Source organism: Mycobacterium sp. PTI7, assembly GCF_056679845.1.
The window spans coordinates 5,738,143-5,792,827 of record NZ_CM155252.1 but is presented as its reverse complement, the minus strand read 5'-3'; the positions used below and the strand labels follow the sequence as shown (position 1 = coordinate 5,792,827).

At 70.3% G+C, this 54,685-nt stretch carries 61 protein-coding genes (1 of these 61 cut by a window edge); 31 read left to right on the top strand and 30 right to left on the bottom strand.

The features are described 5' to 3' along the window. Positions 1-360, bottom strand: the beginning of a protein-coding gene (htpX, locus tag AC1MEY_RS27920) for a zinc metalloprotease HtpX (protein WP_480228565.1). It extends 519 nt beyond the left edge of the window; only the first 360 of its 879 coding nucleotides appear in the window; the start codon lies at positions 358-360; the stop codon falls past the left edge of the window. 74 nt (positions 361-434) lie between these two features. Beyond that, positions 435-1,442, bottom strand: coding sequence for a nonaprenyl/(2E,6E)-farnesyl/geranylgeranyl diphosphat synthase (gene grcC1 / locus AC1MEY_RS27915; RefSeq protein ID WP_480228564.1), 1,008 nt, complete (start codon positions 1,440-1,442; stop codon positions 435-437). A 20-nt stretch (positions 1,443-1,462) separates the two neighbouring features. Here grcC1 and menJ point away from each other — a divergent pair, with 20 nt between their 5' ends. The 3 genes from menJ (at position 1,463) to AC1MEY_RS27900 (ending at position 6,741) form a co-directional block, all read left to right on the top strand. Further along, positions 1,463-2,680, top strand: a complete 1,218-nt coding sequence (gene menJ, locus AC1MEY_RS27910) for a menaquinone reductase (RefSeq protein ID WP_480228563.1) — start codon at positions 1,463-1,465, stop codon at positions 2,678-2,680. 148 nt (positions 2,681-2,828) lie between these two features. Then, positions 2,829-5,588, top strand: coding sequence for a helix-turn-helix transcriptional regulator (locus tag AC1MEY_RS27905; protein WP_480228562.1), 2,760 nt, complete (start codon positions 2,829-2,831; stop codon positions 5,586-5,588). A 193-nt stretch (positions 5,589-5,781) separates the two neighbouring features. Further along, positions 5,782-6,741, top strand: a complete 960-nt coding sequence (locus AC1MEY_RS27900) for an alpha/beta hydrolase (protein ID WP_480228561.1) — start codon at positions 5,782-5,784, stop codon at positions 6,739-6,741. 120 nt (positions 6,742-6,861) lie between these two features. On the opposite strand, the gene AC1MEY_RS27895 is transcribed toward AC1MEY_RS27900, so the two are convergent. After that, a complete protein-coding gene (locus tag AC1MEY_RS27895) occupies positions 6,862-7,551 on the bottom strand; it encodes a demethylmenaquinone methyltransferase (protein WP_480228560.1) in 690 nt (229 codons plus the stop codon). 104 nt (positions 7,552-7,655) lie between these two features. Here AC1MEY_RS27895 and AC1MEY_RS27890 point away from each other — a divergent pair, with 104 nt between their 5' ends. After that, a complete protein-coding gene (locus AC1MEY_RS27890; RefSeq protein WP_480228559.1) occupies positions 7,656-8,480 on the top strand; it encodes an SDR family oxidoreductase in 825 nt (274 codons plus the stop codon). Between the two features lie 240 nt (positions 8,481-8,720). Here AC1MEY_RS27890 and AC1MEY_RS27885 read toward each other — a convergent pair whose 3' ends face one another. Beyond that, positions 8,721-9,848: a glycosyltransferase family 4 protein gene (locus AC1MEY_RS27885; protein ID WP_480228558.1), complete on the bottom strand. Its 1,128-nt coding sequence runs from the start codon at positions 9,846-9,848 to the stop codon at positions 8,721-8,723. 102 nt (positions 9,849-9,950) lie between these two features. Here AC1MEY_RS27885 and AC1MEY_RS27880 point away from each other — a divergent pair, with 102 nt between their 5' ends. Then, entirely contained in the window at positions 9,951-10,637 is a 687-nt protein-coding gene (locus AC1MEY_RS27880) for a DsbA family protein (protein ID WP_480228557.1), read from the top strand. Here the strand turns inward: AC1MEY_RS27880 and AC1MEY_RS27875 are convergent. The 7 genes from AC1MEY_RS27875 to AC1MEY_RS27845 all read right to left on the bottom strand — a co-directional run bounded on the left by AC1MEY_RS27875 (position 10,598) and on the right by AC1MEY_RS27845 (position 17,200). Beyond that, complete coding sequence (locus AC1MEY_RS27875) at positions 10,598-11,161, bottom strand: DUF3592 domain-containing protein (protein WP_480228556.1); 564 nt, start codon at positions 11,159-11,161, stop codon at positions 10,598-10,600. The two genes, AC1MEY_RS27880 and AC1MEY_RS27875, sit on opposite strands and share 40 nt — an antisense overlap. Continuing rightward, positions 11,158-12,825 (bottom strand): 2-succinyl-5-enolpyruvyl-6-hydroxy-3-cyclohexene-1-carboxylic-acid synthase, encoded by a 1,668-nt coding sequence (gene menD, locus AC1MEY_RS27870; RefSeq protein WP_480228555.1) that lies wholly within the window; start codon positions 12,823-12,825, stop codon positions 11,158-11,160. Before menD ends, AC1MEY_RS27875 begins: the two co-directional genes overlap by 4 nt. 64 nt (positions 12,826-12,889) lie before the next feature. Beyond that, positions 12,890-13,672 (bottom strand): alpha/beta fold hydrolase, encoded by a 783-nt coding sequence (locus AC1MEY_RS27865; RefSeq protein WP_480228554.1) that lies wholly within the window; start codon positions 13,670-13,672, stop codon positions 12,890-12,892. A gap of 68 nt (positions 13,673-13,740) precedes the next feature. Further along, the gene (locus AC1MEY_RS27860) at positions 13,741-14,454 is read right to left on the bottom strand and encodes a DJ-1/PfpI family protein (protein ID WP_480228553.1); all 714 of its coding nucleotides are present in this window, start codon (positions 14,452-14,454) and stop codon (positions 13,741-13,743) included. 18 nt (positions 14,455-14,472) lie between these two features. Next, entirely contained in the window at positions 14,473-15,438 is a 966-nt protein-coding gene (locus AC1MEY_RS27855) for a GlxA family transcriptional regulator (RefSeq protein WP_480228552.1), read from the bottom strand. Positions 15,439-15,525: 87 nt separating this feature from the next. Further along, positions 15,526-16,209, bottom strand: a complete 684-nt coding sequence (locus tag AC1MEY_RS27850; RefSeq protein WP_480228551.1) for a DUF1942 domain-containing protein — start codon at positions 16,207-16,209, stop codon at positions 15,526-15,528. 88 nt (positions 16,210-16,297) lie between these two features. After that, a complete protein-coding gene (locus AC1MEY_RS27845) occupies positions 16,298-17,200 on the bottom strand; it encodes an o-succinylbenzoate synthase (RefSeq protein ID WP_480231708.1) in 903 nt (300 codons plus the stop codon). A gap of 190 nt (positions 17,201-17,390) precedes the next feature. Here AC1MEY_RS27845 and qcrB point away from each other — a divergent pair, with 190 nt between their 5' ends. Then, complete coding sequence (gene qcrB / locus AC1MEY_RS27840) at positions 17,391-19,109, top strand: cytochrome bc1 complex cytochrome b subunit (protein ID WP_480228550.1); 1,719 nt, start codon at positions 17,391-17,393, stop codon at positions 19,107-19,109. 80 nt (positions 19,110-19,189) lie between these two features. Here the strand turns inward: qcrB and AC1MEY_RS27835 are convergent, their stop codons facing one another. From AC1MEY_RS27835 to AC1MEY_RS27825, 3 genes are read right to left on the bottom strand one after another with little or no spacing between them, the layout of a single operon-like run. Next, positions 19,190-20,755 carry a long-chain-fatty-acid--CoA ligase gene (locus tag AC1MEY_RS27835; protein WP_480228549.1) on the bottom strand — a complete coding sequence of 522 codons (1,566 nt, stop codon included), beginning with the start codon at positions 20,753-20,755 and terminating at the stop codon, positions 19,190-19,192. A 46-nt stretch (positions 20,756-20,801) separates the two neighbouring features. Beyond that, complete coding sequence (locus AC1MEY_RS27830) at positions 20,802-22,091, bottom strand: YhgE/Pip domain-containing protein (RefSeq protein ID WP_480228548.1); 1,290 nt, start codon at positions 22,089-22,091, stop codon at positions 20,802-20,804. Then, positions 22,088-23,689 carry an amidohydrolase gene (locus AC1MEY_RS27825; RefSeq protein WP_480228547.1) on the bottom strand — a complete coding sequence of 534 codons (1,602 nt, stop codon included), beginning with the start codon at positions 23,687-23,689 and terminating at the stop codon, positions 22,088-22,090. Before AC1MEY_RS27825 ends, AC1MEY_RS27830 begins: the two co-directional genes overlap by 4 nt. Positions 23,690-23,805: 116 nt before the next feature. Between AC1MEY_RS27825 and AC1MEY_RS27820 the strand changes: the two genes are divergently transcribed. Beyond that, on the top strand, positions 23,806-24,276 hold the full coding sequence (locus AC1MEY_RS27820; RefSeq protein WP_480228546.1) for a YciI family protein: 471 nt from the start codon (positions 23,806-23,808) through the stop codon (positions 24,274-24,276). Positions 24,277-24,374: 98 nt separating this feature from the next. Here AC1MEY_RS27820 and AC1MEY_RS27815 read toward each other — a convergent pair whose 3' ends face one another. Continuing rightward, a complete protein-coding gene (locus AC1MEY_RS27815; RefSeq protein ID WP_480228545.1) occupies positions 24,375-24,617 on the bottom strand; it encodes a DUF3253 domain-containing protein in 243 nt (80 codons plus the stop codon). Positions 24,618-24,698: 81 nt separating this feature from the next. On the opposite strand from AC1MEY_RS27815, the gene fadD8 reads away from it, so the two are divergent. Further along, positions 24,699-26,300: a fatty-acid--CoA ligase FadD8 gene (gene fadD8, locus AC1MEY_RS27810; protein ID WP_480228544.1), complete on the top strand. Its 1,602-nt coding sequence runs from the start codon at positions 24,699-24,701 to the stop codon at positions 26,298-26,300. A gap of 113 nt (positions 26,301-26,413) precedes the next feature. Here fadD8 and AC1MEY_RS27805 read toward each other — a convergent pair whose 3' ends face one another. Next, positions 26,414-27,079, bottom strand: coding sequence for a FadR/GntR family transcriptional regulator (locus tag AC1MEY_RS27805; protein WP_480228543.1), 666 nt, complete (start codon positions 27,077-27,079; stop codon positions 26,414-26,416). Between the two features lie 47 nt (positions 27,080-27,126). Between AC1MEY_RS27805 and AC1MEY_RS27800 the strand changes: the two genes are divergently transcribed. From AC1MEY_RS27800 to AC1MEY_RS27785, 4 genes are all read left to right on the top strand, one after another. After that, positions 27,127-28,350, top strand: a complete 1,224-nt coding sequence (locus AC1MEY_RS27800; protein WP_480228542.1) for a CynX/NimT family MFS transporter — start codon at positions 27,127-27,129, stop codon at positions 28,348-28,350. Between the two features lie 66 nt (positions 28,351-28,416). Next, positions 28,417-29,631: an RNA polymerase sigma factor gene (locus tag AC1MEY_RS27795; RefSeq protein WP_480231707.1), complete on the top strand. Its 1,215-nt coding sequence runs from the start codon at positions 28,417-28,419 to the stop codon at positions 29,629-29,631. After that, the gene (locus tag AC1MEY_RS27790) at positions 29,628-30,311 is read left to right on the top strand and encodes an HAD family hydrolase (RefSeq protein WP_480228541.1); all 684 of its coding nucleotides are present in this window, start codon (positions 29,628-29,630) and stop codon (positions 30,309-30,311) included. Before AC1MEY_RS27795 ends, AC1MEY_RS27790 begins: the two co-directional genes overlap by 4 nt. Before the next feature lie 10 nt (positions 30,312-30,321). Then, positions 30,322-30,771 carry a nitroreductase/quinone reductase family protein gene (locus AC1MEY_RS27785; protein ID WP_480228540.1) on the top strand — a complete coding sequence of 150 codons (450 nt, stop codon included), beginning with the start codon at positions 30,322-30,324 and terminating at the stop codon, positions 30,769-30,771. On the opposite strand, the gene AC1MEY_RS27780 is transcribed toward AC1MEY_RS27785, so the two are convergent. Continuing rightward, positions 30,768-31,046 (bottom strand): hypothetical protein, encoded by a 279-nt coding sequence (locus AC1MEY_RS27780; protein ID WP_480228539.1) that lies wholly within the window; start codon positions 31,044-31,046, stop codon positions 30,768-30,770. The genes AC1MEY_RS27785 and AC1MEY_RS27780 overlap by 4 nt on opposite strands. Positions 31,047-31,152: 106 nt before the next feature. On the opposite strand from AC1MEY_RS27780, the gene AC1MEY_RS27775 reads away from it, so the two are divergent. The 8 genes from AC1MEY_RS27775 to AC1MEY_RS27740 all read left to right on the top strand — a co-directional run bounded on the left by AC1MEY_RS27775 (position 31,153) and on the right by AC1MEY_RS27740 (position 37,111). After that, positions 31,153-32,067, top strand: coding sequence for a 1,4-dihydroxy-2-naphthoyl-CoA synthase (locus tag AC1MEY_RS27775; protein WP_480228538.1), 915 nt, complete (start codon positions 31,153-31,155; stop codon positions 32,065-32,067). Positions 32,068-32,201: 134 nt separating this feature from the next. Next, positions 32,202-32,603: a hypothetical protein gene (locus AC1MEY_RS27770; protein WP_480228537.1), complete on the top strand. Its 402-nt coding sequence runs from the start codon at positions 32,202-32,204 to the stop codon at positions 32,601-32,603. 26 nt (positions 32,604-32,629) lie between these two features. Further along, positions 32,630-33,202, top strand: coding sequence for a GNAT family N-acetyltransferase (locus AC1MEY_RS27765; protein WP_480228536.1), 573 nt, complete (start codon positions 32,630-32,632; stop codon positions 33,200-33,202). 11 nt (positions 33,203-33,213) lie between these two features. Next, positions 33,214-34,089 (top strand): SDR family oxidoreductase, encoded by an 876-nt coding sequence (locus AC1MEY_RS27760; RefSeq protein ID WP_480228535.1) that lies wholly within the window; start codon positions 33,214-33,216, stop codon positions 34,087-34,089. A gap of 32 nt (positions 34,090-34,121) precedes the next feature. Continuing rightward, positions 34,122-35,066, top strand: a complete 945-nt coding sequence (locus tag AC1MEY_RS27755; RefSeq protein WP_480228534.1) for an ATP-binding cassette domain-containing protein — start codon at positions 34,122-34,124, stop codon at positions 35,064-35,066. Then, on the top strand, positions 35,063-35,806 hold the full coding sequence (locus tag AC1MEY_RS27750; RefSeq protein ID WP_480228533.1) for an ABC transporter permease: 744 nt from the start codon (positions 35,063-35,065) through the stop codon (positions 35,804-35,806). Before AC1MEY_RS27755 ends, AC1MEY_RS27750 begins: the two co-directional genes overlap by 4 nt. Then, positions 35,803-36,570, top strand: coding sequence for an ABC transporter permease (locus AC1MEY_RS27745; protein WP_480228532.1), 768 nt, complete (start codon positions 35,803-35,805; stop codon positions 36,568-36,570). Before AC1MEY_RS27750 ends, AC1MEY_RS27745 begins: the two co-directional genes overlap by 4 nt. 151 nt (positions 36,571-36,721) lie before the next feature. Further along, complete coding sequence (locus AC1MEY_RS27740) at positions 36,722-37,111, top strand: VOC family protein (RefSeq protein ID WP_480228531.1); 390 nt, start codon at positions 36,722-36,724, stop codon at positions 37,109-37,111. A 55-nt stretch (positions 37,112-37,166) separates the two neighbouring features. Here AC1MEY_RS27740 and AC1MEY_RS27735 read toward each other — a convergent pair whose 3' ends face one another. Genes AC1MEY_RS27735 through AC1MEY_RS27725 form a run of 3 tightly spaced genes read right to left on the bottom strand, consistent with a single transcriptional unit; the run spans position 37,167 to position 39,054 of the window. Further along, positions 37,167-37,478 (bottom strand): DUF3349 domain-containing protein, encoded by a 312-nt coding sequence (locus tag AC1MEY_RS27735; RefSeq protein ID WP_480228530.1) that lies wholly within the window; start codon positions 37,476-37,478, stop codon positions 37,167-37,169. A gap of 10 nt (positions 37,479-37,488) precedes the next feature. After that, a complete protein-coding gene (locus tag AC1MEY_RS27730; RefSeq protein WP_480228529.1) occupies positions 37,489-37,773 on the bottom strand; it encodes a hypothetical protein in 285 nt (94 codons plus the stop codon). A 30-nt stretch (positions 37,774-37,803) separates the two neighbouring features. After that, a complete protein-coding gene (locus AC1MEY_RS27725) occupies positions 37,804-39,054 on the bottom strand; it encodes an inorganic phosphate transporter (RefSeq protein WP_480228528.1) in 1,251 nt (416 codons plus the stop codon). Between the two features lie 240 nt (positions 39,055-39,294). Between AC1MEY_RS27725 and AC1MEY_RS27720 the strand changes: the two genes are divergently transcribed. The 9 genes from AC1MEY_RS27720 to AC1MEY_RS27680 all read left to right on the top strand — a co-directional run bounded on the left by AC1MEY_RS27720 (position 39,295) and on the right by AC1MEY_RS27680 (position 46,844). Beyond that, entirely contained in the window at positions 39,295-39,603 is a 309-nt protein-coding gene (locus AC1MEY_RS27720; RefSeq protein WP_480228527.1) for a DUF3349 domain-containing protein, read from the top strand. Further along, positions 39,600-40,748 (top strand): o-succinylbenzoate--CoA ligase, encoded by a 1,149-nt coding sequence (gene menE / locus AC1MEY_RS27715; protein ID WP_480231706.1) that lies wholly within the window; start codon positions 39,600-39,602, stop codon positions 40,746-40,748. The genes AC1MEY_RS27720 and menE overlap by 4 nt, the downstream gene beginning before the upstream one ends. Before the next feature lie 8 nt (positions 40,749-40,756). Beyond that, entirely contained in the window at positions 40,757-41,380 is a 624-nt protein-coding gene (locus AC1MEY_RS27710; RefSeq protein WP_480228526.1) for an MSMEG_1061 family FMN-dependent PPOX-type flavoprotein, read from the top strand. A 111-nt stretch (positions 41,381-41,491) separates the two neighbouring features. Then, the gene (locus AC1MEY_RS27705; RefSeq protein WP_163794990.1) at positions 41,492-41,632 is read left to right on the top strand and encodes a DUF6131 family protein; all 141 of its coding nucleotides are present in this window, start codon (positions 41,492-41,494) and stop codon (positions 41,630-41,632) included. A gap of 36 nt (positions 41,633-41,668) precedes the next feature. Then, a complete protein-coding gene (locus tag AC1MEY_RS27700) occupies positions 41,669-42,820 on the top strand; it encodes an AI-2E family transporter (RefSeq protein ID WP_480228525.1) in 1,152 nt (383 codons plus the stop codon). 185 nt (positions 42,821-43,005) lie between these two features. Continuing rightward, positions 43,006-43,371, top strand: coding sequence for an STAS domain-containing protein (locus AC1MEY_RS27695; RefSeq protein ID WP_480228524.1), 366 nt, complete (start codon positions 43,006-43,008; stop codon positions 43,369-43,371). 35 nt (positions 43,372-43,406) lie between these two features. Then, a complete protein-coding gene (locus tag AC1MEY_RS27690; protein WP_480228523.1) occupies positions 43,407-44,129 on the top strand; it encodes a UdgX family uracil-DNA binding protein in 723 nt (240 codons plus the stop codon). Further along, positions 44,062-44,880 (top strand): MBL fold metallo-hydrolase, encoded by an 819-nt coding sequence (locus AC1MEY_RS27685; RefSeq protein ID WP_480228522.1) that lies wholly within the window; start codon positions 44,062-44,064, stop codon positions 44,878-44,880. Before AC1MEY_RS27690 ends, AC1MEY_RS27685 begins: the two co-directional genes overlap by 68 nt. 122 nt (positions 44,881-45,002) lie before the next feature. Further along, complete coding sequence (locus tag AC1MEY_RS27680) at positions 45,003-46,844, top strand: CheR family methyltransferase (protein ID WP_480228521.1); 1,842 nt, start codon at positions 45,003-45,005, stop codon at positions 46,842-46,844. On the opposite strand, the gene AC1MEY_RS27675 is transcribed toward AC1MEY_RS27680, so the two are convergent. From AC1MEY_RS27675 to AC1MEY_RS27635, 9 genes are all read right to left on the bottom strand, one after another. Continuing rightward, positions 46,807-47,250: a hypothetical protein gene (locus AC1MEY_RS27675; protein ID WP_480228520.1), complete on the bottom strand. Its 444-nt coding sequence runs from the start codon at positions 47,248-47,250 to the stop codon at positions 46,807-46,809. The two genes, AC1MEY_RS27680 and AC1MEY_RS27675, sit on opposite strands and share 38 nt — an antisense overlap. 257 nt (positions 47,251-47,507) lie before the next feature. Beyond that, positions 47,508-48,182, bottom strand: coding sequence for a Crp/Fnr family transcriptional regulator (locus tag AC1MEY_RS27670; RefSeq protein WP_480228519.1), 675 nt, complete (start codon positions 48,180-48,182; stop codon positions 47,508-47,510). A 103-nt stretch (positions 48,183-48,285) separates the two neighbouring features. Continuing rightward, entirely contained in the window at positions 48,286-48,579 is a 294-nt protein-coding gene (locus AC1MEY_RS27665) for a DUF3618 domain-containing protein (RefSeq protein WP_480228518.1), read from the bottom strand. After that, positions 48,569-48,976, bottom strand: a complete 408-nt coding sequence (locus AC1MEY_RS27660) for a phage holin family protein (RefSeq protein ID WP_480228517.1) — start codon at positions 48,974-48,976, stop codon at positions 48,569-48,571. Before AC1MEY_RS27660 ends, AC1MEY_RS27665 begins: the two co-directional genes overlap by 11 nt. A 62-nt stretch (positions 48,977-49,038) precedes the next feature. Next, positions 49,039-49,800: an STAS domain-containing protein gene (locus tag AC1MEY_RS27655; protein WP_480228516.1), complete on the bottom strand. Its 762-nt coding sequence runs from the start codon at positions 49,798-49,800 to the stop codon at positions 49,039-49,041. Continuing rightward, positions 49,787-50,803: a chemotaxis protein CheB gene (locus AC1MEY_RS27650; RefSeq protein ID WP_480228515.1), complete on the bottom strand. Its 1,017-nt coding sequence runs from the start codon at positions 50,801-50,803 to the stop codon at positions 49,787-49,789. The genes AC1MEY_RS27655 and AC1MEY_RS27650 overlap by 14 nt, the downstream gene beginning before the upstream one ends. 42 nt (positions 50,804-50,845) lie before the next feature. Then, positions 50,846-51,598, bottom strand: a complete 753-nt coding sequence (locus AC1MEY_RS27645; RefSeq protein ID WP_480231705.1) for a SigB/SigF/SigG family RNA polymerase sigma factor — start codon at positions 51,596-51,598, stop codon at positions 50,846-50,848. A 347-nt stretch (positions 51,599-51,945) separates the two neighbouring features. After that, complete coding sequence (locus AC1MEY_RS27640; protein WP_480228514.1) at positions 51,946-52,179, bottom strand: hypothetical protein; 234 nt, start codon at positions 52,177-52,179, stop codon at positions 51,946-51,948. A gap of 77 nt (positions 52,180-52,256) precedes the next feature. Next, on the bottom strand, positions 52,257-52,964 hold the full coding sequence (locus AC1MEY_RS27635; RefSeq protein ID WP_480228513.1) for a GAF and ANTAR domain-containing protein: 708 nt from the start codon (positions 52,962-52,964) through the stop codon (positions 52,257-52,259). A 118-nt stretch (positions 52,965-53,082) separates the two neighbouring features. Here AC1MEY_RS27635 and AC1MEY_RS27630 point away from each other — a divergent pair, with 118 nt between their 5' ends. After that, positions 53,083-53,181, top strand: a complete 99-nt coding sequence (locus tag AC1MEY_RS27630; RefSeq protein WP_480228512.1) for a DUF2795 domain-containing protein — start codon at positions 53,083-53,085, stop codon at positions 53,179-53,181. Positions 53,182-53,188: 7 nt separating this feature from the next. After that, positions 53,189-53,515, top strand: coding sequence for a DUF3140 domain-containing protein (locus AC1MEY_RS27625; protein ID WP_480228511.1), 327 nt, complete (start codon positions 53,189-53,191; stop codon positions 53,513-53,515). A 74-nt stretch (positions 53,516-53,589) separates the two neighbouring features. Here the strand turns inward: AC1MEY_RS27625 and AC1MEY_RS27620 are convergent, their stop codons facing one another. Continuing rightward, positions 53,590-54,600 (bottom strand): helix-turn-helix transcriptional regulator, encoded by a 1,011-nt coding sequence (locus AC1MEY_RS27620; RefSeq protein ID WP_480228510.1) that lies wholly within the window; start codon positions 54,598-54,600, stop codon positions 53,590-53,592. Positions 54,601-54,685 lie beyond the last annotated feature (85 nt).

The window sequence follows — 54,685 nt, the reverse complement described above, 5'->3', positions numbered from 1 at the left end:
GATGCCGGTGGTGCAGCAGACCGCGGCGTTGCGCGGATTGCGTCCGGTCGCGAACGCGTTCGGGGCGTCGGTGTCGCTGATGTAGAGCCGCGGCATCGGCTGGTGCGCGGCGTTGGCCAGCTCCCGCACGATCCGGTACATCGCGGGCGCCTGCAGCTCGGTGACGGGCTGGGCGTGCATCGCCTTGAGCGCCATCTTGTCGCTGTTGAAGTACACGTAGGCGTTCATGCCGACGGCGAACAGCACCGCCAGGAACATCACGTTGCGGCCGAACAGCGCGCCGATGAAGACGATCAGCGCGGAGAACCCGACCAGCAACATGAACGTCTTGAGACGGTTCGCGTGCGGATGCCAGGTCATCGGCGTTCTCCCATCAACTCGGAAAGCTCTTCGCTCCAGTCAAACGCCCGAGACGGCCTCGGAGGTTCCGGAGTTCAGCCGTCCCGGTTGATCGTGTACTCGACCAGGCCCGCGAGCGCGTCGCGACCCGGCCCCGCGGGCAGGTGCTCGAGTTCGGCACGCGCGTCGGCGGCGTACCGGGCGACCGTTTCCTTGGCCTGCACGATGCCGCGTGACGAACGCAACAGCGCCAATGCCTCGGCCACCTCGTCGTCCTTCTCGAGGGGGTTCTGCAGCAGCACCCGCAGCCGGTCGGCGTCGGGTCCGGTCTCGCGCAGCGCGAACAGCACGGGCAGCGTGTGCACGCCCTCGCGCAGATCGGTGCCGGGCACCTTGCCGGACTCGTCGGGGTCGCTGTCGATGTCGATGATGTCGTCGGAGATCTGGAACGCCGTGCCGACGATGCCGCCGAGCCGCGCCAGCCGCTCGATCTGCGCGTCGTCGGAGCCGGAGAACGTCGCACCGAACCGGCCCGACGCGGCGATCAGACAGGCGGTCTTCTCGTAGACCACCTTGAGGTAGTGCTCGACGGAGTCGACGTTGTCGGCGGCGCCGCGGGTCTCCCGCATCTGGCCCGTGACCAGCTGCGCGAAGGTGTCGGCGATGATCCGCACGGCCTCCGGACCGAGGCGCGACACCAGCCGCGACGCCGTCGCGAAGAGGTAGTCGCCGGCCAGGATCGCGATGTTGTTGCCCCACCGCGCGTTGGCGCTGTCGGCGCCGCGGCGCACCTGCGCCTCGTCCATGACGTCGTCGTGGTAGAGCGTCGCGAGGTGCACCAGCTCGATGACGGCGCCCGCGACGGTCACCTGCCACGCGTCGGGTTCGGGACCCAGCTGCGCGGACAGCACGGTGAACAGCGGGCGGAAGCGCTTGCCGCCGGCCTTGAACAGGTGCTGTACCGCCTCCGCCATCAGCTCGTCGGACTTGCCCAGCTCGGTGGCCATCAGATCCTCGACGCGGGCCACTCCGTCACGCACTTGCGCGGCAAAGTCGGCATCGCCGAAGTCCACGCCCGCGACCACGGTCGCCGGTGTCTTCATTGCTCCAACATACTGGGGGGATGACGCAGCATGACGTGGTGGTGATCGGCGCCGGCCCGGCCGGTTCGTCGGCCGCCGCGTGGGCGGTCCGCCGCGGCCGCGACGTGCTGGTGATCGACTCCGCCCAGTTCCCGCGCGACAAGGCGTGCGGCGACGGGCTCACCCCGCGAGCCATCGCCGAACTCGAACGCCTGGGCCTGGGTCCGTGGCTCGACGGCCGCATCCGGCACCGCGGACTGCGGATGGCCGGCTTCGGCGCCGACGTCGAGATCGAGTGGCCGGGCCCGTCGTTCCCACCCAGCAGCAGCGCCGTCCCGCGCACCGAACTCGACGACCGCATCCGGTCGGTCGCCGTGGCCGACGGCGCCACGATGCGGCTCGGCGCGAAGGCCGTCGACGTCCGCCACCACTCCGACGGCCGGGTGTCGACGGTGGTGCTCGACTCCGGCGAGGAGATCGGCTGCGCCGAACTGATCGTCGCCGACGGCGCGCGCTCGACGCTGGGTCGCACGCTCGGCCGCGCCTGGCACCAGGAGACCGTCTACGGCGTCGCGATCCGCGGCTACGTCGCGAGTCCGCGCGCCGACGAGCCGTGGATCACCTCCCACCTCGAGCTGCGCTCCCCCGCCGGTGACGTGCTGCCCGGCTACGGCTGGATCTTCCCGCTGGGCAACGGCGAGGTGAACATCGGCGTCGGAGCGCTCGCCACCACCAAGCGGCCGGCCGACGCGGCGCTGCGACCGCTGATGGCCTACTACGCCGACCTGCGCCGCGAGGAGTGGGGACTCACCGGTCAGCCGCGCGCCGGCCTGTCGGCGCTGCTGCCGATGGGTGGGGCCGTCTCCCACGTGGCCGGACCGAACTGGATGCTGATCGGCGACGCCGCCGCGTGTGTGAACCCGCTCAACGGCGAGGGCATCGACTACGGCCTCGAGACCGGTCGACTCGCCGCCGAGATGCTCGGCACCGGCGACCTCACCGAGGCGTGGCCGGCCGAGTTGCGCGGTCACTACGCGCACGGCTTCTCCGTCGCGCGACGGCTCGCCCTGCTGCTGACGATCCCCCGCTTCCTGCCCGCGGCCGGTCCGCTGGCCATGCGCTCGCACTTCCTCATGAACGTGGCGGTGCGGGTGATGGGAAACCTGGTCACCGAGGAGGACGCCGACTGGGTCGCACGGATCTGGCGGCGCGCCGGTGCGGGGTCCGCCCGGCTCGACGGTCGGTCGCCGTTCAGCTGACCTCACAGCCGCCAGGGGCTGGACGTGAGGTCGGGTAGCGTTCACACTTCGGGGCAAACTTCTTCGCGTGTGTTGAATACGCGGCGCGCTCGGCGGGGGCGCAGGTGAGCACGGGATCACAGGCCTGAGGGGGTTCGCGGAACCGCTCATGGGGAATCGAATGCGGGTGGGGGAACGTCGCGCTGAACTGCGCGCCGTCGACGAGTTCCTACGGACTGCGCAGTCGTCACCCTCGGTCCTGGTGATCGAGGGCGAAGCCGGCATCGGCAAGACGACCCTGTGGCAGGGGGCCGTGGAGCACGCCGTCGAGCGCGGTTTCCGCGTGCTGTCCGCCCGAGCCGAACAGGCCCAGACCGGCACCGCCTTCTGCGTGCTCGCCGACCTGCTGGCCGACGTCGACGCCGAGATCGTCGAGACGCTGCCACACGTCCAGCGCGTCGCCCTCGACCGCGTCCGGACCGACGAGTGCGACGCCGGGCCGGCCACCGACGAGCGGATCGTCGCGTCGGCCTTCCTCGTGCTGCTCGACCGGCTGGCCGCCGTCACCCCCGTGCTCGTCGCCATCGACGACCTCCAGTGGCTCGACTCCTCGAGCCGGTCCGTCCTGGCCTTCAGCGCCCGGCGGCTCAAGGGCCGGGTCGGCGTCATCGCCGCCGAGCGCACCGAGGGCCACGCGGTCGGCGGCGCCTGGCTGCAGGTCAACGCCACCCAGGGCGTCAGCCGCGTCCGCGTGGCGCCGCTGAGCATGACGGGCCTGCACACGGTCCTCACCGGTCGGCTCGGACACGGCTTCTCGCGCACCACGATGAACCGCATCGCCGAGCTGTCCGGCGGCAATCCGTTCTACGCACTCGAGCTGGCGCGCGCGCTCGAGGGCCGGCCCGCCACCGACCAGTCCGCACTGCCCGGCTCGCTCGCCGACCTCGTCGAGTCCCGCCTCGTCCGGCTGCCCACCGATGCCCTCGACGTCCTGCTCGCCGCGTCGTGCGTCGGCACGGCGACGGTCGACCTGCTCGCCAGGGTCACCGGCCGCACCGCCGTCGAGGTGGTCGAGTCGATCGAGGAGGCCGAGACCGACGGGATCGTGACGATCGAAGGCAACCGCGTCCAGTTCACCCACCCGCTGCTGGCCCGCGGCGTGCACGGCATGGCGGATCCCGCGCGCCGACGCGACACGCACCGCGCGCTGGCCGGCATCGTCGAGCTGCCCGAGATGCGCGCCCGCCACCTCGCCCTGTCGTCGACCACCGCGGACGCCGAGACGCTGCGCGCGCTCGACGAGGCCGCCGTCACCGCACGCACCCGGGGTGCGCCATCGGCCGCGGCCGAACTGGTCGAACTCGCGATGGGGCTCGGTGGCGACGACGACGAGCGCCGCATCCAGGCCGCCGAGTACCACTTCCACGCCGGCGACACCCGCCGCGCCCACGAACTGCTGGCGGCGGTGCTCGAGACGTTGCCGCCCGGATTGCAGCGCGCCCGGGCCGCGAACATCCTCGCCACGATCCGGACCTACGACGACAGCGTCGGCGACGCGGTGACGCTGTTGACGGCGGCCCTGCCCGACGCGACGGGCGATCCGCGTCTGATGGCCAGCTGTCTGCTGCAGCTGGCGTTCGCGCACTTCATGGAGAACGACTTCACCGTCGCGTTCGAGCGGGTCGAGCAGGCCGCCGCATACATCCGCGACCTCGACGACGCCGCCCTGACGAGCCAGGTCCTCACCATGTCGGCGCTCGTCACGCTGATGTTCGGCAGCGTCGTCGACGAGGACGACATGGTTCGCGCGCTCGAACTGGAGGACCGGGATGCCGAGGTCCCCATCCTGTTCCGCGCGAGCGTGGTCGACGTGATCGTCCGCAGTTGGGCAGGCCACATCGAGGAGGCCCGCGCCGGGTCGCTGGACATGCGCCGGTACTGCCTCGAGCGCGGCGCGGAAAGCGACCTGATGGTGATCGCGAGCCATCGCTCGATGATCGAGATCTGGCGCGGCGACTTCGGCGAGGCGGCGGAGAACGCGCGCGAGGCCATGGTGCATGCCGAGTTGGCAGGAACCGACCACCTGCGGGCCGCCGCCCTGGTGCTGCGCGCGACCGCCGACACCTACCTCGGCCGAACGGTCGAAGCTCGGGCCCAGGCCGCGGAGGCGCTCGAGGGGGCGCTGCGCTGCGGCTCGACCCAGCATGCGTCCTGGGCGATGATGGTCCAGGTCTTCATCGAGGTCACGCTCGGAAACCACGCCGCCGCACTCGGCATCCTGGCACGCGCGAACGAGATGTCTTCCGAGGGCCGCAGTGGCGGCATCATGACCGCGCTGTACCTCCCCGACGCCATCGAAGCGTTGATCGGGCTCGGGCAGTTCGACGAGGCCGACCCCCTGATCGCCACCCTCGAGGCCAGCGGCCGCGACCTGGACCGCGCCTTCGTCAGCGCGGCCGGGGCCAGGTGCCGCGCGATGTGGTTCGCGGCGCGAGGCGAGGTACCGCAGGCGATCGCGGCCGCGCGCGACGCCATGCGGGAACACGACCGGGTGCCGATGCCCTTCGAGCGCGCGCGGACGCTGCTGGTGCTCGGTCAGCTCCACCGCAGGCAGCGCGCCACGACCGGCGCGGCGCAGGCGCTGACCGAGGCGGCCGCCGAGTTCGATCGGATGGGCACCCCGATCTGGGCCGCCCGCGCGAGGGCCGAACTCCGCGGCGTCCGGCAGCCCGTCGCGACCACCGGCCTCACCCCGTCCGAGCGCCGCGTCGCCGAACTCGCCGTCGACGGCATGAGCAACCGCGACCTCGCCAGGGCGCTGTCGGTGAGCCTCAAGACGGTCGAGGCCAACCTCACCCAGATCTACCGCAAGCTCGGCATCCGCTCACGCGCGCAGATCGCCCAGGCACTGCGTCCGGCGGGCGACTGACGGTTTGCCAAATGTGACCTTTCCGTCAGGGTTGACCTGCTCGGTAACGGGAACCTGGCCCGAGGCGACATTCCCGGGTGAGGCGCCAAGCAAGTAGCGTCCCCGCCCGCCTGCGACGGACTGCTGGCGTCGGCAATTCATGGAACACGATTCGACCCGGCATTCCGGCCGGTCGTAAAGGATGTGCGAACTCATGACCCAACTCAAGAACTTGCTCCGCCGGGCGACGGTCGTCGCCGCGGCGGCGCTGATGCTCCCCGGCCTGATCGCCGTGGTCGGTGGCAGCGCCACCGCCTCGGCGTACTCACGCCCCGGCCTGCCCGTCGAGACCCTGATGGTGCCGTCCGCGGCGATGGGCCGCGACATCCCCGTCCGATTCCAGGGCGGCGGCCCCAAGGCCGTCTACCTGCTCGACGGCTTGCGCGCCCGCGACGACAACAGCGGCTGGGACATCGAGACCGCGGCGTTCGAGAACTACTTCGAGTCCGGCCTCTCGGTGGTCATGCCCGTCGGTGGCATGTCGAGCTTCTACACCAACTGGCAGAACCCGGCCGTCGGCAACGGAACCACCCAGACCTACCAGTGGGAGACGTTCCTGACCTCGGAGCTGCCGAACTACTTGGCGGCCAACAAGGGCATCTCGCAGAGTGGCAACGCCGTCGTCGGTCTGTCGATGTCGGGCAGCGCCGCACTGATCCTCGCGGCCTACCACCCGGGCCAGTTCAGCTATGCCGGCTCGCTCTCGGGCTTCCTGAACCTGTCGCAGGGCATCTGGCCGACGCTGGTCGGCTTCGCGATGCGTGACGCCGGCGGCTTCGACGCCGGCGCGATGTGGGGACCCGGTGGCGGTCCGGCATGGCAGCGCAACGACCCGACGCTGCAGGCGCAGCGCCTCGTCTCCAACGGCACCCGCATCTGGGTCTACACCGGCAACGGTCGACCGGGTGACCTCGGTGGCGGCGGCGACATCGCCGGCCAGCTGCTGGAGAACATCACCCAGGACAGCAACCGCGCCTTCCAGAACGCGTACACCGCTGACGGTGGGAGCAACGGGACCTTCAACTTCCCGCCGAACGGAACCCACGGCTGGGGTTACTGGGGATCGCAGCTCAACGCGATGAAGCCGGACATCCAGCGCACGCTGGGCGCTTAAGTACCACACGTCAGATGCCGGGTGCCGTTCTTCAGGGGCACCCGGCATCTGTCGTCTCTACAGGTCCTCGGAGGTTCGGACACGAAAGACCGCTGCCGAGAGCGGGATTCGGCTTTGCTGTCAGGCCGGTTTGATGGCGGAGTGCAGTGCGACGATGCCACCGGTAAGGTTGCGCCAGCGAACCGCCGACCAGCCCGCATCCGAGATCTGTTGGGCCAGTTGCGGTTGCGTGGGCCAGGCGCGGATCGACTCGGCCAGGTAGACGTAGGCGTCGGGGTTGGACGACACCATGGTGGCCATCCGCGGAAGCGCCTGCATCAGGTACTCCTTGTAGACCGTCGCGAACGGCTTGTTCGTGGGCGTGGAGAACTCGCACACCACCAGGCGGCCGCCGGGCCGGGTCACGCGCGCCATCTCCCGCAGACCCTCGGGGTAGGGGTTCACGTTGCGGATGCCGAAGCTGATCGTGACGGCGTCGAACGTGTCGTCGGCGAACGGCAGCCGCGTCGCGTCGCCGGCCACCTTCGGCACCGGACGGGCGGCGCCCGCGGCCAACATGCCGACGGAGAAGTCGGCGGCGACGCACCACGCGCCGGACTCGGCCAGTTCGACGGTCGAGACGGCGGTACCTGCGGCGAGGTCGAGGACGCGGTCCCCCGGGCCGATGCCGAGCGCCGATCGCGTCGCGCGCCGCCACGACCGGTCCTGGCCGAGGGACAGCACCGTGTTCGTGATGTCGTACCGGCGGGCGACCCCGTCGAACATCGACGCGACCTCGTGCGGGTTCTTCTCCAGCGACGCCCTGCTCACCAGATCAAAGCTACCTGCGAATCGTCCCGATTCGGGAATGGGTGGCCGATGGTGACGTTGATGACACGAAGACGACCGATCCATACGTGACACGAGGAGACGACATGGCCGAGAAGATCTGGTTCATCACCGGCGCATCGCGCGGATTCGGGCGGGAGTGGTCGATCGCGGCGCTCGAGCGCGGCGACAAGGTGGCCGCCACCGCACGCGACACCGCCACGCTCGACGACCTGGTGGCAAAGTACGGCGACGCGCTGCTCCCCATCCGTCTGGACGTGACCGACCGCGACGCGGACTTCGCGGCGGTGCAGCAGGCACACGATCACTTCGGTCGGCTCGACATCGTGGTGAACAACGCCGGCTACGGACAGTTCGGGTTCATCGAGGAGTTGACCGAGGCCGAGGCGCGCGACCAGATCGAGACGAACGTGTTCGGCGCGCTGTGGGTGACGCAGGCCGCGCTGCCGTTCCTGCGGGCGCAGCGCAGCGGGCACATCGTGCAGGTGTCGTCGATCGGCGGCATCACAGCGTTCCAGAACGTCGGGATCTACCACGCGTCCAAGTGGGCGCTCGAGGGCTTCTCGCAGTCGCTCGCGCAGGAGGTGGAGAGCTTCGGCATCCACGTCACGCTGATCGAGCCGGGTGGGTTCTCGACGGACTGGGCGGGCCCGTCGGCCAAGCGCGCCGCCGAACTGCCGGACTACGCCGAGGTGCACGAGGAGGCCAACCGCAAGCGCGCCGAACGGATGCCGGCACCCGGTGATCCGACGGCGTCGGCGAAGGCGATCCTCAAGGTCGTCGACGCGTCCCCGCCGCCGCTGCGCGTGTTCTTCGGCGCGATGCCGCTCTCCCTGGCCAAGGCCGACTACGAGAGCCGGCTGGCGACGTGGGAGCAGTGGCAGGACGTCGCGGAGCTGGCTCAGGGCTGAGAACGCGGGCTGGGGAGCGCAGGGGCTTGGGAGCGCGGGAACCGTCCGGTCGAACTGCCCACCTCGTAGCGACAACTCGCGACAACCGCCGCGCTCGCAGCCGGTGTCGCGAGTTGTCGCTCAGAGGCGGGCACGGGTCCACATCCCCGGACCGGGCGTCACGGCGCCGCACCTCGGACCCGTGCACGCGCACCCGCGGTGAGCGCGGCTGCGTTCAGAGCGGCCGGGTGCACGAATCGCTCAGGCCGCGCGCACCCCGCGCAACCCCAGCACGTCCTCGTAGTGGCCCACGAGCTGCGCGCACACCGCGGGCCAGGTGCGGCCGAGCACGCTGCGTCGCGCCGCGATCGAGTACCGCTGCCGCTCGGCCAGCAGGTGGTCCACTGCGCCGGACAGCTTGGCCTCGAACTCACCGACGTCGAGCAGCAGGCCGGTGTGCATCGGGGCGACGAGGTCCCGGGGACCGCCCGCGTTCGGCGCGACGACCGGCAGCCCGGACGCCATCGCCTCCTGCACGGCCTGGCAGAAGGTCTCGTGCTCGCCGGGATGGACGAACACGTCCATGCTCGCGTACGCCGTCGCCAGTGCCGGGCCGTACAGCGCACCGGTGAACACCGCCGACGGCATGAGGGTGCGGAGCTTGGCCGCGTCGACGCCGTCTCCGACGACGACCACCTGCAGGTCGTCGCGGCGGGCGAGCGCGGCCAATCGCTCCACGTGCTTCTCCGGTGCGAGCCGTCCCACGAACCCGACGACCGGCTTGCCGGCGGGTGACCACGCGGCGCGCAATGCGGCGTCGCGCGCGGATGGGACGTAGCCGGTGACGTCGACGCCGCGGCCCCAGTGGTGCACGCGTGGCACGCGGTGAGCGGCGAGGTTCTCCATCGCCGACGTCGAGGGCGCGAGGGTGCGGTCGGCCAGGCCGTGCAGGTGCCGGGTCCACGCCCACGCCGCGCGCGTCATCACCCCGGCGCCATAGCTCTCGGCGAAGCCGGCCACGTCGGTCTGGAACACCGCCACCGTCGGCACCCCGAGGTGGCGCGCGGCGTGCAGTCCGCCGTACCCGAGCAGCGCGGGCGAGGCAAGGTGCACGACGTCGGGCTCGAAGCCGCGCAGCACCCCGACCATGCGGGGCCGCGGGACGCCCAGCGGCAGTGAGGTCACCTTCGGGAACATCCGCGACGGCACCCGGTGGATGCGGACCCCGTCGTGGACGCGGTCCGCGGGCTCCTCGCCCCTGGGGGTGTCGGGGGCGACGACCAACACCTCGTGCCCCGTCCTGCGGAGATGCTCGATCACCCGGAGCACCGAGTTGGTGACACCGTTGACATTCGGGAGGAAGCTCTCCGCGACGATCGCAACGCGCACCCCGATACGGTCGCAGCGCCGACTGTCCGGGAGGTTGCGTCGAGGAAGACGACACGCGAAGTCTCGTCGCTGCATACTGAGGGCCGACCCGGAGGAGGGCTCGTGCGTCGGATCGGGGTGCTCGTCGCCGTCGCCACCAGCGTGTTCCTGGTGGCGGGCTGCTCGAAGGACGTCACCGGCGCCGCCCGGCCGGACCCGGTGAAGGCGCCGGTCGTCGTCACCGAGGACGGGTACGGCATCCGCGCCGGGTTCGAGGACGCGCCCGCCGAGGTGGAGATCTACACCGAACCGCAGTGCAGCCACTGCGCCGATCTGCAGCAGGACTTCGGCGACGAACTGGCGCACTACATCGCGACGGGTCAGATCGCCGTCACCTACCGCCCGCTGACGTTCTTCGACGCCGATGCCGACGGCTACTCGGCCCGCGTGGTCAACGCGCTGTTCGAGGCGGTCTCCCCCGGCGGCGGCGACGCCGGCGCGACGACCGGTCCCGCGTTCCAGCGGTTCGTCGAGGAACTGTGGGCGAGCCAGGATCCGGCAGGCGTGGGGCCGACCCCCGACGAGATGGCCGACATGGCGCGCTCGGCGGGCATCCCCGAGCCGCAGGTCGCCCAGATCGCGAAGGGCGCCATGGCATTCGACGCGGTGGCCGCCTCGGACCTGAACTTCGAGTTCCTCTACGAGATCGACCCGATCGACACCGGCACGCCGACCGTCTACGACCTGCGGAACGACGAGAAGCTCGACGTCTACGACAACGAGTGGCTGTCCAAGCTGACGTCGTCCTGAGCGGGGGTCTTCTCCGCTTCGATGCGCGTCAGCCTGCGGTGCAGCAGCGCGAGCCCGCCGAGCACGATGCCCGCCACGATCCAGCCGAGCACCGCGGTGGACCCGGCGGGGATCACCGCCAGCAGCGCGTTGCGGTCCTGCACGCGGACCAGATCGGGGTCGTTGCGGTCGTACTCGACGTAGATCCGCATACCGGTGTCCAGTTCGGACGGGTACAGCACGCCGAGTTCGGGCCGGTAGGTGATGCGGTCGGGCGTGACGAACTCGATGGTGGACCGGCGCGGCCCGGCGTCGAGGACCTCGGCCGCGGCGACGCCCATGTTCCGCTCGATCTGGCGGTCGTTGCGCCAGGCGCCCGCGACCAGCAGCACCGACTGCAGCGTCACCAGGCACGCCAGCACGACCACCACGATCCGGACCCAGCGGATGACCGACTGCGCGCGGGTCTCGTTGGGGCCGCCGTACAGGTGCGGGATCAGGACGCGGCGCACGTTGCGGGCGGCGGCGACCACCGACGCGATCATGGGGCGTCCCGCAGCGCGGCGCGGATCGACGCGTGCAGCGCCCGCAGCGACGAACGGTCGGCCTTCACCTCCAGCACCCGCATGCCCTCGAAGGGTTCGGCGAGGACGTCGGTGAGGTGCTCGACCTCCACCTGACGGGATTCGACGTGGTACGCGCGACACAGGGCGGCGACGTCGACGTCGTGCGGGGTGCCGAAGATGCGTGCCGACACGTCGGAGAACCGCGGATCGCCCTGCTCGAGCAGTTCGAAGATGCCGCCGCCGTTGTCGTTCGACACCACGATGGTCAGGCTCTTGGGCGACGGCTCGGTGGGCCCGACGAGCAGCCCGGAGCTGTCGTGGACGAACGTGAGGTCGCCGAGCAGCGCGACCGTGCGCGGCACCCGGCCCGCCGGATCGCCGGTCCGCTCGTGGGCCAGCGCCGCACCGATCGCCGTCGACACCGTCCCGTCGATGCCCGCGACGCCGCGGTTGGACCGCACCGACACGCCGCGCCGATTGAGGCCCACCAGTGCCGCGTCGCGCACCGGGTTGCTGGCGCCCAGCACCAGCTGGTCGCCGTCGCGCAGCGCGTCCACGACCCGCGCGGCGACGTGCAGACCCGTGGTCACCTGGTGGGTCGCGAGGTGGTCGCGGACCGCCTCGACGGCGACGGCGTTCAGCTCGGCGCAGCGCGCGAGCCAGGCCGGATCGGGAGTGCCGCTGGTGACCGCGCGGGTGCCGGTGGCCTGCGAGTTGCCGGACACGTCGGGCCAGCGCGGGCCGGTGGTGAGCGCGTAGACCGGCACCGACGGATCGGCGAGCAGCGTCGACACCGGGCGATGCAGCGTCGGGCGGCCGAGCATGATCACCTGCTTCGGCGACACCAGCGGCAGCGCGAGCGGATGCAGCGGGTTGGCGGCCGGCGGCGCGGTGGGCTCGGCGACCGTCGGCAGGCCGGCCAGGTTGGGGTGCACGCCCGCGCCGTGGCCGGCGATGACCACGGTGTCGAGGGTGAGGTCGACGTCGAGCGGCTGGTCGAAGCTGACGGCCGGGGTGTACGTCCACGGCTTGCCGTCGGGCCTACCGGCGGGTGCCTCGTCGTCGTCGGCCTGGCCCACGCTCGGCACCAGCGGCTCGCGCAGCGGGATGTCGAACTGCACGGGTCCGGCGTTGGCGCTGCGAGATCCCTTGGCGGCGATCAGAACCCGGCACGTCGAGGACCGCCACTGGGCGTTGAGCGCGGCCAGCTTGTCCGGCGCGTCCTCGGCCAGGCCCAGGCTGATGGTCTCGCGGACCTGGGTGCCGAAGTAGCCGAGCTGCTCCATGGTCTGGTTCGAGCCGGTGCCGAGGAGTTCGTAGGGCCGGTTGGCGCTCAGCACGATCAGCGGGACGCGGGCGTAGTTCGCCTCGACGACGGCGGGGCCCAGGTTGGCGACGGCGGTGCCGGAGGTCATCGCCACGCACACCGGCGAGCCCGCGGCGACCGCGAGCCCGATGGCCAGGAAGCCCGCGGTGCGTTCGTCGATGCGGACGTGCAGCCGCAGGCGGCCGTGCCGGTCGGCGTGCTCGAGCGCGAAGGCCAGCGGGGCGTTGCGCGAGCCGGGGCACAGCACCACGTCGCGGACGCCGCCGCGGATGAGTTCGTCGACGACGATGCGGGCCTGCGTCGTCGATGGGTTCATCGGTCCTCCACTACTACAGCGTGTCACAACACCGGGAGGTAGCTCCGTGGGCGAGGTGAGGGGGTCAGACCCCGGACCCGAAGAACTCCAGGATGGCGGCGTTGACGGCCTCCGGCCGTTCGATGAATCCGAGGTGGCCGGTGTCGGGTATCCGCAGGTAGCGGCCGTTCGGCAGCGCATCGGCGACCTCGCGGCCGAGGTAGGCGGGCAGCATGATGTCGTCGGCGAAACCGACCACCAGGACCGGCGCCGCGATGCTGCGGTAGGCCGACAACCGGTTGCCGTCCGGGGCGACGTCGATCTGTGCCTTGAGCCCCGGCGTCATCCTGGTGGGCCACATGGTGAACATGTCGATCCAGTCCCGGACCACTGCGTCGTCGTTCAGCGTCTTGGGCGAGAAGCCCTCGAGCAGCCGCAGCTTGGCGTCGAACGCGGGCGGCAGCTCGATGCCGGCGTCGTGCAGTTCGCGCTCGGCGGCCCGGCTGAACTCGCGGGTGCGGTCCTCGCGGCCGCGGGTGGCCAGCAGGGCCGCCGACCGCACCAGCTCGGGACGGGCCAGCATCAGCTCCTGGGCGATGAACGAGCCCATCGACACGCTGACGATGCGGACCGGCGCCAGGTCGAGTTCCTCGATGAGCGCCGCGGTGTCGTTGACCATGGTGGCGGTGGTGAAGCCGGTCGCGTTCTCGGTGGCGCCGATGCCGCGGTTGTCGAACGTGACGACGCGGTAGCCGGCCCGCTGGAACGCCGGGACCTGGTGCAGATGCCACGTGCGGCCCGCGCCACCCCGGCCGGCGATGAAGAGGACGGGGTCGCCGGTTCCGCGGTCGGAGTAGGCCAAATTCACCCGGCCGACCCTACCGACTGCGAGTTGTGGAGTCTTACCGGCGGTGAGCGCCGGAAAGTCTCCACGAATCACCGGGTACGGGCGCGTGCCTTGCCGATCGCGCGGTCCCAGAGCAGTCGCACGGGCGCCGTGATCTGGCCGGTCGTCACCAGGTCCCTGGTCAGCTCCGCGGTGGCGGCGGCCTTCGTCGCGGTCGACGCCTTGGACATGTGGCCGGAGTCGAAGGGCGGCTGCGGGTCGTACTCGATGACGAGCTGGATGACCTTCGCCTTGGCCTCACCGGCGATCTCACCGGCCAGCCACATCGCCATGTCGAGCCCCGCTGACACGCCCGCGGCCGTGACGAGCTTGCCCTCGTGGACGACCCGCTGGTCGCCGACGGGCGTCACGCCGAACGCCTTGAGCATCGGCAGCGCGCTCCAGTGCGACGTGGCGCGGCGCCCCTCCAGCAGGCCGGCCGCGGCCAGCAGCAGCGAGCCCGTGCACACCGAGGTGGTCCACGTGGTCGTCTGGTGCGCGCGGCGCAACCAGTCGAGTACCACCTCGTCGCGGCAGTGCTCCATGGTGGCGGGGCCGCCGGGCACCACGATCACGTCGGGCGAGGGGGTCTCGTCGAACGTGTGGGTGGCGCCGACGAGCAGGACGGCGGAGTCAGCGGCGATGGGGCCGGTCTCGTGCCAGACGAAGCGCATCTCGGCGTCGGGCAGGCTGCGCAGGATCTCGTAGGGGCCGATGAAGTCCAGGGCGGTGAACCCCGGGTAGAGCACGACGGCGATCTGCATGACGTTTCCTCTCGATGGTCAGGCGAAGCTGCGGCGGTACTGGTCGGGCGAGATGCCGATCCGGCGAATGAAGTTGCGGCGCATGGTCTCCGAGGTACCGAAGCCGCAGCGCGCGGCGATCACCGTGACGGTGTCATCGGTCTCGGTGAGCTGACGGCGCGCCGCCTCGGTGCGCACGCGTTCGACGTAGGCGCCCGGGGCCTCCCCCACCTCGTCGGTGAACACGCGGGTGAAGTGCCGCGGACTCATGGCGGCGCGGCGGGCCAGGTCGGCGACCGCGTGGGCGCCGCCGGGTTCGGACTCGATGGCCTCCTGCACGTCCCGGATGGGTTCGCGCCTGGCGCGCGGCATCCAGACCGGTGCGGCGAACTGGGTCTGGCCGCCGGGCCTGCGGAGGTACAGCACCAGGAAGCGGGCGACGGTCTGCGCGACGTCGGTGCCGTGGTCGGCCTCGACGAGCGCGAGGGACAGGTCGATGCCCGCGGTGACGCCCGCGGCCGTCCAGACCGTCTCGGAGCTGCGCACGAAGATGGGCTCGGGATCGACGTCGATGGCCGGGAACTCGTCGGCCAGTTGCGCGGCGAAGGACCAGTGCGTGGTGGCGGTGCAGCCGTCCAGCAGGCCGGCCTCGGCGGCGAGGAGGGCGCCGTTGCAGACGCTGACGACGCGGCGGGCGGTCTTCGCGACCGCCTGGATCCAGGCGATGACGGCGGGGTCGCGCCGCGCCGCCTCGACGCCGCGGCCGCCGGGCAGGACGACGGTGTCGATCGGGGCGCCCGGTGCGGGCAGGGGCTGGGCGACGAGCTGGAGGCCGGTGCCCGTGCCGACGGGCAGTCCCCCGACGGAGACGACGCTGACGTCGTAGCCGTCGGTGGCGCCGGCCGGCCCCAGGCACGCGGATGCTCCGGTGAAGACGTCGAACGGCCCGACGAGGTCGAGGCCCTGCACGCCCTCGAACCCCAGGATGACCACCGACAGTCGCACGCCTTCAGTGTCAACGCCCGCCGCCGTGTCGTCTACGCCGTGGACCCCACGGATCAGGACACGACGGCGGGCGTCGGCGAGGACCTGCTAGTTGCCGCCCACCGGCGGGGTACCGCCCGCCGGTCCGTACGGGCCGTTCTGGGCGCCGTTGCTGATCGACGGCGGGGTGGCCAGGTTCGGCCCGGTGGAACCGTTCACGCCCGCGCTGCTGCCGGACTCGCCACCGGACGACGACGCTCCGTCGGTCGACGATCCGCCGCCGCTGCTCGAGCCGGGCACCGTCTCGGCGGGGTCGACGGGCTGCGTGCCCACCCAGCCGAGCATGTCCTGGAAGTTGTCGTTGAAGATGACGCTGTCCGGGTTCTCGCCGACGACGTCGAAGTAGAGCTTGCCCGAGTTGCTGCCGCCCTGGCCGAGCGGTGCGCCGCTCAGGGTGGACACGTTGAGGGCGCGGTAGTCGGCGCCGTTCGCGGTGCGGGCGAGGAAGTTGCCGACCTTCGGCGTGACGGTGCCGACGACGGCGTCGGTGGTCACGTTCGCCTCGTACAGCCGGCCGCCGACCGGGTAGGGCACGGCGTCCCTGCTGGGCCGCAGATTCTTGACCGTGTAACCGATCTCGCTGCTGAAGTTCGACAGGCTGTAGAAGTCCTTGAGGGTCTCCTGGACGCCGAATCCCTTGATGTTGTTGATGGCCGACGCGGGTGCGACGGCGCAGACGCTGAACAGGGCCGTCGTACAGATGGCGACGCCTGCGATGCGTGTGAGCTTCATGTATGCCTCTCGAAGTAGTTCGTTCGGCTAACGAGTTGCCCCGCGCGGCGATCGCACAAACTTGAGTGAACACGCGTTCAGCGTTACGTCACATCTGCAGGTGACAGGCCCGGATGCGGTCGATCCACCACCGCCGCCGATCCGCCGACACGGCGAGCCCGGCGAGGCGCGCCGGGTCGGGCACCACCGGTCCGACCGGGAGGTGGCCGTCCACCGGGAGCACGGAATCCACGACGTCCTCCACGAACAGGCCGCCGGTGCCGAGCCCGCAGGCGTACGGCAGCCGGGGCAGGCACGCCGCCGCGAGGAGCCCCCGCGACATCCCGACAGCGGTGTCGAGCGCACTGGACACCACGATCGGCACGTCGATCTGGCCGGCGATGGCGAGCAGCGGCGCGATGCCGCCGAGTGGCGCCACCTTGACGACCGCGACGTCGGCGGCCCCGGCGCGCACCACGTACAGCGGGTCCTCGGCCTTGCGGATGCTCTCGTCGGCCGCGACCGGCACGTCGACCAGACGACGGAGTTCGGCGAGTTCGGCGACCGTCGCGCACGGCTGCTCCAGGTATTCGAGCGGCCCGCCCGCGGTGAGCGCCGCCGCGGCCTCGACCGCCTCCGCAACCGTCCACCCGCCGTTGGCGTCGACCCGCACCCGCGGCACCGCGGCGCGCACGGCCTCGACGCGGGCGACGTCGTCGGCGAGGGTCTGGCCACGCTCGGCGACCTTGACCTTCGCGGTGGTCGTACCCGGGAATCGGGCCAGCACCTCGGGCACGCGGGCGGCCTCGACGGCGGGCACCGTCGCGTTGATCGGGATGCGGTCGCGCAGGGGCGACGGCGCGGCGCCGTAGGCCGCCTCGACGGCCGACGCCAGCCAGTGCGCGGCCTCCGGCGGTTCGTACTCGAGGAAGGCGCCGAACTCGCCCCACCCCGACGGACCCTCGATCAACGCGACCTCGCGGACGTCGATGCCGCGGAACCGAACCCGCATCGGCAGCGCGACCACGTGCAGCCCGTCGAGGAGGTCGTCGAGGGTCGGGGACACCCCGTCATCCTCGCCTACGCCGCCGTCCCACGACGAAGATGTGTCCGGCCTGTGACGTCGCTGTCTGGAACGGTTCAAAGCGCGAAAAGAGCGCATCCTCGAGGTAACCGCGTACGTGGGCTAGGAGCCGATGCACATGAGTACCAAGACGTCATCGATCGCCGCCGCACAGGGCAACGCGATCGATTCGCGCTATCACCCGTCGGCAGCCGTGCGGCGGCAGCTGAACAAGGTCTTCCCGACGCACTGGTCGTTCCTGCTCGGTGAGATCGCTTTGTACAGCTTCATCGTGCTGCTGCTCACCGGCGTGTGGTTGACCCTGTTCTTCGACCCGTCGATGGCCGAGGTCACCTACGAAGGCGTCTACCAGCCGCTCAACGGCGTGCAGATGTCCAAGGCCTACGAGTCCGCGCTCGACATCAGCTTCGAGGTCCGCGGCGGACTGTTCGTGCGGCAGGTACACCACTGGGCGGCACTGCTGTTCGCGGCGTCGATCATGGTCCACCTGGCACGCATCTTCTTCACCGGCGCGTTCCGGCGGCCCCGCGAGGCGAACTGGGTCATCGGCTCGCTGCTGCTGATCCTCGCGATGTTCGAGGGTTACTTCGGCTACTCGCTGCCCGACGACCTGCTGTCCGGCACCGGCCTGCGCGCCGCGTTCTCGTCGATCAGCCTGGGCATGCCGGTGATCGGCACCTGGCTGCACTGGGGTCTCTTCGGTGGAGACTTCCCCGGCACGATCATCATCCCGAGGTTGTATGCGCTGCACATCCTTCTGATTCCGGGAATCATGCTGGCTCTCATCGGCGCTCACCTGGCGCTGGTGTGGTTCCAGAAGCACACCCAGTTCCCCGGTCCTGGCCGGACCGAGACCAACGTGGTCGGCGTGCGCGTCATGCCCGTCTTCGCGGTGAAGTCCGGTGCGTTCTTCGCGATGGTCGTCGGAGTCATGGGCCTGATGGGCGGCCTGCTGCAGATCAACCCGATCTGGCTGCTGGGTCCGTACAAGCCGTCCCAGATCTCGGCCGGTAGCCAGCCCGACTTCTACATGATGTGGACCGACGGGTTGGCGCGCGTCTTCCCGCCCTGGGAGTTGTACTTCTTCGGACACACCGTGCCGCAGTCGGTATGGGTGGCATTGCTCATGGGCCTGGTTCTGGGCATGCTCACCGTCTACCCGTTCATGGAACGGAAGTTCAACGGCGACAACGGCCACCACAACCTGCTTCAGCGTCCCCGCGATGCACCGGTGCGCACCGCGATCGGAGCGATGGCCATCTCGCTGTGGGTGGTCCTGACCCTGGCGTCGGTGAACGACATCATCGCGCTCAAGTTCCACATCTCGCTGAACGCGACGACGTGGATCGGCCGCATCGGCATGGTGGTGCTGCCCGCCCTCGTCTACTACCTCACCTATCGGTGGTGCATCGCGTTGCAGCGCAGTGACAGAGCGGTTCTCGAGCACGGCATCGAGACGGGCATCATCAAGCGGATGCCGCACGGCGCCTACGTCGAGCTGCACCAGCCGCTCGGCCCTGTCGACGACCACGGCCACCCGCTGCCGCTGGAGTACCAGGGCGCCGCGCTGCCCAAGCGGATGAACAAGTTGGGTGCCGGCGGGTCGACGGGCACCGGCGGGTTCCTGTTCGCCGACTCGCTCACCGAGAGCAAGGCGATCACCGACGCCGCGCACGCGTCGGAGGGCCGTGCGCTCACCGCGCTCAAGGAGTACCAGGACACCGAGCACGGGGTCGCGACCAACGGGCACTCGAATGGCCACTCGAACGGCCACTCGAACGGCAATGGGTCCAACGGGTCCAACGGGAACGGCGACGGGTCGAACGGGCACCACTAGCCCACCCGCCCGCCGAGATCTGCGTCGGCGTCGTCCATGTCGCCCGACGACGACGCCGACGCAGATCTCGCGGTGAACTCCTAGACCGTCGCGCGGTCGCGGCCCTCCCAGTGCGGCTTGCGGAGATCCTTCTTGAGGATCTTGCCGGTCGGGTTGCGCGGCAACTCGTCGACGATGTCGACGGTCTTGGGGCACTTGTACTTCGCGAGCCGCTCGGCGGCGTAGGCGATGAGGTCGGCTTCCGACGCGTCGCCCTCGAGCGAGACGACGGCCTTCACCGCCTCGCCCCACTTCTCGTCGGGCACGCCGATGACGGCCACCTCGGCGACGGCGGGATGTTCAGCCAGCACGCGCTCGACCTCGATCGAGTAGACGTTCTCGCCGCCGGTGATGATCATGTCCTTGAGCCGGTCCTCGACGAAGATGTAGCCGTCCTCGTCGACGCGTCCGATGTCGCCGGTGCGGAACCAGCCGTCCTCCGTGACCGCCTCGGCCGTCGCGTCGGGCTTGTTGTGGTAGCCCTTCATCAACTGCTTTGTCCTGAACCACAATTCGCCCTGCGTACCGGGTTCGGCGTCCTCGAGGCTGTCGGGGTCGACCACCCGCACCTCGGCGCCCGGCACCACCCGTCCCGCGCTGCCCATGCGCTCCTCGTTGCCGCTGCGGTGGTCCTCCGGCGCGAGCAGGCTGATCACGCCGCCCACCTCCGTCAGACCGTAGGCCTGGATGAAGTCCGTGTCCGGCCACGCCTCGAGGGCCTTGCGCAGCAGCGGCAGCGGCATCGGCGACGCGCCGTACCCGTACGTCTTGAGGGCGCTGAACAGCTTGACGGCGTCCTCGCCGGACTCCAACACCTTGGCGAGCACGGCGGGCACCAGGAAGGTCCGGTTGGCACCGGACAGGATGCCGCCCGCGAGCTGCGCACCGTCGACGTCACGCGTCATGTAGCTGGCCACGCCGGTGTGCAGACCCAGCTGCATGTAGGACGACCCGCCGACATGGAACAGCGGCATCGCGACGAGGTTCTTGTCACCCTCGTCGAGTTCCCAACCCTCGAAGGCACTTTCGGTGTGGGCGATCAGGTTGGCCTGCGTCAGCGCGACGCCCTTGGGCCGGCCGGTCGTGCCGGACGAGTACATGATGATGGCGACGTCGTCGGGCTCGACGTCGTCGGACCGGTCGACGGGCGTCGCCGACGACAGCAGCGCCTCGTACTCGTCGCCCTCGGCGCCCTCCGGAGTCACCTCGACGATCTTCTCCACCGCCGACAGCTTGTCGCGGATCTTCTCCACGCCGGGCTTCAGTTCCGCACCGACGATCAGCACCTTCGCGCCGGAATCGTTGATGACGTAGTCCATCTCGTCGGCGGCGAGCCGGAAGTTGATGATCGCCGTGGCCGCTCCGATGGACGCCGCCGCCAACGTCGTCTCGACGCAGGCGGGATGGTTCTTGTCGAGGAACGCGACGACGTCGCCGCGGCCGACGCCGAGTTCGGTCAGGGCACCGGCGAGGCGCCGGATGCGGTCGTTCCACTGCGACCACGTCCAGGTGCGGTCGGCGAAGGTGATGGCCTCGTCGTCGGGCTTGGTCTGGGCCCAGTGGGCGACGCGCTCGTCGAGGAAGGTCGGAATGGGGAGGTCGGACATGCCCGAAAGCGTCCCACGAACGCGGCGGCCCGAGGTGTCTTTCCCCTTACTTCGCCGTGACGTCGGCCGCGGTGTCGGAGTCGTGGATCCGGCGAAGGCCGCGGCGGTCGTAGAGACGGGTGACGACGGCACCGATCAGCAGCCCGATCACCAGTCCGATCGCCGTCATCACCAGCGCATGGCTCAGGCCGGCGTCCGCGCGGCCGTCGAAGTACAGCAGCGCCCGGGCGCCCAGGAAGACCTGGTGCATCGGCTCGAATCTCGCGAGCCAGCCGAACAGCGTCGGCGCGGCCTCCAACGGGATGGTCGCGCCGTTCGACGGCAGGCCCAGGATGACGAAGACGAACAGGTTCACCAGCAGCCCGGCCGATCCGAGCGCCGCGATCAGCGACGTCGAGGTGACCCCGACCGCCGTGATCGTGAAGACCCCGTACAGCCAGAGCGTCCAGCCGTTCGGGATCGGCATGCCCAGCGCCGCGGCGATGCCGATGTAGGCCGCCGAGGTGAGCAGCGCCACCGCGACCATCAGCCCCCACTTGAGCAGCAGCGTGCGGAACCGCGAGATGTCGGTGCGCCGGGCGAAGCGGTACACCGGCCCCAGCTCCGAGGGCACGAACCCCAGCATGGAGTCGACCAGGGAACTGACGATGATGCTGCCGGTGAAACCCGCCAGCAACAGCAGGAGCGCGTAGTAGAAGGCCGACAGGCCGTTGCCCGTACCGCCCGGCAGCGGGTCGTAGCTGCCGACCTGGACGTCGACGGGCGCGGACAGCGCCAGCGCCACCCCGCCGGACAGCGGCGCACCGCTCGCCTGGGCGACCTGCTGCGAGAGTCGTTTCCCGATGGCGCCGTTGATCTCCTCCACCGCCTTGGCGAGGGCGAGGCCGGCGATGCTGGCGCCCAGTTCGCCGGCTCGCGGACTGGTGGACACCGAGATGACGGGACGGGTGACGCCGCCCGGCGTCGTCGCCTTCTGACCGAGCGCCTGCAGTGCGGCCGAGAACTCCGCGGGGATCTGGACGACGCCGTACAGCTGGGCCCGTCCCAACTGATCGGCCGCCTCGTCCGGCGTCAACACCCGGACGTCGAACTGCTTCGGGTCGAGCCCGGACGTCAGCCCGTCGACCACGTCCGCGCCCGACGGCCCGGCGTCGGAGTTCACCACCGCGACCGGGAAGTTCCGCAGGTTCGGCGTCGGGTTGAGGATGCCCGCGAGGTAGAGGGCCGCCAGCGCCGAGAACACGACGAGCGGCACCAGGACCGGCGTCAGCCAGAACCGCGGGGTGCGGACGGTGGCCAGCGGATCGGGCACCGCGTGCCGTGGGTGCGCGATCACGCCGAGTGCACCCGCCGGCCCGCCAGGTACGTCGCGCGCACCTCGAGGTCGGCGATCGACTCCGGCGGCACCGTTCGCGGGTCGGCCGACAGCACGACCAGGTCGGCGTACTTGCCCACCTCCAGCGATCCGATCACGTCGTCGGAGAACAACTGCCAGGCCGCATCGATGGTCTGCGCGCGGATGGCCTGGTCGACGGTGATCCGCTGCTCCGGCCCGAGCACCCGACCGCTGGGCGCGAGGCGGGTGACGGCGACGCCGATGTTGCGCAGCGGCTCCTCCGGCGTGACGGGCGGATCGTTGTGCAGCGAGACCCGCATGCCGGTGGCGAGCGCGGAACCGACCGGCATCCAGTGCGATGCGTGCTCCTCGCCGAACAGTCCGTCGGCCAGGACGTCACCCCAGTAGTGGATCTGGTCGACGAAGATGCTGCACGTGACGCCCATGTCGTGGGCGCGGCGGAGTTGTTCGTCGGTGATGGCGCCGACGTGCTCGAGCCGCAGCCGGTGGTCGTCGCGCGGATGTGCCTGCAACGCTTGCTCATAGACGTCGAGGATGGTGTCGACGCCGTTGTCGCCCTGGACGTGGCACGCCATCTGCCAGCCGAGCGGGAAGTACGCGGCGACGATCTCGGTGAGCTGTTCGCGGGTGTAGTTGGCGCAGCCACACGACCCGGGGATCACGCCGATCGACCGGGTCGCGGCGGTATCGAGGTACGGGAACGTCAGGTCGATGTTGCCGATCCACGGCGACCCGTCGACCCAGATCTTGATGCCCACCTGCTTGACCACGTCGTCGCCGTTGACCGGGCGGGCTGCCGTCGTCATCTGCGCCGTCGACATCTCGTAGGTGCGCAGCCGCACCGTGAGGTGGTCGTGCAGCGCGTCGAGCGCCGGCTGGAACATCGGGTCGAACGCCATCTCCGAGCACGTCGTCAGCCCGGCCTGGTTCAGCCGCGCGCACTCGGCGAGCAGCATCGCCGGATACCCGGCCACGTCCATCACGCCGCCGATGAGCGAGAACACCGCCGCCGACTCGACCGCCGTGCCGTCGAGGTCGCCGTCGGCGTCGCGGCCGTAGGAGGCGCCCTTCGGATCGGGGGTGTCGCGGCCGAGGCCGAGCGTGCGCGCCGCCGCGGTGTTGAAGAACGCCTTGTGGCCGGAGTTGTGGATGATCACCAGCGGGGTGTCGGGGGCCTGGCCGTCGAGCCACTGCAGCGTCGGCTCGGGCAGGCCCACCTGCAGCAGCGGGTCCCAGCCGTTGAGGTAGGCGCCGTCGGATCCCCGCCTGGCGACCTCGTCGCGGATGGCGGTCAGCACGTCGTCCGTGGCGCGCATCGTGACGGGCCGGATGTCGACGATGCGGTCGGCCAGCACGATGGCCTCCATCAGCGGATGACCGTGCGCCTCGACGAAGCCGGGCAGCACGCAGCCGTCGCCGAGTTCGACCACCTCGGTGTCGGGCCCGACGAGTGCTGCGACGTCGGCGCGGCTGCCGACCGCGACGATGCGGCCGCCGGTCGCCGCCAGCGCCTCGGCGGTCGGCCTGCTCTCGTCGACGGTGAGGACGGTTCCATAAACGACGAGGTCAGCGGCCACGGCTGAATTCTCGCCGAAAAGTTCGCCCGTCGTGTCGAATTCGGGGGGTGCCGTTCGACGTGGTTATGAGGGCAGGATCACCGATGCCCCTTCCACACCGACAGAAGGAGAGAACGATGGCGCGATACATGCTGATCATGCGGGTGGCCCCCGAGGCCGAGGCGATGATGGCCGAGCAGGAGATCGACTTCGACCAGATCATCGAGTCGATGGGCCGCTTCAACGAGGAACTGATGAAGGCCGGCGTCCTGCTGGCCGGCGAGGGCCTGACCGTTCCCGAGGAGGGCTTCGTCGTCGACTTCGACAGCGACCCGCCCGTGGTGACCGACGGCCCCTACACCGAGGCCAAGGAGCTCTTCAACGGCTTCTGGGTGCTGGAGGTGTCGTCGAAGGAGGAGGCCAAGCGGTGGGCGCTGAAGGTGCCGCTGGGGCCCGGCGTGAAGCTCGAGGTGCGCAGGGTGTCCGAGACCGAGGACTTCCCGATGGACAACCCGTGGGTGCGCAAGGAGATCGCGTGGAAGGCGGACCTGGCCGAGAAGCTGGCGGCCCGGGCGCGCGCGGACGCGGATCGGTTCGCGCGGTCCTGAACCTGAATTGGAGAGTCCGCCGAACTGGAGAGTCACGTCGCTGCCGCGGCGCATTCACGACGTGACTCTCCGGTTCGAAGCGGGGTGGCGCGACTGCGCTAGGTGGCGCGGATCCGGATGGGACCGCGCCACGGCTGGTCCGGGTCGAGCACGGTGCCCTTCTGGGTGATCTCGACGTCGCCGCGGCGGGCGAGGTCGCGCGCGATGTCGCGGGCGTCGTCCATCAGGTCGCGCCACTGCTCGCCGCCGACCGCCCGTGCGGCGTCGGACGGGCAGATCGTCTTGTCCGGTCCACGCTCGCGAGCCAGGTCGAGGATCGCGGACCGCAGCTTCTCGCTCACCCGTCGAGTGAAGCCCACTCCGCACGCCCGTCAAACGCTCGCCCTTGAAACTAAAGTTAGAACACGTTCTAATCTGATGCCATGACCGACTCGCTGCTGCGTCATCCCATCCACTCCGGCCACATCACCGTGCGCGCGCTCCAGTGGAACAAGGACAAGCCGGTGCTGTTCCTCGGCGACACCACGCTCACCGGCGGGCAGCTCGCCGACTGCATCAGCCAGTACGTTCAGGCATTCGAGGCCCTCGGCGCGGGCTCCGGCAGCACGACCGGTCTGTTGGCGCTCAACCGGCCGGAGGTGCTGATGATCGTCGGTGCCGGGCAGACGCAGGGGTACCGCCGCGTGGCACTACACCCTCTCGGTTCTCTGGACGATCACGCCTACGTGCTGACCGACGCCGGGGTCACGACGCTGATCGTCGACCCGAACCCGATGTTCGTCGAGCGGGCCGTCGGACTGCTCGAGAAGGTGCCGTCGCTGAAGCAGGTGCTGACCATCGGACCGGTGCCCGCCGAACTGGCCGACGTCGCGGTGGACCTCACCGCCGAGGCCGCCAAGTTCCCGCCGAAGCCGCTGGCCGCCGCCGAACTGCAACCCGACACCGTCACCGGGCTGGCCTTCACCGGCGGCACCACCGGCAAGCCCAAGGGCGTCATGATGACGGCGCAGGCCACGACCACGATGACGACGATCCAGCTCGCCGAATGGGAATGGCCCAGCTATCCGAAGTTCCTGATGTGCACCCCGCTGTCGCATGCGGGCGCCGCATTCTTCGTGCCCACGATCGTCAAGGGTGGCGAGATGGTGGTGCTGGCCAAGTTCGATCCCGCCGAGGTGCTCAGGACCATCGAGGAGCAGAAGATCACGGCGACGATGCTGGTGCCGTCGATGATCTATGCCCTGATGGATCACCCCGATTCGCACACCAGGGACCTCTCGTCGCTGGAGATCGTCTACTACGGCGCGTCCGCGATGAACCCGGTGCGGCTGCGGGAGGCGATCGACCGCTTCGGACCGATCTTCGCCCAGTACTACGGCCAGTCCGAGGCCCCGATGGTGATCACCTATCTCGCCAAGGCCGAGCATGATGACAAGCGGCTGACGTCGTGCGGGAAGCCGACGCTGTTCGCCCGCACCGCGCTGCTCGGCGAGGACGGCAACCCGGTTCCGCAGGGCGAGGTCGGCGAGATCTGCGTGTCGGGGCCGCTGCTGGCGGGCGGGTACCTGAACAAGCCGGAGGCGACGGCCGAGACGTTCCGCGACGGCTGGATGCACACCGGTGACCTGGCCCGCGAGGACGAGGACGGCTTCTGGTTCATCGTCGACCGGACGAAGGACATGATCGTCACCGGCGGCTTCAACGTGTTTCCGCGCGAGGTGGAGGACGTCATCGCCGAGCATGCCGCGGTGGCGCAGGTGTGCGTGATCGGCACGCCCGACGAGAAGTGGGGCGAGGCCGTCACCGCGGTCGTCGTGCTGCGCCCGGACGCGCCGTCCGACGAGGCCGCCGTCGCCACCATGACCGCCGAGATCCAGGCCGCCGTCAAGGAGCGCAAGGGATCGGTGCAGTCGCCCAAGCAGGTGGTGGTCGTCGACTCGGTGCCGGTGACCGCGCTCGGCAAGCCGGACAAGAAGGCCGTGCGCGCGCAGTTCTGGGAGGGCTCGGACCGCCGCGTCGGGTGAGGTTGTCCTCGCAACTCTTCCCCGCGAACAGACGCAAACGTGTCACTTTCGCCCGCGATGTGCGCACATTTGCTGGAGCCGCTTGCGGACTGCTCGCGGGGAGAACGCGCGGGCTAGGTGGCCAGGCCGGCGAGGATGCGGTCGAGCAGGTCGCCGGCGGTGCGGGCGGCGGCGTCGACGTCACCGGCCGCGATGTGGTCGAGCAGCACGCCGTGGTCGACGATCTCGACCGGCGCCTCGTGGGTGGCGGCGACGCTCGCGGTAATCGCCTCGACCAGCCCGCGGTACAGCTCCGTGAGCATGGCGTTGTGCGAGCTGCGGACGACGGCGAGGTGGAAGTCGGTGTCGGCGCGGGCGAATTCGTCGGTGTCGCCGGTCGCCAGGCACTCGTCGCGACGGGCCAACAGCGCGCGCAGTTCCGAGACGTCGGCGTCGGTGCGGTGGGCGGCGGCCAGACGCGCGCCCTCGACCTCGAGGCCCCGCCGCACCTGCAGCACGTCGCGCAGTTCGGCGCCGCAGAGACGGCGCAAAGCGCCAGACACCTCACTGGTCGCGCGGACGTAGGTGCCGTCGCCCTGCCGGACCTCGAGGATGCCGGCGTGGGCCAGCGCCCGGACCGCCTCGCGGAGCGTGTTGCGCCCGACGCCGAGCGATTCGACCAGCACGGTCTCGTTGGGGATGCGCCCGCCGACCGGCCACTCCCCGCCCGCCACCGACGCGCGGAGCTGGTCGATGACCTGCTCGACGAGGCCGGACCGGCGTGCTGTGCTCAGCGGCACGGAGACGTCCTTTCAACCAATCATGGGATGTATGGCAATGTAGCAGCGTGGCCGGTGACAAGCAGGAGTTGGACGCGTTCGCACCCGACGTGCGTGCCGGCGCGGTTCCCGCCGTCGCGGGTGGCGCACTGCTCGGGCTCGCCGTCGTCCTCACCGCGCTGAACCTTCGGCCAGCCGTCACCAGCGTCGCTCCCCTGCTCGGCGAGATGCGCGCCGACCTCGGCGTCTCCGCCACCTGGGCCGGGCTGCTGACCACCCTGCCCGCCCTGTGCTTCGCGGCGGCCGGTCTGACCGCGCCGTGGCTGTCATCGCGAATCGGGCTCGGCCGCACCATCTCCGGCGCCCTGGTGGCACTGACCGCGGGCCTGGTCCTGCGCGTCCTCGACGGTCCCAACGTCGTGCTCGGCGCGACGTTCATCGCGTGCGCGGGCATCGCACTGGTCAACGTCCTGATCCCGGTCGTCATCAAGGGCTCGTTCCCCGCCCGCGTCGGCCTGATGACCGGCATCTACACGGCCGCACTGCAGGGTGGCGGCGCACTGGGATCGGCCGTGACGCCGGGCCTGGAGGATCCGCTCGGCGGCTGGCGGATCGCGCTCGCCGCGTGGGCCGTGGTCGCCGTCGTCGCACTGGTGGCGTGGATGCCCGCGTCGCGGCGGCACGGCGAGACCTGGGCGGCCAGCACCGCACCGACGGGGCCGCGGCGCTCGCTGCTGCGCAACCCGCTCGCCTGGACGGTGACGCTCTTCTTCGGCTGCCAGGCCTTCATGGCCTACATCGTCATGGGCTGGCTGCCGCAGATCTTCATCGACAACGGCATCGACAAGACCACCGCCGGCCTCCTCGTCGGTCTGACGTCGCTGATCGGCGTGCCGGTGGCCCTGATCATCTCGCCGCTGGCCGCGCGCAAGCCGAGCCAGAGCGGGTGGGTGGTGGCGCTCGGCGTCCTCGGCATGACCGGCGCCGTCGGGCTGATGGTGGCGCCGGCCGCGCAACCCGTCCTGTGGAGCGTGCTGATCGGCGTCGGCATGAGCGCGTTCTCGATGGCGCTCGCGATCATCGCGCTGCGCGCCCGCAACGCCGAGGACACCGCGCAACTGTCGGGCATGGCGCAAGGCCTCGGCTACCTGATCGCGGGCACCGGGCCGTTCCTGTTCGGCCTGCTGCACGACGTGACGCACGGGTGGACCGTGCCGTGGGTGATGTTCCTCGCGGTCTACGTGGTGCAGATCGTCGCCGGCGCGTTCGCCGGACGCGCGCGCTACGTCTAGCGGACTGGGCAGAATGGTCGCGTGCCCGCCGTCGACCTGAGCCAGACCGTGGACGCGGTGTGGCGGATGGAGGCCGCGAAGATCGTCGCGACGCTGACCCGCGTGGTCGGCGACGTCGGGTTCGCGGAGGACCTCGCGCAGGAGGCGCTGGTCGACGCGCTCGAGCAGTGGCCCACCGCCGGCGTCCCGCGCAACGCGGGGGCGTGGCTGACCACCGTCGCCAAACGCAAGGCGATCGACCACTGGCGCCGACGGGACCGCCTCGACGCCCGGTATGCGGCGCTGGCTCGCGACCTCGAGACCACGCACGACGAGGCGTGGGATCCCGACCACATCGACGACGACGTGCTGCGCCTGATCTTCGTCGCCGCGCACCCGGTGCTGTCGCGGGAGAACCAGATCGCGCTGACGCTGCGCGTGGTCGGCGGGCTCACCACCGAGGAGATCGCCCGCGCCTTCCTGGTGCCGAAGGCCACGGTGGCGCAACGGATCGTGCGCGCCAAGAAGGCCCTCGCCGACGCCGACGTGGCGTTCGAGGTGCCCGATCCCTCCCAGTACGCGTCGCGGCTGGCGGCCGTGCTCGGCGTCGTCTACCTGATCTACAACGAGGGCTACTCCGCCTCGTCCGGGCGGCGCTGGATCCGCGACGAACTCTGCACGGAGGCACTACGTCTCGGTCGGGCACTGGCGGCGCTGCTCCCCGATCAGCCGGAGGCGCACGGCCTGGTGGCGCTGATGGAGTTCCAGTCGTCCCGGTTCGCCGCCCGCACGGATCCGTTCGGCAGTCCGATCCTGCTGGAGGACCAGGACCGCGCACGGTGGGACCGCGCGCAGATCACTCGCGGCGTCGCGGCCCTGGAACGTGCGTCGACGACGTTGCGCGCCAAGGGAACCGGCTGGGGACCGTACGCGCTGCAGGCGGCGCTGGCCGAGTGCCACGCCGTCGCCCCCACCGCGGCCGGCACCGACTGGCGGCGCATCGTCACGCTGTACGACGCGTTGCTGCGGATCGCGCCGTCACCGGTCGTCGAACTGAACCGCGCCGTCGCCGTCGCGATGCACACCGGGCCCGCCGACGCGCTGCCCATCGTCGACGGCATCCGCGGCCTGGACGGCTCCCACCTGGTGGCCGGCGTGCGCGGGGAACTGCTGTCCCGGCTGGGCCGCCACGACGAGGCCGCCGCGGAGTTCGACATCGCCGCCACCTTGACCACCAACGACGCCGAGCGAGAGGTCATGCACCACAAGGCCGCCCGCGCACGTAGAGAGAAGACGCCATGACCACCCGCGCCGCACTGTTCGACTTCTCCGGAACCCTGTTCCGGCTCGAGGAGGACGACAGCTGGTTCACCGACATCCTCGTCGACGAGAAGGCCGTCGACGAGCACGTCCGCGCCGAGCTGATGCACCGTCTCACCGTGCCGACCGGCCGGCCCGTCGAGATGTCCGACGAGCAGTTCGAGAGCTGGATCAACCGCGACCTGCAGCCACACCTGCACCGCGAGGCCTACCTGCACGTGATGCGGGAGTCCGGCCTGACCGACGAACACGCTCGGAAGCTCTACGCCCGCACCGTCGATCCGGCGTACTGGGTGGCCTACCCCGACACCGCCGACGTGCTGCAGCGCCTGCGCGACCGTGGCATCGCGGTCGCCGTCGTCTCGAACATCGCCTGGGACATCCGCGCGGTGTTCCGCAATCACGGCGTCGACCACCTGGTCACCGAGTTCGTCCTCTCGTTCGAAACCGGTGCGGTGAAACCCAATCCGGAGATCTTCCAGGCCGCGCTGACCCGGCTCGGCGTCGATGCCGCCGACGCGGTGATGGTCGGGGACAGCGAGGAGGCCGACGGCGGTGCGCTCGCGGTCGGCTGCCGCTTCGCGCTCGTCGACCCGCTCCCCGTCGCCGCGCGGCCCGACGGCCTGATTCGCGCACTCACGTCCGCGGGCGTCGAGGTCTAACCTCGAATTCATGGCCGACCACCGTCCGACGCCACCCTGGTGGCTCAAGCCGATGAACAAGGTCTTCATGGGCCTGATGAAGCTGGGCCTGTTCGGTGGCGACGACCCCGTCGTGCTGACGGTGCCCGGCCGCACGTCCGGCAAGCCGCGCTCGACGCCGATCACGCCGATGGTCGTCGACGGCGTGCGCTACGTCGTCTCGGGCTTCCCCGGGGCGGACTGGGAGCGCAACGCCCGCGCCGCGGACACCGCGACGCTGACCACCGGCGAGCGCTCGGAGACCGTGCGGATGGTGGAGTTGTCGGCCGATGACGCCCGCCCGCTGCTGCGCCAGTTCCCGACGCTGGTGCCCACCGGGGTGAGCTTCATGAAGCGGTCGGGGCTCGTGACAGACGGAACGCCCGGCGAGTTCGAAGCTCTCGCCGGGCGTTGCGCGGTGTTTCGGTTCGATCCCGCCTAGAGGTGCGGCGCGTTCTTGATCGGCGTGTCCTGCGTGCCCGCGGTCTGGCAGTAGGTCTGCACCGCGAGGCGCGTACCGGTGACCTCGAGCGACGCCGGGTCGGCGCCCTTCTCGTCCTTGAGCATCTTGTTGATGGCTTCGTTCTGCGTCTTCTCGTCGGCCGAGACGAAGTCCTTGCACGGGGTGTCGCCACCCTGCACGGACGGGGCGGAGCATCCGACCAGCATCAGTCCCGCGAACACGCCCGAGACCAACACACCTGCTGACCGCTTCATCGTGGTCCTCCTCATCCATGGCGCGATGGGTCGCGCCGTTGCGGGCGATCTGTACCCCTGGGTACGGAATGCGAAACCCGGGGGCGGCCGTTCTACAGTCGTTCCCGTGAGTGCTGACAACCCGTTCGACCCGACCGCGTGGCAGCCCGTCAAGGGTTTCGAGCTGACCGACATCACCTATCACCGGCACGTGCTCGACGGGGTGAAGCAGCCGACCGTGCGCATCGCGTTCGACCGGCCCGAGGTGCGCAACGCCTTCCGCCCGCACACCGTCGACGAGCTGTACCGGGTGCTCGACCACGCCCGGATGTCGTCGGACGTGGGCGTGGTCCTGCTGACCGGGAACGGTCCGTCCGAGAAGGACGGCGGCTGGGCGTTCTGTTCCGGCGGCGACCAGCGGATCCGCGGCCGCACCGGCTACCAGTACGCCTCCGGCGACACGGCCGACAGCATCGACCCCGCCCAGGCCGGCCGGCTGCACATCCTCGAGGTGCAGCGGCTGATCAGGTTCATGCCGAAGCCCGTCATCTGCCTGGTGAACGGCTGGGCGGCGGGCGGCGGTCACTCGCTGCACGTGGTCTGCGACCTGACCCTCGCCAGCCGCGAGCACGCCCGCTTCAAGCAGACCGACGCCGACGTCGGCAGCTTCGACGGCGGCTACGGCAGCGCCTACCTGGCGCGCCAGACCGGGCAGAAGTTCGCCCGCGAGATCTTCTTCCTGGGCCGCACCTACGACGCCGAGCAGATGCACGCGATGGGCGCGGTGAACGAGGTCGTCGACCACGCCGAGCTGGAATCCGTTGCGCTGCAATGGGCTAGGGAGATCAACGGCAAGTCGCCGCAGGCCACCCGGATGCTGAAGTTCGCGTTCAACCTGCTGGACGACGGCCTGGTGGGCCAGCAGGTGTTCGCCGGTGAGGCGACGCGCCTGGCGTACATGACCGACGAGGCTGTCGAGGGTCGCGACGCGTTCCTGGAGAAGCGCGACCCGGACTGGTCGAAGTTCCCGCGCTACTTCTAGCGATTCGTGGAGACTTTCCGGCGGTCAGCGCCGGAAAGCCTCCACGAATCGCCACGAGACGAGAAGGGGGTCGTGTCATCGAAGCCAGGATCACCGGGTGGATCGTCGCGGGCCTCGGCGTCGCGATCGTCGTGGTGGCGACGGTGCAGCCGTGGTTCGTCGCCCAGGGCGTCGACGGGTACGCCGAGATGGCCGGCTGGGGTGCGTGGCGCCGGACCGGCGACGTGGACGCCAGCCTGCGGCCGCTGCCACTGGGCGTCCTCGTCTACCTGACCGCAGGCCTGATGATCGTGGGCGCGCTGCGCCGGGCGTTCGGCGCGGCGGTCATCGGCGCGATGGCCACGTTCGCCGCCGTGGTGCTGCCGCACATGCTGATGCCCGCCGTCGACCGCAACGCGCCCGGCACCGCCGCGGTGGGCGTCGAGGTGGGTGCCGGGCCGGCGACGCTGCTGGGCCTCGCCCTGGCCGTGACCGTCGTGTCGTGGATCGGCTACGCGCGCTGCGTGTTACGCCCGGCCCCGCGCGCCGGGGCATGACCCGCCACGCCTGGCACACTCGAGCGGTGCCCGGACGCACGCTGGTGACGCAGCGCATCGAGGCGGCCGACGTCGTCCTGCGCAAGGCCCGCGACGGCGACCGCGAGGCGATCATCGCCCACGAGACCGACGTTCGCGTGCGCGCCCACCTCGGCGGCGCGCAGGCGCGGGCGGCGGTCGAGCAGGACCTCGACGACGTCGGGGTGGCGGCCGCGACCGGGTCGCCCGGTGCGTTCGTGATCGCCGCCCGCTCCGACGACGCGTTCCTCGGCACGATGGCGCTGACCCGGCGCGGCGCCCACCGGCCCGGTCACATCAGCGAGTCGGGCGAGGAACTGGAGCTGTCGTACACGCTGATCCCGGTGCTGTGGGGCCGCGGGCTGGCGTTCCAGGCGGCGACCGCGGTGCTGCGCGCCGCCGCCCGCGAGCTGCCCGACGAGCCGGTCATCGTCGTCACGCAGTCCGCGAACGTCCGGTCGATGAACCTCGCCCGCCGGCTCGGCTTCGTGCCCGTGCTGACGTTCGACGAGTTCGACGTGGAGCAGACGCTGTGGGTGGTCGATCTGCGCGAGTTCGGCGCCGGCACCGCGGGCACCTAGGCTCGGACCCCGTGAGTAGGAACCCCTTGCGTCGCCTCGCCGACGGCATGCTACTGGCCAGCATGCGCCCCCCGCTGACCGCCCAGCTGCTCAAGCCCCGGCGCGAGGTGGAGATCGCGGGCAAGCGCATCCTGGTGACCGGCGCATCGTCGGGCATCGGCGAGGCGGGGGCGCGGATGCTCGCCGCCGCGGGTGCCCGGGTGATCGTCGCCGCGCGTCGCGGCGATCTGCTCGACGCGCTGGTCGCCGACATCGCACGCGACGGCGGCGATGCCACCGCGATGCCGTGCGACCTGTCGGACCTGGACGCGGTCGATGCCCTGGTGGACACCGTCGTCGAGCGGTTCGGTGGCGTCGACGTGCTGATCAACAACGCCGGCCGGTCGATCCGCAGGCCGCTGGCCGAGTCGCTGGACCGCTGGCACGACGTCGAGCGGACGATGACGCTGAACTACTACTCGCCGCTGCGGCTGATCCGCGGCTTCGGCCCCGGGATGCGGGAGCGCGGCGACGGCCACGTGGTCAACGTGTCGACGTGGGGCGTGCTGAGCGAGTCGTCGCCGCTGTTCGCGGTGTACAACGCGTCGAAGGCCGCGCTGACCGCCGTGAGCCGCGTCATCGAGACCGAGTGGGCGGTCGACGGCGTGCACTCGACGACGCTGTTCTACCCGCTGGTGAAGACGCCGATGATCGCGCCGACCCGCGCCTACGACGGGCTGCCCGGCCTGTCCGCCGACGAGGCCGCCCGGTGGATGGTGACGGCCGTGCGGTCGCGGCCGGTGCGGATCGCGCCGCGGATGGCGGTGGCGGCCGACATCGTCAACGCGTTCACGCCGGGCGCGGTCGACGCCGTCATGAAGCGCCAGCGCGTGCAGCCCGCGGGATAGTTAGTTAGGTTAGCCATGCCATACTCGGGTGCGTGTCCGATCTCGCGATTCAGCTCGACGACGTAACCAAGAGGTTCGGCGACCACCAGGCGCTGCGGGGCGTCACGTTCTCCGCACCGGTGGGCTCGGTCCTGGGCGTGCTCGGCCCCAACGGCGCGGGCAAGACCACCACGATCAACATCCTCGCGACCCTGCTGCGCCCGACCAGCGGCACCGCGACGATCGCCGGCTTCGATGTCGTCCGCCAGGCGCGCCAGGTCCGCGAGTCGATCGGGCTGACGGGCCAGTACGCCGCCGTCGACGAACTGCTCACCGGCCGGGAGAACCTGATCCTGTTCGCGCGACTGCGCGGCATGGACAAGACCACCGCCCGCGACCGTGCCGACGAGATGCTGGCCACCTTCAGCCTGACCGACGCCGGCGACAAGCGCGTCACCACCTACTCCGGCGGCATGCGGCGGCGCGTCGACATCGCCTGCGGCCTCGTCGTCCCGCCCAAGGTGGTGTTCCTCGACGAGCCCACGACGGGCCTCGATCCGCGCAGCCGCCGCGAGGTGTGGGACCTGATCGGCGGACTCAAGCACCAGGGCATCACCACGCTGCTCACCACCCAGTACCTCGAGGAGGCCGACGCGCTGTCGGACTCGATCGTCGTCATCGACCGCGGCACCGTGATCGCCGACGGCACCCCCGACGACCTCAAGCGCACCATCGGCGGCAGCTACTGCGAGATCACGCCCGTCAGCGTCGCCGACCTCACCCGGATCGCCGAGGCGCTCGGCGGATTCGCCGGCGTCGAGATCGACCGCGAGGCCGGCACCGTGAGCGTGCCCGCCCCCGACGGCTTCGCCACCATGTCCGAGGTCTTCGGCACGGTCTCGGCGCTCGGCGTGGAGCTGCAGGACATCTCGCTGCGCAAGCCGTCCCTCGACGAGGTGTTCTTCACCCTCACCGGGGCGCCGGCGGTCACGTCGTGAGTGCGCTGCGCGCGCTGACCGAGCGATCGGTGCTGGGCACCGTCCGCGACGGCGACCTGATCTTCGCGATCGGTGGGCCGATCGCGTTCTTCCTGTGCTTCACCATCACGCTGCGCCACGTGATCGACACGGGCGACGTCGACTACCCGCAGTACATCCTCCCCGTCATCGTCGTGCAGGCGATGATCTTCACGGCGATGACGACGGCCGACCGCGCGGCGCGAGACCAGTTGAGCGGCATGGGCGTTCGGCTGCGCTCGATGCCGATGACGTCCCTCGTGCCGGTGACCGCCCGCATGCTGTCGGCACTGATCCGCGCGACGGCGTCGCTGGCCGCGTCGATCACCGTCGGCTACGCGTTCGGCTTCCGCTTCGAGGGGAACGCCGCTCACGTGATCGGGTTCTGCGCGATCGCCCTGCTGCTGTCGCTGGCCCTGTCGCTCGGCGCCGACGCGCTGGGCTCGGTGGCCGGCAACGCGGAGGCGGCCGGTCAGACGCTGCTGATCCCGCAGCTGCTCCTGGTCATGCTGTCGACGGGAATCGCTCCCGCCGAGGCGTTTCCGGGCTGGCTGGGGTGGTTCGTCACCCGGCAGCCGGTCAGTCAGATCGCCGGGACGCTGCGCGAACTCGCCCAGGGCGCGGTGCCCGCCGCCGATCTACTGATCAGCCTGGCCTGGTGCATCGGCCTGCTGGTCGTGTTCGGCGGCCTCACGCTGCGGATGCAACGGAGGTCGGCATGACGTTCACCTCGCAGACCGGGCTGCAGGCCGGCCGGCTGCTGCGGCGCTGGACGCGCGAGCCCGTCGTGCTGATCCAGGCGCTCGTCTTCCCGACGTTCCTGCTGGTGGTCTACAAGCTGGTGATCGGCGAGTCGGTGCGGAGCCTCACCGGCGCCGACAGCCTCTATGGCCTGGTGCCGATGTGCGCGATCGTCGGTGCGATGTTCGGCGCGATCGGTGCGGGCGCCGCCCTTCCCGACGAACGCGAGTCCGGGCTGCTGAGCCGGCTGTGGGCGCTCCCGGTGTACCGCGCCAGCGCACTGTCCGGGCGCCTGCTGGCCGAGGCGGGCCGGGCGCTGATCGGCGCGATCGCGATCACCGCCGTGGGCGTCGGGATGGGTCTGCGATTCACCGAGGGACCGCTCGCCGCACTCGGATTCGTGCTCGTCCCGGTGCTGATGGTGATCGGCTTCGCGACCGTCATCATCGCCGTGGGTGTGAAGGCGAACGGCAAGAACATCATCACCGGGCTGTCGACGGTGTGCTTCCTGCTGCTGTTCTTCAACTCCGGCATGGTGCCGATCGACGTGTTTCCCGGCTGGCTGCAGCCGGTGGTCCGCGCGCAGCCCATGTCGCCCGCCATCGAGGCGATGCGGGGGCTGGCCGAGGGCGGGCCGATCCTGTGGCCGGTGCTGCAGTCGGTGGCATGGGTGGTCGGCCTGCTCGCGGTGTTCGGCCCGATCGGCGTGCGGGGGTACCGGATCGCTGCGGAGTCCGGCACGTAGCACCCGCGATCCGAGCGCCCATGGTGCGTCGAACCGGAGAGTCACGTCGCTACGGGCGCCGATCGACGACGTGACTCTCCAGTTCGCGAGAGGGGGGTTCGGGCGGGAGGGGGCTCGGCGGCGGGGAGCTGCGGGTGTGTTACACACGGGCATGGAGATTCTCGCCAGTCGGGTCCTGTTCCGGCCGGCGGACTACCGGCGGTCGGTCGAGTTCTACCGCGACGAGATCGGCCTGGCGATCGCCCGGGAGTACGGCGCGGGCACGGTGTTCTACGCGGGGCAGTCGCTGATCGAACTGGCGGGCCACGGCGCACCGACCGAGGGAGCGCCACCGTTCCCCGGCGCGCTGTGGCTGCAGGTGCGCGACGTCTACGCCACCCAGGCCGAACTGGAGGGCCGCGGCGTCCCGATCGCCCGCGAGGCCAGGCAGGAACCGTGGGGTCTGCACGAATTGCACGTGGCCGATCCCGACGGCGTCACTCTGATCTTCGTCCAGATCCCGGAGACCCACCCGCTGCGCCGCGACACCCGGAGCGACTGACCCGGAGACGACTGACGGCCCCCCGCCGAAGCGAAGGGCCGTCAGGCGAACGTGTTCAGCGGGCGGACGCCGCCAGCGGCCAGCCGACCGACGCGAGCCGCGAGGCGACCTGGTGGATCTCCTCGGGGTTGGGCTCCTTGGCGATGACGGCCTCGACGGCGGTGCGGATCTCACCCTCCGTCACGGTGTCGGCGTCGACGGACTTGAGGACCGTCTGCGCGGCCCTGACGACCTCGTCCTCGCTGAGTGACCGCTTCAGCAGCGCCAGCAGCGGGAAGTAGTCCTTCGGCGGGACGCCCTGCGGGTAACCCGCGCGGAGCCACTGCACGACGTTGTCGAACGAACCCGTGCTCTGGGTCTCGGTCATGGCGGTCAGCTCACTTTCCAGGAAGGAAGGGGACGGGGTTGAACCCGAAGTGGTGTTGGATCGTGCCCTTGGTGATGTACAGGATCGCGATCACGATGACCGCCGCGACGAACGTGAACAGCGCCAGGCCGGCAACCTTGAGCGCCGGGTTGGGCGTGACGGCCGTGCCGTCGGTGCCCGCACCGCCCGACCCCTTCGAGTAGGCGACCAGGCCGACCGCGAAGACCGCGGGGAGACCGGCGCCCAGGATCAGCCCCACGACGAGCACCTTGAAGATGGCTTCCAGATAGGTCATTCGAGTTCCTTGCTCTCAGAAGTCCGTCGGTCAGACCGAGGCCGCGGGCTTGCTGGCGTCGGTCGTGATGTCGCGAGCGTCGGCGGGGACGACGGAGTTGGTCGAGTCGTCCCAGTCGGCGTTGACGTTGTTGTGGTCGACCTTCTGCTGCTGGGCGCGCCAGTACATGTAGCCCGACAGCGCCACCAGGATCACGAAGATGAGGCCGTCGCCGGCGAGTGCGTTGCCGGTGGCGTTCTCGACGACGTGCGACAGCCAGAAGGACAGCGCGCCGACGAGTCCGGCGGCGGGCAGCGTGATCAGCCAGGCTGCGGCCATCCGGCCCGCGACGGCCCAGCGGACCTGCGCGCCCGGCTTGCCGACACCGCTGCCGAGGATGGAGCCCGTGGCGACGTGGGTGGTGGACAGCGCCATGCCCGCGGCGCTCGAGGACAGGATGATCGCGGCCGAGGAGGCCTCCGCGGCCAGGCCCTGCGGCGACTCGATCTCGACCAGACCCTTGCCGAGGGTGCGGATGACGCGCCAGCCGCCGATGTAGGTGCCCAGCCCGATGGCCAGGGCGCAGGACGCGATGACCCAGAACGGCAGGCCGTTCTCCTTCACGTCGCCGGTCAGGTGGCCGGTGGTGATCAGGGCGAGCGCAATGACACCCATCGTCTTCTGCGCGTCGTTGGTGCCGTGGGCCAGGGCGACGAGGGAGGCGGTGGCGATCTGGCCCCAGCGGAAGCCGTCCTCGCGGCGCTTCTTCACCACGTTGCGGGTGAGCCGGTAGACGATCCAGGTGCCGCACGCCGCGACCAGGCCGGCGATGAACGGTGCGGCCAGCGCGGGGACGATGACCTTGCCGATGACGCCGCTCCAGTTGACGCCGGACGTGCCGAGCGCGGCCAGGCCGGCGCCGATGAGGCCGCCGAACAGGGCGTGCGACGAGCTGGACGGGATGCCGAAGAGCCAGGTGAGGAGGTTCCACAGGATGCCGCCAATCAGGCCGGCGAAGATGATCGTCAACCCCGTCGAGGCGTCGATCCCGGTGACCAGCGACCCGGTCTTGGAATCCTGGATCTTCAGCACCGACGTGGTGACGGTGATGGCCACCTCGACCGACAGGAACGCACCGACGAGGTTGAGCAGGCCGGCGAGGATCACCGCCGTCTTGGGCTTCAGGGCGCCCGTGGCGATCGACGTCGCCATCGCGTTCCCGGTGTCGTGGAACCCGTTGGTGAAGTCGAATGCCAGTGCTGTGGCGATCAACAGCACCAGGATGATCAGCTCTCCGCTCATGTGGATGATTCTGAGGGATTCTCAGCGAAATCACCTAGCCGGAGTCGGCCCGTCGATGCACGCTGAGCAGGCAGTTTGCCGCAGACGTCAATGTGTTCATCGACTGTTCATGTTCGCGACGTCGCCGCGACGCCCAGCGCGTTCCCAGGGTGCACGCGGCTAGCACCGGGGTACTCGCGCCGATAGCATCTGTCCGTCCGGCATCGAGGCCGCACCGCCGCGCAGTGAGGGGAGGAAGTCGTGAACGCTTTCCTGTCGAAGATCGTCGCGTGGCTGCACGCCGGCTACCCCGAGGGCGTGCCGGGCGCCGACCGGGTGCCGCTGCTGGCCCTGCTCAACCGGCAACTCACCCAGGACGAGGTCACCGCCGTCTCGCAGGAACTGATCGAGCGGCGCGAATTCGACCACGTCGACATCGGCGTGCTCATCACCGGTGTCACCGACGAACTCCCTCGCGAGGAGGACGTCGAGCGGGTGCGGGCGCATCTGGCTGAGAAGGGCTGGCCACTGGACGACCCCCGCGACGAGGATCCGGAGCCCACGCCATAGCCAGGTTGCGCGCGGTCGTCATACCGCCCGCCCCGTCCGCCGCCGCACTCGTCGCCGTCCTCGAGGGCGTGCTCGACGGGCGCGATCCCGGCATCCTGCCGCTGCCCTCCGACGAGCGCGAGGCGGAGCTGCTGAGTTCGGCGCTGCGGGTGGGCGAGGAGGTCGACGACGACGTCGCGGTGGTGGTCTCGACGTCGGGGACCACCGGCCCGCCCAAGGGCGCTCTGCTCACCGTGCCGGCGCTTATCGCGAGCGCCGACGCCACCAACGAACGACTCGGCGGACCGGGCACGTGGCTGCTGGCGTTGCCCGCCCACCACGTCGCCGGTCTGCAGGTGCTGGTGCGCAGCGTCATCTCCGGGACGCTGCCGATCGTGGTGGACCCGAGCTTCACCACCGACGACCTCTGCGTCGCGATCGCCGCGATGGGTTCCGGGCCGCGCTATGCGTCGCTGGTGGCCGTGCAGCTCGACAAGGCCCTGGCCGACCCCGCGGCGACCGCGGCGCTCGCCTCGTTGGACGCGGTGCTGATCGGGGGCGGGCCCATGCCCGCGAACGTCGCCGAGAAGGCCGCTGCGGCAGGCATTCCCGTGGTGCGGACCTACGGCATGAGTGAGACCTCGGGCGGCTGCGTGTACGACGGCGTGCCGCTGGAGGGCGTCGACGTCCGACTCGACGGCGGCCGGATCCTGCTCGGCGGTGCGACGCTGGCCAGGGGATACCGGAACCCGGTGCAGCCGGACCCCTTCGCCGAACCGAGGTGGTTCCGCACCGACGACGTCGGCAGCCTCGACGATTCTGGCGCGCTCCGCGTCCTGGGACGCGCCGACGACGCGATCAGCACCGGTGGGCTGACGGTCATGCCCGCGCTGGTCGAGGCGGCGCTGGCCGGCCATCCCGCGATCGCCGACTGCGCGGTGTTCGGCGTCACCGACTCCCGCCTCGGGCAGCGCGTCGCGGTGGCGGTGGTGCTGTCGCCCGGCGCGACGACCCCGACACCCGACGACCTGCGCGCACACGTCGCCGCGACGCTGGACGCCACGGCCGGTCCGCGCGAGGTGCACGTGGTAGACGAATTGCCGCGCCGCGGCATCGGCAAGGTCGACAGAAGGGACCTCACCGCGCGGTACGACGCCGGAGGATGATGGGCCGCATGCACCGCGAACCCACCGTCGTGACCTCCGTCGACCGACTCCGCGAGATCGTCGGGCATCCGAATGCCGCGGTGGCCAAGAAGGTCACCGCGAGCTTGTCGGCCGCGCAGCGCGACTGGCTCTCCCACTCCCCGCTGGGCTTCGTGGCCACCACCGACGCCGACGGACGGGTCGACGTGTCGCCCAAGGGTGACCCGCCCGGGTTCGTGCACGTCCTCGACGACATCACCATCGCCATTCCCGAACGGCCGGGCAACAAGCGCGTCGACGGCTTCCTCAACGTGCTGCAGCGTCCCCAGGTCGGAACCGTGTTCGTGATTCCCGGGCGCGGAGACACGTTGCGCATCAACGGCACTGCCCGGGTGATCTCCGACGCCGACTACTTCGACGCGATGGTCGTCGACGGCAAGCGCCCGATCCTCGCCCTCGAGATCGCCGTCGAGGAGGTGTTCTTCCACTGCGCGAAGGCCTTCCTGAGGTCCGACGCGTGGAGACCCGAGACGTGGGATCCGACGGCCGTGCCGTCGGTGGCGCAGCTCGCCAAGGCGATCAAACCCGATGCCAGCGACGAGGAGCTGAAGAGGTACTACGACGAGGACAACATGCGCCGAGTCCTGTACTGAGATCACCCGTCAGAACCGGTGTGAGGTTTGAATTTAACGGTTCGGGCAATACTCGCTCCGGAACAAGTCGGTTCCCCTCGACAGATCGGAAGAACAATGATCGTCCTCGGCGTGATCTTGCTGCTCATCGGCTACTTCACCAGCTTGTCGATCCTGTACACGATCGGCGCCATCCTGGTGGTCGTCGGCGTGGTGCTGTGGATCCTCGGCGCGGTCGGACGCCCGGTCGGCGGCCGAAAAGTTTGGTTCTAGGTCTCCTAGTCTTCTAGGTCCCCAGCCGATGCCGTCATGACCTCTGCCGCGGGGCGCAGCGTTCGCAACCCCGAACGCGACCATCCGGTCTCACCGGTGGTCCGCGCCGCCGCAGCGTGGTCATGGCGGCTTCTGGCCATTGCGGCGGCGGCCTACGTCGCCCTCGAGGCGCTCACCAGGCTCGGCGTCGTCGTGGTGGCCATCGCCATCGCGCTCGTCTTCACCGCGCTGCTGCTGCCGGCCGTCGACTTCCTCGACCGCTACGGCGCCGTCCGCGGTGGTGCCGTCGCCTTCGTCCTCCTTCTCGGCATCTCCGTCCTGACCGGCGTGATGGCCTTCGTGGTCAACCAGTTCATCGCCGGCGCACCACAATTGGTCGACGAAGTCACCCGAAGCATCGAGAGCACCCGCGACTGGCTCATCAACGGCCCCGCGAATCTCAGTGGCGATCAACTGAACCGCGCCGGCGACACCGTCATCGAGTCGATCCGCGACCATCAGACGCAACTCACCAGCGGCGCCCTGTCGACTGCGGGCACCATCGCCGAGATCCTCACGGGCGCACTGCTGTGCCTGTTCACCGTCATCTTCTTCCTGCTCGGCGGCCGCAACATCTGGTCGTTCGTCACCCGTGTCATCCCCGCCCGCCAGCGGAATCGGGTGCGCGAGGCCGGTGCGGCCGGCTTCCACTCGCTCGCCGGCTACGCGCGGGCGACATCATTGGTCGCCCTCGTCGACGCCGTCGCCATCGGCAGCGGCCTCGCCATCATGGGCATCCCCCTGGCGCTGCCGCTGGCGTCGCTGATCTTCCTGGGCGCGTTCGTGCCCGTCGTCGGCGCACTCGTCACCGGCCTGCTCGCGGTGCTGGTGGCGCTGCTCGCGAAGGGCTTCGTGTTCGCGGCCATCACGCTCGGCCTGATCGTCGCGGTGATGCAGCTCGAGGCGCACGTCCTGCAGCCCCTGGTGATGGGGCGAGCCGTCTCACTGCACCCGCTCGCCGTCGTCCTGGGCATCACGGCGGGCAGCGTGCTCGCCGGCATCGTCGGCGCACTGCTCGCGGTACCGGCCATCGCGTTCTTCAACAGCTTCATCCGCGTTCTGGTCGCCGACGACCCCGACGCCCGCGGCGAGGAACTCGAGGACGACGACGGACCACTCGTCGACGCGAAGACCGACGACCCGGGCTGACCGCCCGTCCCTCAGACCCCCTGTGCCGCACGTCACGCCGGTTCGACGTGCGGTTCGCGGGTCCCGACCCGACTACCTCTAGGAGACGCCGCACCACCGCGGCGCCCGGTAGCCGGAGGGTTCGCGATGACCAGCAGTGGCCCGTACCGATCGGCCGGCGTCAGCAGTACCCGGCGGTGACCGCGATGACGACCCTGCGCCCACCCGTGTCCACCGGACTGCGCATCTCGATGCAGGTGGCCGACGGCACGATCATCCTGCGCATCGCCGGGGCCGTCGACGTCATCACCGCGCCGATCCTGGCCGCGCACGTCGCCAACTCGCTGCGGACCGGGGCACACACGCTGCTCCTGGACATGCGCCGCGTGACGTCCTTCGGTCCCGACGGGTGCCAGGTACTCGCCCGCGCGCACCGCACCGCCCTGCCCAGCCGGCTCGCGCTCATCGCCGACCACGACGCCTACCGCCACCCCATCGAGGGGTGCGTGATACCCATCCACCGCAGCGTCGACGAGGCACTCGCCGCGCACCGCGGCCGCCTCGACGCCTGAGTTTCGCGCCATCCGCGTCGGGTACCGCACCCGGCATGACGGGTGCCGAGGAGTACGTCCCGCCCACCCGGGACCAGGTCGCGCTGGCCTACGCCGCCAGGGACTGCCGCGGCTGCGACCTGTACCGCGACGCCGACCAGGTGGTGTGCGGCGCCGGTGCGCCCGCCGCCCGCATGATGCTGATCGGTGAACAGCCCGGCGACCAGGAGGACAGGGCGGGAACACCCTTCGTCGGCCCGGCCGGGCGCGTCCTGGACAAGGCGCTGGCCGAGGCGGGCATCGACCGCGACCCGCTGTACGTGACCAACGCCGTCGAGCACTTCAAGTTCACCCGCGCCGAACGCGGCAACAGGCTGCTGCACGAGACGCCGAGCAGGCTCGAGGTCGTGGCATGCCGCCCGTGGCTGTTCGCCGAACTCGAGGCCGTGGCGCCCGACGCCGTCGTCCTGATGGGGGCCACGGCGGCGAAGTCGCTGCTGGGCAACGACTTCCGGATCACCGCCCACCGCAGGGAGGTCATCGAGATGCCGCCCGGACCCGATCTCGGTGCGGCGACCCCCGACCTGGTGGTGACGGTGCACCCCTCGTCGATCCTGCGCGGCCCCCCCGGAGGCCCGCGACGAGGCGTTCGCCGGACTGGTGGACGACCTCCGCTTCGCCGCAGCACTGTTCGACGGAAGGGACTGACCGATGCCGGACCACTCGGACGTGACGATCACGTTCATCGGCAATGCCACCACGCTGATCTCCACCGGTGACCTGACCGTGCTCACCGACCCCAACTTCCTGCATCGCGGTCAACACGCCTACCTCGGCCACGGCCTGGTCTCCAAGCGCCTGCGCTCCCCCGCGCTGACCATCGACCAGCTGCCGCCGCTGGACGCGATCCTGCTGTCGCACATGCACGGTGACCACTGGGACCGCGTCGCACAGCGCGGGCTGGACCACGACCTGCCCGTGCTGACGACACCGCACGCCGCACACCGGTTGCGGCGCAGGGGCTTCGACAACGCCACCGGTCTCGACACCTGGGCGACCCACGTGCTGGTCGGTACCCACAACCGGATCGTCGCGACGTCGCTGCCCGGGCGGCACGCGCCGCTGTGGACGCGCCGACTGCTCCCGCCGGTGATGGGCACGATGCTCGAGATCGGCCCGCTGGAGGGGGACACGCGAACGCGACTGTACGTCTCCGGCGACACCCTCTACATCGACGAACTGGCCGAGATCCCCGTGCGATTCGACGCGATCGACGCCGGCGTGCTGCACCTCGGGGGCACCCGCATCCCGGCCGGGCGCAAGCTGCCGTTCGGGCTGACGGTCACCATGGACGGCGAGCAGGGCGCCGCCACCGCGGCGCTGATGGACCCGGCGAAGGTCATCCCGGTGCACTTCGACGACTACGGCGTGTTCGCCTCGCCGCTGTCGGACTTCACGGCGGCGATGCGACGGCGTGGCCTCGACGACCGCATCGTCGAACTCGAACGCGGCGGCTCCGTCACCCTGTGAGAGTTCAATTCCCCCGCGAGCAGTCGCGAACTCCCCTCGTTGCCCCCGAAGCAGGGGAGTTCGCGACTGCTCACGCCATGACGCGGCACGGCAAGTAGGGTCGCACCTGTGGATGGGGCGTGATGAGCGAGCAGGTCGACGAGTCCTTCGAGACGCTGCTGCGGTACATGCGCGACGCCCGGGGATTCGACTTCACCGGGTACAAGCGCACGTCGCTCACCCGGCGGGTCCGGCACCGCATCGAACAGCTGGGCATCCAGACCTTCGAGGACTACCTCGACGTCCTGCAGGCGAGCCCCGAGGAGTTCGCCGCGCTGTTCAACACCATCCTGATCAACGTCACCTCGTTCTTCCGCGATCCGCCCGCCTGGGACTTCCTGCGCACCGAGGTGATCCCCACCCTGGTGAACGCCCGCCGTGACGACCAGACGATCCGCCTATGGAGCGCGGGCTGCGCGTCCGGCCAGGAGGCCTACACGCTGGCGATGCTGCTCGCCGACGCGATGGACCCCGACACGTTCCGCCGCCGGGTCAAGATCTACGCCACCGACATCGACGAGGACGCCCTGACCCAGGCGCGGGCCGCGTCCTACGACGCGAAGGCCGTCGAGTCGGTTCCGCCCGAGTACCTGGAGAAGTACTTCGAGCACGTCGGCAACCGGTACGTGTTCAACAAGGACCTGCGGCGGGCGGTGATCTTCGGGCGCAACGACCTGGTGAAGGACGCCCCGATCTCACGGGTCGACCTGCTGGTGTGCCGCAACACCCTCATGTACCTGAACGCAGAGACGCAGCGAAACGTGTTGCGGCGACTGCACTTCGCGCTCGCACCGGCCGGTGTGCTCTTCCTCGGGCACGCCGAGATGCTGCTGAGCCACTCCGACAAGTTCGCCCCGGTGGACCTCGCGCACCGGATCTTCGTGCGCGCGGCCGGATCGCGCAGCGAACTCACCCGGGTCGAGGCACCGGACCCGCACTCCGAGCGCCAGGGCAGCCTGACCGGGCTGGCGCCGATCCGGGACCTCGCGTTCGCCGCGAGCCCGGTGCCGCAGATCGTGGTGACCGGCCAGGACACCGTCGCGATGATCAACCATCAGGCGGAGGTGACGTTCGGGCTGTCCGGCCGCGACATCGGCCGACTGCTGCGCGACCTCGAGATCTCCTACCGGCCCGTCGAGCTGCGGGCCTACGTGGAACAGGCCAAGGTGGAGCGCCGCGCGGCGAAGATCAGCGACGTGAGCTGGCAGCGCCCGGGCGCCGACACCACGTGGTTCGAGATCCACGTGAACCCGCTGGTCGACTCCGACAACGGCCTGATCGGGGTGTCGGTCGTGTTCTTCGACGTGACGGCGAACCGCCTGCTCGTCGAGAAGGTGGTGCAGACCAACGGTCAGCTCGAGTCCGCGTACGAGGAACTCCAGTCGACCAACGAGGAACTCGAGACCACCAACGAGGAACTGCAGTCCACGGTCGAGGAACTCGAGACCACCAACGAGGAACTGCAGTCCACCAACGAAGAACTCGAGACGATGAACGAGGAGTTGCAGTCGACCAACGACGAACTCCACACCATCAACGACACGCTGCGGGAACGCACCAGCGAACTCGACCAGGCGAAGGGCTTCCTCGACTCACTGGTCAACTCGATCGGCGTCGGCATGATCGTGCTGGACCGGGAGATGCGGGTGGTGTCGTGGAACGGCGGCAGCGAGGAGCTGTGGGGGCTGCGCGCCGACGAGACCACCGGCGTACCGCTGACCAATCTCGACATCGGCCTGCCCATCGAGGTGCTGCGGCCGCTGATCGGCAACGCGTTCGTGGACCCGCAGGCGTCCGGTGAGGCCCTGGTCGAGGCCGTGAACAGGCGCGGCCGCCGGATCAAGGTGCGGGTGACGTGCAGTTCGTTCCGGTCGGCGGGCGGCGTGGTCAGCGGCGCGTTGTTGATGGTGGAGGCCGCGGACTGACCCGTCCCCCGACCTCTGCCGCGGACTCGGCGGACGACTCGATGACGGCGGCGTGTGCCGCGGCGGCGTCCCGGTGCCGCTCGGCGGCCCGTTGATGTCCGTCACTGTCGAGCCCGTGGAAGAGCACGGCGGCCTGTTCGTGGGTGGCGGCGGCGCGGAGGTGTACGCGCCGAGTCTCGTCGTGCCGGGTGAGGGCCGACTCGTGGGCGTCCTCGGCGCGTACGACGGCCTGCAGCGCGCGACGCCGGGCGAACTCGGCCGCGCTCGGGGTGGGCTTACCGCCCCCCGCCAGTTCGATCAGGCGCCGGCGTAGCTCGGACGCGCGGGCAGCGGCGAGACGGCCGCGGCGCGCCGGCCCCGAACCGCTCTCCGCTCCGGTGCCGTCACCGGGACCCTCGTCGCTCATCACGCACATCGACCTCCGTACGGACTCACCGACATTGTCGACCCGCGACGGGCCGACACGCAATGTGGGAGGGCCGATGGCGACGATCCGAGACGACGGGGTGCTTGAGACGCTGTGTTCTCAACGCCTCAAGCACCGCGCGTCCGCAAACGCTCGGTGCGCGGGCGTGGGCAGCCTGCCCGGTTCCACGGACCCTCAAACCCGGCCGGAGACGGTGTGCCGTTGCCAGCCGCGGGGCACCGGCGTGACGGACACCACTAGCGGTGTACCACGCCGAGGCGGCGCGCACCGTCCATCCGCTGGGCCAGCGGCTGGGAGTCGACGATCTCGATGGCGTTGTCGCAGAGGCGAATCCACCCGCGTTCGCAGAACTCTGCCAGCGACCGGTTTACGCACTCGCGCGACGTGCCCGCCAGGTGCGCGAACTGTTCCTGGTTCAGGTCCATGGTGAGCCGGATGACCCCGTGGTCCTGCTGGCCGAACTGCTGAGCGAGCCGCAGCAGGTGCTTGGCCACCCGCGCCGACACCGTCGCCGACATCAGATCGGTGATGTCGTCGGACGTGCGGCGGATCCGACGCGCCAGCACGCGCATCAGATGCTCGGCGGCGGACGGGTGCGTCGTGACCAGCTCGCTGAGCTGTGCCCGGTTCCAGGCCAGCGCGCGGACGTCTGTCATGGCGACGGCCGTGGCGGGCTGCGGGGTGCCGTCGAGCACGGCGACCTCGCCGATGACGTCGGACCCCCCGAACACGGTGTAGAGGCATTCGCGGCCGGTATGGGACACCCGGCCGAGCCTGACCTTGCCCGCGGTGATCAGGTACACGCGGTCCGGTGGGTCGCCCTCGGTGAAGATGACGTCGCCGGAGGCGAACACCACCTTGGCGGCCTTCTGGCGGCTGACCTGTGGCCGGTCCGACACCGTCTGGGTCACGGCGCACCTCCTCGAATCGTCGACGTCGCCGACCACTACCCCGGTCGGGGGCCGTGACACCGGCGGTGGTCGCGTCCTTCGCGAACTGGCTGCCGGGCGTCGTTCAGCGCCGCCGGCGGCGCCACCACGCCAGCAGGCCGATGGCCACCAGCACTGCGACGGTGATGCCGACGGCACTCTCGCGGTTGGCGTTGATGCCGTCGCCGACGTCGTGCGCCTTCTGCGACACCACGGCCTTGGTCTCCTCGACCTTGTCGTGGGCGCGCGCCTTGACGTCGACCTTGTCGGCGAGAGCCGAGACGGTGTCGGCCAATTCGGCGCGGGTGGCCTCGATGTCGGCCTTGATGTCGTCGGTCCCGGCGTCGTCGTCGGGTTCCGGGCGTGGGTCAGCGGGCATTGCGGGCATCCTTCACCTCTCGTACGTCGTCCTTGACGGTCTCGACGGTCTGCGGGGCGATGGGTGCGACGTGGTCCACCTGCTTCTTGGCGAGCAGACCCATGATCGCGGCGATCACGAAGATGACGACCGCCACTATCAGCGCGGCCGCCCACACGGGCAGCACCAGCGCCAGCGCGGCGATCGCGGCGGTGACCAGCGCCCCGAGTCCGAACAGCGCGAGCACGCCCGCGCCACCTCCGAGCCCGGCGCCGAACGCCGCGTGCTTGGCGGTGTCCTGGAATTCACGCTGCGCCAGGCGGATCTCGTCGCGGACCAGCCGCGAGGTCTGCGCGGACAGCTGCCCGAGCAGTTCGCCCATCGACGCGTCCGAGCTGGTGTTCGACCGTGTGTCCATTGCCTCGCCTTCCGATCGGTTCGCGTGGAGGCGGTACCCGACGACGGTCGGGACAAACGCGCTCAGAGCCGGTTCTGGGGTCCCATCACGGCCCAGACCGTCTTGCCCGAGTCGGTCGGGGTGTTCCCCCAGGCGAGCGACAGCACCCCGACGATCGCCAGTTCGTGCAGCCGGCCCGCCGCCTCCGCGTCCTCGTGGACGACGGCCTGCGCGGTGTCGTGATCGGACACGGCGACGGTCACGTTGGCGCCGTTCACCTCGAGCCTCAGATCGGGGTTGCTGCCGGTGTGCCGCAGCACGTTGTCGACGAGAACCGTCGCGACGACGGTCGCGGTGGGGATCATGTCGGCCGATCCCCACACCGTGAGCCAGTGCGCGACGAACTCCCGCGCGGCGGGGAGTGACGACGCGTCGGCGGGCCACTGCTGGCGCATCCGCAACCGAACCGCGGGGACTGCGAGCGTGAGGGCGGCCACCGCCGCGGCCACGTCGTGGAAGATCGGGACGTAGCGTCCGATTCCATTGCGGATCAACGTTTCTCGTCCCGCCAGGTGGCCGCAGGACAAGCCCATCGGCACGTCCGGCCACTGGCTGGTGAGCCACCGCGCGCTGGTGAACACCGACCACGCGGACGCCGACGGCGCGTCGACGGCGGTCACGTCCATGACGAGGTTGGCCGGGCCGTCGACCGCGGCCTTCAGGATCGCGTCGCGCGCCTGGCGATAGGTGACGCCGTCGAGCACGCCGCTCATGGTCAAGGCGGTGTGATCCGATGCCACGCACTGCTCGATCCGCAAGGGGCCGACGTCGTCAGGGCGTGCCACGGGACTCCCCCCACACTCGCGACGAGGTGCCGCCCAGCAGCCGCCGCAGTTCGCGCGCCGCCGCGTCCGCCTCGTCAGCGATCTCCAGGTACCGGCTGCGCAGGACGTCGTCGTGGATCACTCTGGCATGGGTGCGCGCCAGCTGCGCCTTTTCCAGCAGGCTGCGCAGCGCGACGCCCAGTGCGTTCTCGGTGTCTTGTGTCCACGCCTCGAGCAGCGCCTCCGGCGTCCACGCATGGCCGATGCGGCACCGCAGGTTGCCGTCGCCCACCGAGACGAGGGAGCCGCTGCAGTCCGGGCACGTGTGGCCCGACGGCGTGCCGAGCCGAGCGACGTCGAACTCTCCGAACGGCGACCCCAGCGCGATCTCGTTCTCCAGCTCGAGCACCGGATCCGGAGCGCCGGCGATGCCCGTGCCGTGATCCGGTTCGAGGGACTGCAAGACCTTTCCCGCCTCCGCCGCGGAGACGACGTGATGCACGTCCGTCATCGCCAGCGCGTTGCGCGGCATGTCGGCGTACATCGCCTCGTCGGGATCCTGCACCATCGTCGTGCCCCCGCGCGCGCCGATGGCCTGCAGGCCGAGCACGCCGTCGTCGAGCACCCCGGACATCACCAGCCCGGTCGCGCGCGCGCCGTACGCCACGGCCAGCGACCGGAAGAGGGGATTCACCGCCGGGCGGTGGCGATCCTCCGTCGGCCCGTTCGACAGCCGAATCCGGCCGTCCTCGACCAGGAGGTGGCGGTCGGGCACCGCCACGTAGACGTGACCGGCCCGCACCGGCTCGCCGTCGCGGGCGGCGGCGGCGGGCAGCGGGCCGCAGCGGTCGAGGATCTGGCCGAGGACGCTGGGCGCACTCGGCGCGACGTGCAGGACGACCAAGACCGCCTGCTGAAGATCCGCGGGCAGACCGCCGACGAACTGCTTGAGCGCCTCCACACCACCGGCGGACGCTCCCACGCCCACGACGCGAAGTGGGTCGTCCGAACCAGGCGTCACCATGTGATTCGACTACCCAGTGTGGGCCGCGTCAACCGGTGGCGGTCAGCCGACCAGGGACGTCGGCACCATCCGGTCACCGCTCATCCGCTCGCGCAACGTCGCGAGCGCCCGTGCCAGCAGCCGGGATACGTGCATCTGCGACAGACCCACCCGTGCCGCGATCTCGCTCTGGGTCAACGATTCGAAGAACCTCATCTGCAGGATCTGCTGTTCGCGCCGCGGCAGTGTCGCCAATTGGGCGCGCAGGTCCTCGCGGTCCTCGATGTGCCGGATGCCCGGGTCGGGGGCACCGAGCCGGTCCACGATCGATACGCCGTCGTCGTCGTCGCCGAACACCGCGTCGATCGACCGGGCCGTGTACGAGGCGCCCGCCACCATGCCCTCGACGACGTCCTCGCGGGCGACGCCCATCTCGGCCGCCAACTCGCTGGGGGTGGGCGCGCGGCCGAGCTTCTGCGACAGGTCGCTGACGGTCGGCGCGATGTGCGGATATATGTCCTTGAGCCGCCGCGGCACCTTCACCGCCCAGCTGTAGTCGCGGTAGTAGCGCTTCACCTCGCCCATCACCGTGGGCACCGCGAAGGCGAGGAAGTCGCCCGCGTCGGGGTCGAAGCGGTTGACGGCGTTGAGCAGTCCCACCCGCGCCACCTGCACGCGATCGTCGAACGACTCGCTGCCGCGATGGTAGCGGCGGGCTACGTGGTCCGCCAGCGGCAGGCACTCGGCGATGATGCGCTCCCGGAGGGCGGTGTACTCGTCGCACTGCGGGTCGAGGGCGCGGAGTGCGTGGAACATCCGGTGCACCTCGTCGTACTGCCCGTCGGCGTGCGCGGCAACGGCATTCTCGATCCGGTCCGAGGATCGAGTCCTCGGAGCCGTGGTAGTGCCTTCTTCGTCGATTCCCGTCGTCATCTGGATCTCCAGACTGTCGGTGTCGCCCACCCCACGTGGCTAAGGGGTCCTGCCGACGAGTCTGCTCCCGATCGACCGATCTGGGAACCCACCCGGATTCCCGCACAGGCCGCGTCGAACCGGTATCTCGCGGCTCGGCAGTCGTTTCGGCGGTGAAACGCGTCAGCGACGGATAGTTTTCCTTCGCAGACCGGATCGGGCGAAGCGGCTCCCGCTTCGCATGACGGACACTAATTGTCGCCGGTGCCGATCTCGGAGTCGTCGCCGTCCGACTTGTCGGTCGGGCCGGGGTACCGGTCGCTGGTGGGCGTGCTGTCGTCGAGCGACGACTGCGTGGTGGTGAAGCTGGGCGCGTCGCCACCGCCGTCGGTGCACCCGGCGATCAGCGGGACCGGACCGAGCAGCAGCACGGCAGAGCCTGCAATGATGACGAATTGGCGTGTGGTGTAACGAACTACGGACATGACGGGGCTCCTCGCCGGTGGGCCTTCAGGTGGACTCACCAACGGCGCTACCCCGCGTGACGTGCGGCGAAACCGCGTCACCCGTCGTGCTGGGCGGTGCCCTTCTCGACGACCTGCTCGGCGATCCGGCTGACCGGGGTGTTCGTGTCCTGCGACAGCTTCTTGAGCAGGTCGAACGCCTGTATTGCGTCGATGGCAAACCGCTCCATCAGCATGCCCTTCGCCTGACCGATGACGTCGCGCGACGCGAGCGCACTGCGGAACTGCTGATCCCGGCGCATCATTCCCCACGCCAGCGCGGCGTGCGTGGCGAACACGAAGCCCAATTCGACCGTGTCGTCGTCGAAGGCATGCGGTCGGTCCGCGTAGAAGTTCAGCGCCCCGATGGCACCGCCGTCCGCGAAGAGTCGGAACGACACGATGGACCTGATCGGGGTGTCCTCGATCGCGCGCGAAACGTAACGCGGCCAACGGTCTTCGCGGCTCAGGTCATCGACCCTCACCACGTGGTCCTCCCACGCCGCCTCCAGGCACGGGCCCTGCCCCTCCCGTTCCTGGATGTCGTCGAGGGTCGCGGCGAACGGACTGGTGGCCGCGAGTGACCGCACGCGACCGTCGCCGTCGGCAATCGTCACGCCGGCGTGGTTCGCGTTTGGTAGCGCCCGCGTGGCGCTGTCGACGATGTCCGACAGCATGGCGCCGACGTCCCGGGGCGTATTGCGTTGCACCTCCGCCACCAGCGATGCCAATTCGGCGATCCTCGACGTCGTCTCGTCGTGCGTCACGCAACCTCCCGTTCGGCGTTCTCGAGGAACACTATCGCGACGGGGTAGGCGCCGAAGTCCGGTCGCCGTCGACGTCACCGAAGCGTTTTCCCTCCGATCGGCCGGGTATCTCGCGACCATGCCGAATCCAATCGACGTGCAGAAGGCCCTCGCGGGCGCCAGCTACCCCGCCAGCAAGTCCGACCTGGTGGACCAGGTCGAGAAGGCGCTGTTCTAGGCACGCCATGACCGACGACGACGAGACCACGTGGAAGGACTTCCACGACGCCGTGAACATGACGGCGTCGGAACTCGAGAAGTGGCTGGACACCGACGAATCGAAGGAGGTCGGCCAGAAGTCGGGTGACTCCGAGTCGACCGGTCACGCCAGCGGTCGGCACATCGTGAAGATCCTGAAGTCGAAGAAGGGCGATCTGGGTTCCGACGACTACGCGCACATGCGCAAGGTCAACGGATACGTCAAACGTCACCTCGCCCAGCGCCCCTCGGGCGACGTCACCGACACCCACTGGCGGTACTCGCTGATGAACTGGGGCCACGACCCGACCTGACGGACGGTGACGCGAGTACGAGCCCACCCAAATCCCATGGTGCGGCACGGTAGCCGTGCGATACGTGGACCGCGCTACTCGCGCAGCGTGACGTGCGGGCTCTGGCCGTAGGTCTCGCGGTAGAGCACCGCGAATCGCCCCGTGTGCGCGAAGCCCCACCGCGCCGCGATGGCCGTCACCGTGCTGTCGTCACGGGAACCCTCGCGGAGTTCGCGGTGCACGTGGTCGAGCCGAATGCGGCGCAGGTACGCCATCGGGGTGGTGTCGAGGTGGCGCCGGAACATGTACTGCAGCGCGCGCGGTGTCACGTAGACCGCCGCCGCGATGTCGGCGACGCCGACGTCGTCGGAGACGTGCTGCTCGATGTAGTCGATCGCACGCCGCACCAGGGCCGGATGAGGGCCCGAATCCATGCCGGCCCCGTCGTGCAGGTCGGACGCGGTGTTGGGAAACACCGCAAGCGCCGTGGCCGCGAGCAGTCGTGCGGCCGAGGCGATCACCAGTGGTGTCGCCACGGCGTCGTCGGCGACGACGGTTTCCTCCACGAAGCGCCGCACCCTGATCCACGCCAACGTCGCCTCTGGACTGCGCGGCTCGATGGACGTGAAGCGCACGCCCTTGGCGCGCATGACGGTGGAGTCGGCGGCCACCCGGTCGATCAGGCTCTGATCGAGGACGGTGGTCTTCAGGAGCGGGTCGCGTGTCATCAGCGCGACCCGGGAGCCACCGGTTGAACCCAAGACGACGTCGCCGGGACCGGCCCCCGCGGACTCCTCGTCGACCGTGGTGCGAACGTGGCCGTCGACGTTCCACAGCACGATCAGTCCGGGTGCGCCATCTGCGCGGGTCTCCGCAAGCCCGCCGTGTCGGACATCCTCCAACGAAAAGGAGCCGGCATCGGTGCGACGGTGCAGGAGCGCGGGGGACGGCGACTGGGGGCGACCCCGCTTCGGGTCGAGGACCCGAACGTCGACGTCGGCGCGGTACAACCTGGCCAGGTACCTGCGGATCTCGGCCAGGTCGCCGGTGCGTACCTCACGACGGTGGACCAGATTGGGTTCGGGGACTTCGGAATCTAAGTGCATCGAATCGACTCCACGCAGTGGCCGCCGAGCTACATCTCAACCCGCTTGGCAGTCCACAATACCCGCCCGGTTGTTTTCGTAAAAG

What these genes read in the sequence shown, in the direction of transcription:
- grcC1 (WP_480228564.1), bottom strand. Translation starts at nt 1,442, where the DNA reads ATGAAGACACCGGCGACCGTGGTCGCGGGCGTGGACTTCGGCGATGCC.
- menJ (WP_480228563.1), top strand. Translation starts at nt 1,463, where the DNA reads ATGACGCAGCATGACGTGGTGGTGATCGGCGCCGGCCCGGCCGGTTCG.
- AC1MEY_RS27905 (WP_480228562.1), top strand. Translation starts at nt 2,829, where the DNA reads ATGGGGAATCGAATGCGGGTGGGGGAACGTCGCGCTGAACTGCGCGCC.
- AC1MEY_RS27900 (WP_480228561.1), top strand. Translation starts at nt 5,782, where the DNA reads ATGACCCAACTCAAGAACTTGCTCCGCCGGGCGACGGTCGTCGCCGCG.
- AC1MEY_RS27890 (WP_480228559.1), top strand. Translation starts at nt 7,656, where the DNA reads ATGGCCGAGAAGATCTGGTTCATCACCGGCGCATCGCGCGGATTCGGG.
- AC1MEY_RS27875 (WP_480228556.1), bottom strand. Translation starts at nt 11,161, where the DNA reads ATGATCGCGTCGGTGGTCGCCGCCGCCCGCAACGTGCGCCGCGTCCTG.
- menD (WP_480228555.1), bottom strand. Translation starts at nt 12,825, where the DNA reads ATGAACCCATCGACGACGCAGGCCCGCATCGTCGTCGACGAACTCATC.
- AC1MEY_RS27860 (WP_480228553.1), bottom strand. Translation starts at nt 14,454, where the DNA reads ATGCAGATCGCCGTCGTGCTCTACCCGGGGTTCACCGCCCTGGACTTC.
- AC1MEY_RS27850 (WP_480228551.1), bottom strand. Translation starts at nt 16,209, where the DNA reads ATGAAGCTCACACGCATCGCAGGCGTCGCCATCTGTACGACGGCCCTG.
- AC1MEY_RS27845 (WP_480231708.1), bottom strand. Translation starts at nt 17,200, where the DNA reads ATGCGGGTTCGGTTCCGCGGCATCGACGTCCGCGAGGTCGCGTTGATC.
- qcrB (WP_480228550.1), top strand. Translation starts at nt 17,391, where the DNA reads ATGAGTACCAAGACGTCATCGATCGCCGCCGCACAGGGCAACGCGATC.
- AC1MEY_RS27835 (WP_480228549.1), bottom strand. Translation starts at nt 20,755, where the DNA reads ATGTCCGACCTCCCCATTCCGACCTTCCTCGACGAGCGCGTCGCCCAC.
- AC1MEY_RS27820 (WP_480228546.1), top strand. Translation starts at nt 23,806, where the DNA reads ATGGCGCGATACATGCTGATCATGCGGGTGGCCCCCGAGGCCGAGGCG.
- fadD8 (WP_480228544.1), top strand. Translation starts at nt 24,699, where the DNA reads ATGACCGACTCGCTGCTGCGTCATCCCATCCACTCCGGCCACATCACC.
- AC1MEY_RS27795 (WP_480231707.1), top strand. Translation starts at nt 28,417, where the DNA reads ATGGAGGCCGCGAAGATCGTCGCGACGCTGACCCGCGTGGTCGGCGAC.
- AC1MEY_RS27790 (WP_480228541.1), top strand. Translation starts at nt 29,628, where the DNA reads ATGACCACCCGCGCCGCACTGTTCGACTTCTCCGGAACCCTGTTCCGG.
- AC1MEY_RS27785 (WP_480228540.1), top strand. Translation starts at nt 30,322, where the DNA reads ATGGCCGACCACCGTCCGACGCCACCCTGGTGGCTCAAGCCGATGAAC.
- AC1MEY_RS27780 (WP_480228539.1), bottom strand. Translation starts at nt 31,046, where the DNA reads ATGAAGCGGTCAGCAGGTGTGTTGGTCTCGGGCGTGTTCGCGGGACTG.
- AC1MEY_RS27745 (WP_480228532.1), top strand. Translation starts at nt 35,803, where the DNA reads ATGACGTTCACCTCGCAGACCGGGCTGCAGGCCGGCCGGCTGCTGCGG.
- AC1MEY_RS27740 (WP_480228531.1), top strand. Translation starts at nt 36,722, where the DNA reads ATGGAGATTCTCGCCAGTCGGGTCCTGTTCCGGCCGGCGGACTACCGG.
- AC1MEY_RS27735 (WP_480228530.1), bottom strand. Translation starts at nt 37,478, where the DNA reads ATGACCGAGACCCAGAGCACGGGTTCGTTCGACAACGTCGTGCAGTGG.
- AC1MEY_RS27730 (WP_480228529.1), bottom strand. Translation starts at nt 37,773, where the DNA reads ATGACCTATCTGGAAGCCATCTTCAAGGTGCTCGTCGTGGGGCTGATC.
- AC1MEY_RS27725 (WP_480228528.1), bottom strand. Translation starts at nt 39,054, where the DNA reads ATGAGCGGAGAGCTGATCATCCTGGTGCTGTTGATCGCCACAGCACTG.
- AC1MEY_RS27710 (WP_480228526.1), top strand. Translation starts at nt 40,757, where the DNA reads ATGCACCGCGAACCCACCGTCGTGACCTCCGTCGACCGACTCCGCGAG.
- AC1MEY_RS27700 (WP_480228525.1), top strand. Translation starts at nt 41,669, where the DNA reads ATGACCTCTGCCGCGGGGCGCAGCGTTCGCAACCCCGAACGCGACCAT.
- AC1MEY_RS27695 (WP_480228524.1), top strand. Translation starts at nt 43,006, where the DNA reads ATGACGACCCTGCGCCCACCCGTGTCCACCGGACTGCGCATCTCGATG.
- AC1MEY_RS27690 (WP_480228523.1), top strand. Translation starts at nt 43,407, where the DNA reads ATGACGGGTGCCGAGGAGTACGTCCCGCCCACCCGGGACCAGGTCGCG.
- AC1MEY_RS27685 (WP_480228522.1), top strand. Translation starts at nt 44,062, where the DNA reads ATGCCGGACCACTCGGACGTGACGATCACGTTCATCGGCAATGCCACC.
- AC1MEY_RS27680 (WP_480228521.1), top strand. Translation starts at nt 45,003, where the DNA reads ATGAGCGAGCAGGTCGACGAGTCCTTCGAGACGCTGCTGCGGTACATG.
- AC1MEY_RS27675 (WP_480228520.1), bottom strand. Translation starts at nt 47,250, where the DNA reads ATGAGCGACGAGGGTCCCGGTGACGGCACCGGAGCGGAGAGCGGTTCG.
- AC1MEY_RS27665 (WP_480228518.1), bottom strand. Translation starts at nt 48,579, where the DNA reads ATGCCCGCTGACCCACGCCCGGAACCCGACGACGACGCCGGGACCGAC.
- AC1MEY_RS27660 (WP_480228517.1), bottom strand. Translation starts at nt 48,976, where the DNA reads ATGGACACACGGTCGAACACCAGCTCGGACGCGTCGATGGGCGAACTG.
- AC1MEY_RS27650 (WP_480228515.1), bottom strand. Translation starts at nt 50,803, where the DNA reads ATGGTGACGCCTGGTTCGGACGACCCACTTCGCGTCGTGGGCGTGGGA.
- AC1MEY_RS27645 (WP_480231705.1), bottom strand. Translation starts at nt 51,598, where the DNA reads ATGTTCCACGCACTCCGCGCCCTCGACCCGCAGTGCGACGAGTACACC.
- AC1MEY_RS27640 (WP_480228514.1), bottom strand. Translation starts at nt 52,179, where the DNA reads ATGTCCGTAGTTCGTTACACCACACGCCAATTCGTCATCATTGCAGGC.
- AC1MEY_RS27630 (WP_480228512.1), top strand. Translation starts at nt 53,083, where the DNA reads ATGCCGAATCCAATCGACGTGCAGAAGGCCCTCGCGGGCGCCAGCTAC.
- AC1MEY_RS27625 (WP_480228511.1), top strand. Translation starts at nt 53,189, where the DNA reads ATGACCGACGACGACGAGACCACGTGGAAGGACTTCCACGACGCCGTG.
- AC1MEY_RS27620 (WP_480228510.1), bottom strand. Translation starts at nt 54,600, where the DNA reads ATGCACTTAGATTCCGAAGTCCCCGAACCCAATCTGGTCCACCGTCGT.